Source organism: Lacticaseibacillus suihuaensis (genome assembly GCF_054785075.1).
Map to the genome: position 1 here is coordinate 55,815 of NZ_BAAGBJ010000009.1, position 55,215 is coordinate 111,029.

General features: G+C 63.3%; 53 protein-coding genes (2 of these 53 running past the window's edge). 15 read left to right on the plus strand and 38 right to left on the minus strand.

Features of this window, described 5'->3' with window-relative positions:
* A protein-coding gene (locus tag ACYVRZ_RS09025) for a C69 family dipeptidase (RefSeq protein ID WP_461226286.1) crosses the window boundary here: on the plus strand, positions 1-430 show its 3' portion. It extends 980 nt beyond the left edge of the window; only the last 430 of its 1,410 coding nucleotides appear in the window; the start codon falls outside the window, past its left edge; the stop codon is at positions 428-430.
* A gap of 831 nt (positions 431-1,261) precedes the next feature.
* Here the strand turns inward: ACYVRZ_RS09025 and ACYVRZ_RS09030 are convergent.
* From ACYVRZ_RS09030 to ACYVRZ_RS09060, 7 genes are all read right to left on the minus strand, one after another.
* Positions 1,262-1,462 (minus strand): hypothetical protein, encoded by a 201-nt coding sequence (locus tag ACYVRZ_RS09030; RefSeq protein ID WP_461226287.1) that lies wholly within the window; start codon positions 1,460-1,462, stop codon positions 1,262-1,264.
* Positions 1,452-1,601: a hypothetical protein gene (locus ACYVRZ_RS09035; RefSeq protein WP_461226288.1), complete on the minus strand. Its 150-nt coding sequence runs from the start codon at positions 1,599-1,601 to the stop codon at positions 1,452-1,454. Before ACYVRZ_RS09035 ends, ACYVRZ_RS09030 begins: the two co-directional genes overlap by 11 nt.
* A 3-nt stretch (positions 1,602-1,604) precedes the next feature.
* Positions 1,605-2,519 (minus strand): hypothetical protein, encoded by a 915-nt coding sequence (locus ACYVRZ_RS09040; protein ID WP_461226289.1) that lies wholly within the window; start codon positions 2,517-2,519, stop codon positions 1,605-1,607.
* Entirely contained in the window at positions 2,519-3,232 is a 714-nt protein-coding gene (locus ACYVRZ_RS09045; protein ID WP_461226290.1) for a hypothetical protein, read from the minus strand. Before ACYVRZ_RS09045 ends, ACYVRZ_RS09040 begins: the two co-directional genes overlap by 1 nt.
* The gene (locus ACYVRZ_RS09050) at positions 3,222-4,088 is read right to left on the minus strand and encodes an ATP-binding cassette domain-containing protein (protein WP_461226291.1); all 867 of its coding nucleotides are present in this window, start codon (positions 4,086-4,088) and stop codon (positions 3,222-3,224) included. Before ACYVRZ_RS09050 ends, ACYVRZ_RS09045 begins: the two co-directional genes overlap by 11 nt.
* The gene (locus ACYVRZ_RS09055; RefSeq protein ID WP_461226292.1) at positions 4,081-4,452 is read right to left on the minus strand and encodes a GntR family transcriptional regulator; all 372 of its coding nucleotides are present in this window, start codon (positions 4,450-4,452) and stop codon (positions 4,081-4,083) included. The genes ACYVRZ_RS09050 and ACYVRZ_RS09055 overlap by 8 nt, the downstream gene beginning before the upstream one ends.
* An 868-nt stretch (positions 4,453-5,320) precedes the next feature.
* The gene (locus ACYVRZ_RS09060) at positions 5,321-7,261 is read right to left on the minus strand and encodes a glycoside hydrolase family 127 protein (protein WP_461226293.1); all 1,941 of its coding nucleotides are present in this window, start codon (positions 7,259-7,261) and stop codon (positions 5,321-5,323) included.
* A gap of 100 nt (positions 7,262-7,361) precedes the next feature.
* Here ACYVRZ_RS09060 and ACYVRZ_RS09065 point away from each other — a divergent pair, with 100 nt between their 5' ends.
* The 3 genes from ACYVRZ_RS09065 (at position 7,362) to ACYVRZ_RS09075 (ending at position 10,431) form a co-directional block, all read left to right on the plus strand.
* A complete protein-coding gene (locus ACYVRZ_RS09065; protein ID WP_461226294.1) occupies positions 7,362-8,444 on the plus strand; it encodes a helix-turn-helix domain-containing protein in 1,083 nt (360 codons plus the stop codon).
* Entirely contained in the window at positions 8,441-8,956 is a 516-nt protein-coding gene (locus ACYVRZ_RS09070) for a GNAT family N-acetyltransferase (RefSeq protein ID WP_461226295.1), read from the plus strand. Before ACYVRZ_RS09065 ends, ACYVRZ_RS09070 begins: the two co-directional genes overlap by 4 nt.
* A gap of 122 nt (positions 8,957-9,078) precedes the next feature.
* Positions 9,079-10,431, plus strand: a complete 1,353-nt coding sequence (locus tag ACYVRZ_RS09075; RefSeq protein WP_461226296.1) for a threonine/serine exporter family protein — start codon at positions 9,079-9,081, stop codon at positions 10,429-10,431.
* Positions 10,432-11,014: 583 nt separating this feature from the next.
* On the opposite strand, the gene ACYVRZ_RS09080 is transcribed toward ACYVRZ_RS09075, so the two are convergent.
* The 5 genes from ACYVRZ_RS09080 to ACYVRZ_RS09100 all read right to left on the minus strand — a co-directional run bounded on the left by ACYVRZ_RS09080 (position 11,015) and on the right by ACYVRZ_RS09100 (position 15,396).
* Positions 11,015-11,350: a hypothetical protein gene (locus ACYVRZ_RS09080; protein ID WP_461226297.1), complete on the minus strand. Its 336-nt coding sequence runs from the start codon at positions 11,348-11,350 to the stop codon at positions 11,015-11,017.
* Between the two features lie 376 nt (positions 11,351-11,726).
* The gene (locus tag ACYVRZ_RS09085; RefSeq protein ID WP_461226298.1) at positions 11,727-13,031 is read right to left on the minus strand and encodes a TPM domain-containing protein; all 1,305 of its coding nucleotides are present in this window, start codon (positions 13,029-13,031) and stop codon (positions 11,727-11,729) included.
* A complete protein-coding gene (locus tag ACYVRZ_RS09090) occupies positions 13,028-13,621 on the minus strand; it encodes a TMEM175 family protein (protein ID WP_461226299.1) in 594 nt (197 codons plus the stop codon). The genes ACYVRZ_RS09085 and ACYVRZ_RS09090 overlap by 4 nt, the downstream gene beginning before the upstream one ends.
* A 39-nt stretch (positions 13,622-13,660) precedes the next feature.
* A complete protein-coding gene (locus tag ACYVRZ_RS09095) occupies positions 13,661-14,347 on the minus strand; it encodes an NAD-dependent protein deacylase (RefSeq protein ID WP_461226300.1) in 687 nt (228 codons plus the stop codon).
* A gap of 134 nt (positions 14,348-14,481) precedes the next feature.
* Positions 14,482-15,396, minus strand: a complete 915-nt coding sequence (locus ACYVRZ_RS09100) for a hypothetical protein (RefSeq protein WP_461226348.1) — start codon at positions 15,394-15,396, stop codon at positions 14,482-14,484.
* A 374-nt stretch (positions 15,397-15,770) separates the two neighbouring features.
* On the opposite strand from ACYVRZ_RS09100, the gene ACYVRZ_RS09105 reads away from it, so the two are divergent.
* The gene (locus tag ACYVRZ_RS09105) at positions 15,771-16,280 is read left to right on the plus strand and encodes a YbhB/YbcL family Raf kinase inhibitor-like protein (RefSeq protein ID WP_461226301.1); all 510 of its coding nucleotides are present in this window, start codon (positions 15,771-15,773) and stop codon (positions 16,278-16,280) included.
* 207 nt (positions 16,281-16,487) lie between these two features.
* Here the strand turns inward: ACYVRZ_RS09105 and ACYVRZ_RS09110 are convergent, their stop codons facing one another.
* The 15 genes from ACYVRZ_RS09110 to ACYVRZ_RS09180 form a co-directional block, all read right to left on the minus strand.
* On the minus strand, positions 16,488-17,306 hold the full coding sequence (locus ACYVRZ_RS09110) for an alpha/beta hydrolase (RefSeq protein WP_461226302.1): 819 nt from the start codon (positions 17,304-17,306) through the stop codon (positions 16,488-16,490).
* Positions 17,303-17,851 carry a hypothetical protein gene (locus ACYVRZ_RS09115; protein ID WP_461226303.1) on the minus strand — a complete coding sequence of 183 codons (549 nt, stop codon included), beginning with the start codon at positions 17,849-17,851 and terminating at the stop codon, positions 17,303-17,305. Before ACYVRZ_RS09115 ends, ACYVRZ_RS09110 begins: the two co-directional genes overlap by 4 nt.
* A 211-nt stretch (positions 17,852-18,062) precedes the next feature.
* Positions 18,063-18,611 (minus strand): histidine phosphatase family protein, encoded by a 549-nt coding sequence (locus ACYVRZ_RS09120; protein WP_461226304.1) that lies wholly within the window; start codon positions 18,609-18,611, stop codon positions 18,063-18,065.
* A 111-nt stretch (positions 18,612-18,722) separates the two neighbouring features.
* The gene (locus ACYVRZ_RS09125; protein WP_461226305.1) at positions 18,723-19,034 is read right to left on the minus strand and encodes an MAG6450 family protein; all 312 of its coding nucleotides are present in this window, start codon (positions 19,032-19,034) and stop codon (positions 18,723-18,725) included.
* A 133-nt stretch (positions 19,035-19,167) separates the two neighbouring features.
* Positions 19,168-19,665, minus strand: coding sequence for a Panacea domain-containing protein (locus ACYVRZ_RS09130; RefSeq protein ID WP_461226306.1), 498 nt, complete (start codon positions 19,663-19,665; stop codon positions 19,168-19,170).
* A 102-nt stretch (positions 19,666-19,767) separates the two neighbouring features.
* Positions 19,768-20,445, minus strand: a complete 678-nt coding sequence (locus tag ACYVRZ_RS09135; RefSeq protein ID WP_461226307.1) for a type 1 glutamine amidotransferase domain-containing protein — start codon at positions 20,443-20,445, stop codon at positions 19,768-19,770.
* Between the two features lie 593 nt (positions 20,446-21,038).
* Entirely contained in the window at positions 21,039-22,184 is a 1,146-nt protein-coding gene (locus ACYVRZ_RS09140; RefSeq protein WP_461226308.1) for a class C sortase, read from the minus strand.
* An 83-nt stretch (positions 22,185-22,267) separates the two neighbouring features.
* Positions 22,268-23,956 carry a SpaH/EbpB family LPXTG-anchored major pilin gene (locus ACYVRZ_RS09145; protein WP_461226309.1) on the minus strand — a complete coding sequence of 563 codons (1,689 nt, stop codon included), beginning with the start codon at positions 23,954-23,956 and terminating at the stop codon, positions 22,268-22,270.
* Entirely contained in the window at positions 23,953-25,068 is a 1,116-nt protein-coding gene (locus ACYVRZ_RS09150; RefSeq protein WP_461226310.1) for a prealbumin-like fold domain-containing protein, read from the minus strand. Before ACYVRZ_RS09150 ends, ACYVRZ_RS09145 begins: the two co-directional genes overlap by 4 nt.
* Entirely contained in the window at positions 25,065-28,532 is a 3,468-nt protein-coding gene (locus ACYVRZ_RS09155; protein WP_461226311.1) for an MSCRAMM family protein, read from the minus strand. Before ACYVRZ_RS09155 ends, ACYVRZ_RS09150 begins: the two co-directional genes overlap by 4 nt.
* A 624-nt stretch (positions 28,533-29,156) precedes the next feature.
* Positions 29,157-30,467 carry a C40 family peptidase gene (locus tag ACYVRZ_RS09160; protein WP_461226312.1) on the minus strand — a complete coding sequence of 437 codons (1,311 nt, stop codon included), beginning with the start codon at positions 30,465-30,467 and terminating at the stop codon, positions 29,157-29,159.
* Positions 30,468-30,864: 397 nt separating this feature from the next.
* Positions 30,865-31,422: a hypothetical protein gene (locus ACYVRZ_RS09165; RefSeq protein WP_461226313.1), complete on the minus strand. Its 558-nt coding sequence runs from the start codon at positions 31,420-31,422 to the stop codon at positions 30,865-30,867.
* 292 nt (positions 31,423-31,714) lie between these two features.
* Positions 31,715-32,305, minus strand: coding sequence for a cadmium resistance transporter (locus tag ACYVRZ_RS09170; RefSeq protein ID WP_461226314.1), 591 nt, complete (start codon positions 32,303-32,305; stop codon positions 31,715-31,717).
* 60 nt (positions 32,306-32,365) lie between these two features.
* On the minus strand, positions 32,366-32,593 hold the full coding sequence (locus tag ACYVRZ_RS09175) for a DUF2922 family protein (protein ID WP_461226315.1): 228 nt from the start codon (positions 32,591-32,593) through the stop codon (positions 32,366-32,368).
* Positions 32,594-32,917: 324 nt separating this feature from the next.
* Positions 32,918-33,145 (minus strand): hypothetical protein, encoded by a 228-nt coding sequence (locus tag ACYVRZ_RS09180; RefSeq protein WP_461226316.1) that lies wholly within the window; start codon positions 33,143-33,145, stop codon positions 32,918-32,920.
* A 138-nt stretch (positions 33,146-33,283) separates the two neighbouring features.
* On the opposite strand from ACYVRZ_RS09180, the gene ACYVRZ_RS09185 reads away from it, so the two are divergent.
* The gene (locus tag ACYVRZ_RS09185) at positions 33,284-34,336 is read left to right on the plus strand and encodes a GH25 family lysozyme (RefSeq protein WP_461226317.1); all 1,053 of its coding nucleotides are present in this window, start codon (positions 33,284-33,286) and stop codon (positions 34,334-34,336) included.
* 141 nt (positions 34,337-34,477) lie between these two features.
* Here the strand turns inward: ACYVRZ_RS09185 and ACYVRZ_RS09190 are convergent, their stop codons facing one another.
* Positions 34,478-35,068 (minus strand): hypothetical protein, encoded by a 591-nt coding sequence (locus ACYVRZ_RS09190; RefSeq protein ID WP_461226318.1) that lies wholly within the window; start codon positions 35,066-35,068, stop codon positions 34,478-34,480.
* Positions 35,069-35,359: 291 nt separating this feature from the next.
* On the opposite strand from ACYVRZ_RS09190, the gene ACYVRZ_RS09195 reads away from it, so the two are divergent.
* Both ACYVRZ_RS09195 and ACYVRZ_RS09200 read left to right on the plus strand, forming a co-directional pair.
* Positions 35,360-35,881, plus strand: a complete 522-nt coding sequence (locus ACYVRZ_RS09195) for a LuxR C-terminal-related transcriptional regulator (RefSeq protein ID WP_461226319.1) — start codon at positions 35,360-35,362, stop codon at positions 35,879-35,881.
* Positions 35,882-35,944: 63 nt separating this feature from the next.
* Complete coding sequence (locus tag ACYVRZ_RS09200; RefSeq protein ID WP_461226320.1) at positions 35,945-37,210, plus strand: hypothetical protein; 1,266 nt, start codon at positions 35,945-35,947, stop codon at positions 37,208-37,210.
* 261 nt (positions 37,211-37,471) lie between these two features.
* Here ACYVRZ_RS09200 and ACYVRZ_RS09205 read toward each other — a convergent pair whose 3' ends face one another.
* From ACYVRZ_RS09205 to ACYVRZ_RS09220, 4 genes are all read right to left on the minus strand, one after another.
* Positions 37,472-37,993, minus strand: a complete 522-nt coding sequence (locus ACYVRZ_RS09205; protein WP_461226321.1) for a dihydrofolate reductase family protein — start codon at positions 37,991-37,993, stop codon at positions 37,472-37,474.
* Between the two features lie 136 nt (positions 37,994-38,129).
* Positions 38,130-39,065: a metal ABC transporter solute-binding protein, Zn/Mn family gene (locus tag ACYVRZ_RS09210; protein ID WP_461226322.1), complete on the minus strand. Its 936-nt coding sequence runs from the start codon at positions 39,063-39,065 to the stop codon at positions 38,130-38,132.
* Positions 39,062-39,907, minus strand: a complete 846-nt coding sequence (locus ACYVRZ_RS09215) for a metal ABC transporter permease (RefSeq protein ID WP_262315770.1) — start codon at positions 39,905-39,907, stop codon at positions 39,062-39,064. Before ACYVRZ_RS09215 ends, ACYVRZ_RS09210 begins: the two co-directional genes overlap by 4 nt.
* Positions 39,904-40,638 carry a metal ABC transporter ATP-binding protein gene (locus ACYVRZ_RS09220; RefSeq protein WP_461226323.1) on the minus strand — a complete coding sequence of 245 codons (735 nt, stop codon included), beginning with the start codon at positions 40,636-40,638 and terminating at the stop codon, positions 39,904-39,906. Before ACYVRZ_RS09220 ends, ACYVRZ_RS09215 begins: the two co-directional genes overlap by 4 nt.
* Positions 40,639-41,201: 563 nt before the next feature.
* Here ACYVRZ_RS09220 and ACYVRZ_RS09225 point away from each other — a divergent pair.
* A complete protein-coding gene (locus ACYVRZ_RS09225; RefSeq protein ID WP_461226324.1) occupies positions 41,202-41,804 on the plus strand; it encodes a TetR/AcrR family transcriptional regulator in 603 nt (200 codons plus the stop codon).
* An 87-nt stretch (positions 41,805-41,891) separates the two neighbouring features.
* Here ACYVRZ_RS09225 and ACYVRZ_RS09230 read toward each other — a convergent pair whose 3' ends face one another.
* Positions 41,892-42,533: an HAD family hydrolase gene (locus tag ACYVRZ_RS09230; protein ID WP_461226325.1), complete on the minus strand. Its 642-nt coding sequence runs from the start codon at positions 42,531-42,533 to the stop codon at positions 41,892-41,894.
* An 88-nt stretch (positions 42,534-42,621) separates the two neighbouring features.
* On the opposite strand from ACYVRZ_RS09230, the gene ACYVRZ_RS09235 reads away from it, so the two are divergent.
* Positions 42,622-43,146 carry a hypothetical protein gene (locus tag ACYVRZ_RS09235; protein WP_461226326.1) on the plus strand — a complete coding sequence of 175 codons (525 nt, stop codon included), beginning with the start codon at positions 42,622-42,624 and terminating at the stop codon, positions 43,144-43,146.
* A 223-nt stretch (positions 43,147-43,369) separates the two neighbouring features.
* Here ACYVRZ_RS09235 and ACYVRZ_RS09240 read toward each other — a convergent pair whose 3' ends face one another.
* The 5 genes from ACYVRZ_RS09240 to ACYVRZ_RS09260 form a co-directional block, all read right to left on the minus strand.
* Entirely contained in the window at positions 43,370-44,011 is a 642-nt protein-coding gene (locus ACYVRZ_RS09240) for a TetR/AcrR family transcriptional regulator (RefSeq protein WP_461226327.1), read from the minus strand.
* A gap of 6 nt (positions 44,012-44,017) precedes the next feature.
* Positions 44,018-44,452 carry a universal stress protein gene (locus tag ACYVRZ_RS09245; RefSeq protein WP_461226328.1) on the minus strand — a complete coding sequence of 145 codons (435 nt, stop codon included), beginning with the start codon at positions 44,450-44,452 and terminating at the stop codon, positions 44,018-44,020.
* Between the two features lie 36 nt (positions 44,453-44,488).
* The gene (locus ACYVRZ_RS09250) at positions 44,489-46,081 is read right to left on the minus strand and encodes an Nramp family divalent metal transporter (RefSeq protein ID WP_461226329.1); all 1,593 of its coding nucleotides are present in this window, start codon (positions 46,079-46,081) and stop codon (positions 44,489-44,491) included.
* 720 nt (positions 46,082-46,801) lie between these two features.
* Positions 46,802-47,542, minus strand: coding sequence for an amino acid ABC transporter ATP-binding protein (locus ACYVRZ_RS09255; RefSeq protein WP_461226330.1), 741 nt, complete (start codon positions 47,540-47,542; stop codon positions 46,802-46,804).
* Positions 47,542-48,999: an ABC transporter substrate-binding protein/permease gene (locus ACYVRZ_RS09260; RefSeq protein ID WP_461226331.1), complete on the minus strand. Its 1,458-nt coding sequence runs from the start codon at positions 48,997-48,999 to the stop codon at positions 47,542-47,544. The genes ACYVRZ_RS09255 and ACYVRZ_RS09260 overlap by 1 nt, the downstream gene beginning before the upstream one ends.
* Before the next feature lie 594 nt (positions 49,000-49,593).
* Between ACYVRZ_RS09260 and ACYVRZ_RS09265 the strand changes: the two genes are divergently transcribed.
* The 5 genes from ACYVRZ_RS09265 to ACYVRZ_RS09285 all read left to right on the plus strand — a co-directional run.
* Positions 49,594-51,267, plus strand: coding sequence for a peptide ABC transporter substrate-binding protein (locus ACYVRZ_RS09265; protein WP_461226349.1), 1,674 nt, complete (start codon positions 49,594-49,596; stop codon positions 51,265-51,267).
* Positions 51,268-51,783: 516 nt separating this feature from the next.
* Entirely contained in the window at positions 51,784-52,734 is a 951-nt protein-coding gene (locus ACYVRZ_RS09270) for an ABC transporter permease (RefSeq protein ID WP_461226332.1), read from the plus strand.
* 174 nt (positions 52,735-52,908) lie between these two features.
* Complete coding sequence (locus tag ACYVRZ_RS09275; RefSeq protein ID WP_461226333.1) at positions 52,909-53,823, plus strand: ABC transporter permease; 915 nt, start codon at positions 52,909-52,911, stop codon at positions 53,821-53,823.
* Positions 53,824-53,827: 4 nt separating this feature from the next.
* Positions 53,828-54,175 carry a hypothetical protein gene (locus tag ACYVRZ_RS09280; RefSeq protein ID WP_461226334.1) on the plus strand — a complete coding sequence of 116 codons (348 nt, stop codon included), beginning with the start codon at positions 53,828-53,830 and terminating at the stop codon, positions 54,173-54,175.
* A 120-nt stretch (positions 54,176-54,295) separates the two neighbouring features.
* On the plus strand, positions 54,296-55,215 hold the 5' portion of the coding sequence (locus ACYVRZ_RS09285) for an ABC transporter ATP-binding protein (protein ID WP_461226335.1). It continues 130 nt past the right edge of the window; 920 of the gene's 1,050 nt are visible here — the first part of the coding sequence; its start codon is at positions 54,296-54,298; the stop codon falls past the right edge of the window.

The window sequence follows — 55,215 nt, forward strand, 5'->3', positions numbered from 1 at the left end:
CCGCAACAACGTCCCGGCCGCCATCGCCGGCATCCACTGGCTGGCGTTTGGACCCAACACCTTCAACGCGGTGATTCCGTTTTACGCCAACGTCAACGACACCCCGGCGACCTACCGCGACACCACGGCCGAGTTCGACCCGACCAAGATGTACTGGCTGTCCAACCTGATGGCGACCTTCGGCGACACCGACTTCACGCTGTTCGAGGACCAAGAGAACGTCTTCGAGGAAAACACCGTGGCGGCCTGCCGCTACCTGCAGCGCCAAACCGACGCGGCGGCCGCAACGCAGGCGGATCTGAAGGCCTACCTGACCGAGGCCAACGCCAAAATGGCCGCCATCTCCTTCAAGAACAGCAACAAGCTGCTGGGCCAGATGGTCGAGCTCGCCGCCCCGCGGATGGCCCTGCAGTTCACGCTGCACGACTAAACCCAGGGCGAAGAAGCGCGGGCTTAGCGAATCGAATAGCCTAGCGCTAGCGATGAGGCGGGCCTTGCCTCAACGCTAGTGCGTAGCTATTCGCATTCGCGTTGCGCTTCGTAGCCCGACGACCAGGGCGAAGCAAGGCGGGTTTAGCGGGACGGGTAGCGTAGGGTTGGTGCTTGAGGCCTGCACTTGGCCTCGAGTGCCGACCCTAGCTAACCGCTCCCGCGTTGCCTTGCGTAGCCCGACGAACCAGGGCGAAGCAAGGCGGGTTTAGCGGGACGGGTAGCCTAGCCAGGGTGCTTGGGGCCTGGGCTTGGTCCCGAGTACCCTGGCGTAGCTAACCGCTCCCGCGTTGCCTTGCGTAGCCCGACGAACCAGGGCGAAGCAGCGCGGACTTAGCGAATCGAATAGCCTAGCGCTAGCGATGAGGCGGGCCTTGCCTCAACGCTAGTGCGTAGCTATTCGCATCCGCGTTGCGCTTCGTAGCCCGACGAACCAGGGCGAAGCAAGGCGGGTTTAGCGGGACGGGTAGCGTAGGGTTGGTGCTTGAGGCCTGCACTTGGCCTCGAGTGCCGACCCTAGCTAACCGCTCCCGCGTTGCCTTGCGTAGCCCGACGAACCAGGGCGAAGCAAGGCGCATTTAGCGGGACGGCGGCTTGCGCCAAACTGACATCTTGGAAGCACGACATCAAGTCTAGAGATTCCTGGGAGTAGTGCTCGACTAGCAAAACCGCGTCAATCAACGCATCTGCGCGTTGATTGACGCGGTTTTTGTTTACCCTCACCACGCAAAAACGCGCCTGCTACCGGCAGACGCGCCACATTTTTGCTTCGCTACTGGCGGCCGCGCAGGTACCGCACGACGGTCAGCGCCAGACCGGCGACCGCGACGATTGCGGCCACCACATACGTGACCGGTGACCCCAGCGGATCGCGCAGCACCCGCAACAGCGTCGCCGTCGAGACGACGACCAGCAGTAGGTCCAGGAGCAACGACCCGAGGCCGGGCCGGTTATTGGTTTGGTTATTGTTCATGCGCCTTCTCCTTTTCCGGCCACCAGATGGCGACCAGCAGCGCGACGACCAGCCCCACGCGCAGCGGCCAACTGGTCGTCAGCACAAGCGCCGCCAGCAGCGCAAGAGCCAGCAACGTGCCAATGATTCTTCTTGTCATGTCTCACCTCTGGCTCATCGCCGGCAGCGCCAGGAACACCGCCACCACGATTAAGAATAGCACCCGGGTCATGAACAGCATCGGGGCGAACAGCAGCACCCCGACGGCCAGCACGATCAGCGCGACGCGCAGCGGCTGGCGGTGGCGACCGCCGAGCGGCCGCGTCCAGACCGGACCGGTCACGTTCAGGTCGGTGCCGGCCAGAAGCACCAGGTCGGCGAGCAACAGCAGCGCCAGCACAATGCCGGCCAGCCCGGGCAACAGCCACGGGGTCGCCGTCGTCGCGTCGAGCTGGTGGTCGAAGCTCCCGCTGGCCAGGGCCCGGGTGAGTTGGGCCGCCGCGCTGTCGCTCGGCGCGATGGTTTTGACCACCGGATCGAAGCCGAGGAAAAACACCGCGAGCAGCGCTAGCACCGCCACGCCGAACGCGTAAGGGTTGACATAGTAGTGCAGCGCGTTGATGAACACGCCGATCAAGGCGGCGCTCATCAAAAGCGCGAAGATGAACAGGCCGTTGGCCAGCCACAGCGTCGCGGTCTCAGCCCCCGGGTAACCCAGCTCGTGCAGGAAGGTCTCGGGCGTCCCCAGCAGCCGCGCGTAGCCCCACATGATGGCGGTCATCGAGGCGGCCAGCGTCGCCCAGGTCACCAGCAGGCTTGCGATCACGCTGCGCCGCGTGGCCCCCATCGAAGCGGCCAGGCGCAGCCACCGCGGCGTTTTGACCACCGCGACGGCCAGGAAAATCACGACGCTTGGCACAATCAGCGGGGTGCCGACCGTGTCGGGCCCGTCGCTTGTCAGAATCAGGCTGAAAAGCGCCCAGAACCCGGCGGTCAACGCCGCCATCGCCGCCAGGAAAACGCCGAAAATCGCCAGCGTCTCCTTGAACTCAAGTCTCAGCATTGCGCGTAACTTCATCATTTCACCCCCACTTCGACCTGGGCCACGCCGCGCCAGGCCAGCCAGCCGACCAGCGCGTCAAGCGCCAGCAGCCACAGTGCCGCCAGCCACGGCCGCGCTGCCACGCCGGCGGCCGACAACCCGATGGCAAGCCTTGGGGCGGTCAACACCGCCGCGTGAATCGTCGTGTCGCCCAGAATCATGGCCGTGCCGATCAACAGCCCGGCGACGGTGAAGGCCGCCACGCTGACCCAGGTGGTCACGCGCTTGCCGCGGCCGCGCATCGCCAGGCCACCGATCACGCCGAGCAGCGCGAACAGCGCCATGGCCAACAGGACCAAAACCGCCGCCCAGACCGGGCCGCCGAAGACGCCTTTCACGTACGGCGTCACCAGGCTGACCGGCTTGGCGCCGATCAGCCGCACCACCGCCTGCATCGCAAGCAGCGCGGCGGCCCCCAGAACAATCAGCGGCAGCAACAGCATCGCGCCGACCTTCCGCATGTTGCGGCGGGTCACGCCGTTTTGGAAGGCCTGGTCGACGCCGACGTCGATCAGCAGCATGCCGCCGCAGGCCACGTCGATGGCGATCAACAGGTCGCCGAGGCTGAAGTCGTGCTGGTGCAAGAGCGGCGGCAGCCCCACGATCACGATTGCCGTGGTCACGATCATCACCACCATGCTGACCAGCACCGTGTTGGCCAGGCTGTGCAACAGCGCCTTACTTTTCATGGCGCTCACCCCGCGTCAGCTCGATGAACAGGCGCTGCAGGTCCATAGCGTCGAGCGTCACGCCGGCCGGCAGCGGCCGCTCCAGCGGCGCGTCCAGCGTGTAGGCCGTCAGCATCCCGCCCAGCGCCTGCTTGCGCATCACCGGCGTGTCGCGCAGGTAATCCGTCACCAGGCCGGCGGGGCCGGACACCACGCGGCCCTTGGCCAGCACCGTCGCGACGTCTTCGGCCAGCACGATTTCGCCGCCGGCCAGCACGTTGACGTTTTCGACCAGATTCGCGACCTCCTCGATCAGGTGCGTCGCGATGACGAAGGTTCGCGGCCGCTGGGCGTAAGTCGCGAGCAGCTCCTGGTAAAAAAGCTCCCGGGCCGGCGCGTCGAGCCCGAGCACCGGCTCGTCCAGCAGCACGAAGTCACACGGGACGCACAGCGCGATGATCAGCCGGGCGATGGTCTGATAGCCCGTCGACAGCTGGCCGAGCTTGGCCGAATCGCGCAGCTCAAAGGCGGCGAGCAGGTGCTGGGCCAGTTCGTCATCGAAGTCCCCGTACATCTGGCGGGTCAGCTTGAAAAGCCAGGCCAGCTTGCGATCGGCCGGGTACAGCTGGGCCGAAGACATCAGGAAGATGCGGTTTTGCGCCGCCTCGTTTTCGACCACCGACTTGCCGTCCAGGGTCACCGCCCCGGTAGTCGCAAAGGTGCGGTTATTGACGATGCGCATCAGAGTGCTTTTGCCGGCGCCGTTGCGGCCCAGCAGCGCGTAGATTTTGCCGGCCTCCCAGGTCGCGTTGACGCCGCGCAGCACCTGCTTGTCACCGTAGCGCTTGGTCACGTTCTTGAATTTCAGCTCACTCATGGTTGTACTCCTTTTCGATGGCGGCGGTCAGCTGCCCCGCCGTGATGCCCAGCGCCTTGGCCTGCCGCACCACCTGTGGCACCGCCGCCGCGAAAAATTCGGCCTGCTGTGCCGCGGCCAGCCGGTCTCTGGCGCCTTGGACGACGAACATCCCGACGCCGCGCCTTTTTTCAATCACGCCGGCATCGACCAGCTCGTTCATCCCGCGCAGCACCGTCGCCGGGTTGATCGCGTAGGTTCGCGCCACCTCGGTCGTCGACGGAATCTGGCTTTCTTCCGGGAACGCCCCGGACAAAATGCCGGCGGTGAACTGCTGCGCAATCTGGTGGTACAGCGGCACCACGGAACTCGCATCAAAATGCACGAAGACCCCTCCTTCGTTCGTTGGTTAGTTGGTCAAGTAATTAACCTCACCGACAGGATAGCACCCCGACTCGCTAAAGGCAACCACAAAAGTGACGGCACCACCAAAAAGGCGGCCACCGGGGGATGACCGCCTTTGCAGGCTGTTGTGGTTGCGGGCGGTGCAGTGCAACGAACCCGCCAAGCGCCACGGCTAGGTCGTATCTGATAATCCGGGCTCCGGCTCGGGCGGACCACTACCTCCGGCTCCGGGCCGGGGCGGCGGAACGCGTGGGGCTCTCCTGAGCCCGTTCCGGTCTCAGGACCCGCCCTTCCTGTAAGCCGGCAAGTACGGCCGACTAACAGGAATTTCACGCTAGCTCGCCCCGGCTCTACGCCTCCAGAAGCGGTGCCGTCCGAGCCTCCGCCCTACCTAGTGGTGAATCCACCAACTCGTGGCATTCTAGGCTGAATACAGACTGGTTATAGTTTCAGATACTACCTAGGCTACCCGTCCCGCTAAACCCGCGGCGCTTCGCCCTGGTTCGTCGGGCTACTCGCCGCAACACGGGAGCGGCTAGCTACGCCGCGGCACTCGGGACCAGGCCCGGGTCCCAAGCACCACGGCTAGGCTACCCGTCCCGCTAAACCCGCGGCGCTTCGCCCTGGTTCGTCGGGCTACTCGCCGCAACACGGGAGCGGCTAGCTACGCCGCGGCACTCGGGACCAGGCCCGGGTCCCATGCGCCACGGCTAGGCTACCCGTCCGCTAAACCCGCGGCGCTTCGCCCTGGTTCGTCGGGCTACGTCGCGCAACGTGAACTCGATTAGCTCGCACTGGCGCTCGAAGCACAACCCGCTTCAAGCGCCAGCGCAACGCTAATCGGTTCGCTAAACCCGCGCTTCTTCGCCCTGGTCTCTTACCCACACGCTCATCTCCCCGACTGCGCGGTTGGCCCAGGCGAAGTACGGGATGAACGCGAGCGGCTGCGACCGCGGTCCCGCCGCAACCGCGGCGGTCGCGCCAGGCAGCCGCAGGCCAAGCGCCGTCAGCCGCACCAGCGGCAGGGCGAAGGTCGTCGCGTCGGCGGCGGCCGTCAGCTCAGCGTCTTTTGGCAGCACCAGCCACGGCAGCTGAGGGCCGTTGTCGACCTGCTCCAGACAGTAGACGATCGGGCCTCGGGCGACGGCGACCAGGCCGATGTCGGCTCGCACCGCCGGGTTGGCGTGAACCCGCCGGGCGACCAGCGGCAGGGTTAAGTCGACCACCGAGCCGTTTTGCACCGCGACTTCGGCGTAGCCGGCCACCGCGGTCGCCGGCACCGGCTGGCCATCGACGGTCAGCGACCAGCCGGCGGCCCAGGCCGGAATCCGCAGCGCCAGGGTGAAGGTCACGCCGTGCGGGGCAGCGACGGTGAAGCGCTGGCCGCTTCGCCACGGGTAGCCGCCGGTCTGGGTGACCGTCGCACCGTTGTCCAAAGTCGCGGTGCCGCCGACGTACTGGTTGACCTCCAGCCGCTCGCCGCGGGTCAGGTAGACGTAGCGGTCGAGGCTGGCCACCAGCCGCGCGAGGTTCGGGGGGCAGCAGGCGCAGTTCAGCCAGGCCGGCCGCGTCGGCAGCACGTGGCGCTTGGCCGGATCCAGCCGGCAGGCGGTTGGGTCGACCTCAAGCGGGTTGACGTAGAAAAAATGCGCCCCGTCAAGCGCCACGCCGGCCAGCATGCCGTTGAACAGCTCCCGCTCGATCACGTCGGCGTATTCGGCGTTCGGCGCCGCCTGAAGCAGCGCCTGCAGGAAAAACACCATCGCGCAGCTGGCGCAGGTCTCCGCGTAGGCCGTGGCGTTGGGCAGGTCGTCCGGGAAGGTGAAGGCCTCGCCGTTGACGGTCTGGCCGACCCCGCCGGTCACGTACATCTGATGGTCGATGATGCGCTCAGCAAGCCGCCGGCAAGCCGCCAAAAGCGCCTCATCGGCCCCGAGCCGCCCGGCCTGGGCCGCCCCGGCCAGCAGGTACAGCATCCGCACCGCGTGGCCCTCAGGCTCGGGCATCTGCGTCAGCGGCACGTCGGCCTGGAAGTACCCGAGGTCCTGCCAGTCGCCGTTCCAGTACGGCTCGTTTTTGACCGCCGTGGTTCGCGCCTGTTCCTTGAAAAAGTTCGGGGTGGTGCCGCGCTGGTTGAGCATGTACAGGGCCAAGTCGAGGTGGCGGCGGTCGCCGGTCACCGAATACAACCGCGTCAGCGCCAGCTCAACTTCGGGGTGGCCGGGGTAGCCGTGCAGCTTGCCGGGCTCGGGGCCAAAATGCGCGGCCAGGTAGTCGGCCATTTTCACCGCAATGGTCAGGGCCTGCTCGCTTGCGGTCGCCTCGTAGTAGGCGCAGCCGGCCTCGATGTAGTGGCCCATGCAGTAGAGCTCGTGGGACCGCGCGACGTGTTTGAGCTTGCGGTCGGGCGCCTCCAGCTGAAAGTAGGTGTCGAGGTACCCGTCGTCCTCCTGGGCGGCGGCGATCAGCGCCACCACCGCATCGCACTGGGCGGCAAGCGCCGCGTCGGGCTGGCTTTGCAGCGAATAGGCCGCGGCCTCCAGCCACTTGTAGACGTCGGAGTCTTGGAACCACATGCCGGCGAACCCGCCGGCCTCAAGCCCCGCCGCGCGGCGCAGGTTGCGGATCGCGTGGCTGTTGTCCTGGGCGTCGTAGCTGTTGCCACCGGGGTTGGCCACCGCCTCTTGGTCGTTGAGCACCCGCCACTGGTAGGGAATCATCTGGGTTCGCACCAGCTTGCGGTAGTAATTCCAGAAGTCATCATCGATGGTCACCTGAGTCAGTTTCATGTCGCACCTCCATTACCGCCAGTATAAGCGTTTACTTTCGGCGCCAACACTGCTAGAATCTGAGAATTGGTGGCCGATTCCGACCACGGGAGGCGAGACGATGGTTTTTCTCAAAATGGCCCTGGCCCAGCCGGCCACGTACCTGCAAAGCGGCGAGTTCACGGCGGCCCTGGGCTGGCGGCACCACCGCGCGGTTCACGGCCGAGACACCGAGCTGTTGCTCGGCGTCAGCGGCGAGGTGCATTTATCCGTGGCCGGCGCGACCTATCACCTCGGCCCCGGCGACGCCTTGGTGGTCTTCCCCCACGAAACCATCGTGGGGGCCCAGCCGACGCTGACGCCGAGCCGCTTCCTGTGGCTGCACGTGGTGGCCGAGGCCGCGTTGGTGGCCGGGCCGGGCGACGACGCGACCGCGGCGAATGCTGGAGCGGTGGGTGCAGCAGCGGCGGATGCCGGAGCGATGGCCGGTGCCGATCACTCGAACGCAGCCGATACCGACGACTCGGCCGCGGCCGCGGCGACAGGAGCAGGCCATCCCACCGCGGCCGGGCCGGGCGGTGCCGACCCGGCCGAACGCGCCTCGGCCGCGGCGACACGCACCGTTATCCTGCCGCGGTTCGCCCACCTCGCGTCGCCGCAGCCCGGCGTCGCGTGGCGCCAGCTGCTGGACCTCGCGCATGACCCGACCCAAGCCGCCTTGATTCGCGACTACCAAGCGACCTTGGTGGTGCTGAGCCTCGCCGCGGCGGCCAGGCGGCACGACCGGCCCGGCGGCCAGCGGTTGATCAACGCGGTGAAGGAGTGGGTTCGCATCAACCTCGCCTCGCGACCCAGCGTCGCGCTGATTGCCGCGCATTTTGACCGCAACCCCGACTACCTCAACCGCCTGTTCAAGCAGGCCACCGGCCAGACGCTGGGCCAGTACAGCACCGCGCTGCGGCTGGACTACGCCAAGCTCTTGCTGTTGTCGACCGCAGACACCGTCGCGCAGGTCGCCGGCCGCGCCTTTTTCCCGGATGAGAAGTACTTCGCCCGGGTCTTTCACCGCGCCGTCGGGCTGCCGCCGTCGCGCTACCGCAGCGCCTTCACCCACACCTTCATGAACAACGATCAAGTCGACCCCGGCGCCGATCTGCAGCAGCAGGTCGCCGCACTCGAGGCCACCAAGGAGCAATCACAATGAAAATTCAACCCGTCACCAAAGACTACCTGGCACCGAGCGTCGCGCTGGTCACCGCGGCCTTCGCCACCGCCGCTCACAGCGACGGCAACGAGGGGCCGCTGGTCGCCAAGCTCCGCCAGTCTGCCACCTATCACCCCGAGTACGACGCCATCGCGCTGGCCGACGACGGCACCTTGATCGGCCACGCGATGCTGTCGGAGGCGTCAGTCGGTGCGACCAAGCTGTTCGTGCTGGCGCCGCTTGCCGTCGCGCCGGCTCACCAACACCAAGGCGTCGGCAGCGCCTTAATCGCCTACCTGGAGGCGGTCGCCGGCGAGGACCTGCGCCGCGCCATCTCGATTCTCGGCGACCCCGCCTACTACGGCCGCTTCGGCTACGGCCCGGCCGCCCGGTTCGGCATCACCGCGCCGTTCCCCGTCGCCGATGAAAATTTCATGATTCGCGAGCTGATTCCCGGCGGATTGCGCGGCGTCACCGGTCGCCTGCAGTACGATCCGGCGTTTGGCCTTTAGCCCGAACCGGCGGCCTGAGCGGCTCGCCCAAGCCGCACCCCTGCGGCGCAGTCTTTGGACTGCGCCTTTTTGGTTTTGCTGAAAAGGTGTAAACTAGAGGCTAACAAGCTTGGAGGCAAACCATGGACCACTCAGATAAACCGGCGGCGCGGCCGCGCGTCACGCTGTCGCCGAACCACCACATGACCATCAACTGGCACAGCTTCGACCGCCAAGACGACGCGCCGGTCACCCGCACCAGCCTGACCGAACGCGCGACCATCGTCGGCCGCGTCGGCATCATCATGCTCTCTTGCGGCACCGGGGCCTGGCGGGTTCGCGAGGCGATGAACACCATCGCCCGGGACCTCGGCCTGACCTGCGCGGCCGACGTCGGCCTGATCACCATCGAATACACCTGCTTCGACCACGGCCGCCACTACACCCAGGCGCTGGCCCTGCCGACCAGCGGCGTCAACACCGACAAGCTGACGGTGATCGAACGCTACGTCACCCGCTTCGTGACGGATTGCCTGGGCCTGACCGTCGGCGAGATCCACGCCCAGCTGGACCAGATTCAGCACAAACCGGGCAACTTCTCGGCGCTGACCGCCGGGCTCGCGTCGGCCTTGGCCTGCGCCGCCTTCACCTTCCTGCTCGGCGGCGGTCCGATCGAGATGATCTGCGCCTTCCTCGGCGCCGGCGTCGGCAACTACTCCCGGCGGCTGATGGGGGCTCGGCGCATCACCGTCACCGCCAGCACCGCCGTGTCCGTCGCCTTGGCCTGCCTGTCTTACCTCTTGATGTTCAAGGTGCTGGAGCTTGGGTTTCACATCTCCCAGGCTCACGAGGCCGGCTACATCGGCGCGATGCTGTTCGTCATCCCCGGATTCCCCTTCATCACCTCGGGGCTGGACATGGCCAAGCTCGACATGAGAAGCGGCCTGGAACGCGGGACCTTTGCGATCATGGTGATCGTCGTCGCCACCGTCACCGGCTGGCTGGTGGCGCTGCTTGTGCATTTTGAGCCGCAAAACTTCATCCCGCTGCACCTCAGCTTCTGGGTGCTGTTGACCTGCCGGCTGGCGGCCAGCTTCTGCGGGGTCTACGGCTTCTCCATCATGTTCAACTCGCCGCGCAAACTCGCCGCCTCCGCCGGCCTTCTCGGCGCCGTCGCCAACACGCTGCGGCTGACTTTGGTCGACTTTGCGATGCCGGCCGCCGCCGCGGCCTTCATCGGCGCCTTGGTCGCCGGGCTGTTGGCCAGCGCCGTCAACCGCAACACCGGCTACCCGCGAATCTCCCTGACCGTGCCGGCGATTGTGATCATGGTGCCGGGGCTTTACATGTACCGCGCGATGTTCAACCTCGGCCTCAACGACTTCGGCGTCGGCGGCGGCTGGATGATCAAGGCCGTCTTGATCGTCGTCGCCCTGCCGCTGGGCCTGGCCGCGGCGCGAATCGTCACCGACTCCGAGTGGCGCCACGTGGATTGACTGGACGCAACGCAAACGGCGACCGTCCCGACGCTTCCCACATTTGGCTTGTGAGCCAAACCCGGAAGTTGTCGGCAGCGGTCGCCATTTTTGTTGGTCGCGATTTTGATAGGATATTGCGTGGTTGACTTATGATCGCGCTCATTCGGCGATTACTTAAGGTTCGTATGAACTGCGCTTTCGCCCTCAAATCGGTTACGATACGCCTTCGTGACGTCTACACCACGCTCGTAGCTAACAACCCTCAACGTTTTGTAGGCCATAGTATCTCCCTCTCGTCTCAAAAATTAGGCACAAATTCAACGATTCTAACGTATGCTAAACTTTATCTCGTGATTTTAGCCTAAATTAAGAGATATTTCCAATTACACGCTGAAATCATTGAAAATTTCCGCAAATTTCAAGATATGACCGATAGTGACCCTACAGCCGATGCCTAGTCAGAAATAGCAAAAGCGACTGCCACACCAAACACCAAAATTGGACTATCCGGTTGCTAGGTTGTTCACTCGTTAATTGCTACAAAACACCTGTTAGCTCAACTAGAAAAAACCGGCTACACATACGCAGTCGGTGCTTGCCTTCAATGATTTTTTGTGTGGGTGGTCAATTTGTTCATGCCCCACCACACCAAGGCGACCAGCGCCAGCGCCACCAGGAAGTCACCGGCGAACGCCAGCAAGTTGAACTGCCAGGTTGCGCCTTGCTGCCCCAGCCTGAAGCCGCCGGCCGCTTGCGCCGCGGCGTCCAACCTGTTCGGCGTGGCGCCTTGCAGCCACCCCAGCGGCCAGCCGTAAAAATACAGGTACAACGATTCCGTGCTGCCATCCGCGATGGCCTGACTCGCCGGTGCCAGCAGGCTCAGCCCGGTCAGCCCAAGCGCCAGCGCCACCTGGTACCCCCACGCGTGTTTGCGCATCAGTCATCCTCCGTTATCCCCGTGCGTCTGCCATCGCCTCGAGTATGGGTGAAAGCGTAACCATTGTCAAACCCAAGCGCGAGATTGCGCCGCAGGGTTCCGCTGGCCCCAAGCGTAATCCCGCCTCGGTGCCACACCAAGGCTCACCGGGATGGCAATCGAACGCATGACGCCACTCACCGCCGCCACACAGCCGGCTCGCGCCAGCACTCGCCCCCGCTGAGCCGTCAGTTACGCCAATTTCGGCCACGTGATACGTGGCTGAGGCGGCCTGCTGGGCCGGCCAAACAAAAAGCGCCCGACGCACACAAGGCGTCGGACGCGGCGAGGCCACCGTGGAATGCACCCGCGGGGCCACTGAACTTGTACTGGTTGCCTACCACCCGCCGGAGAAGCCACCGCCGCCGCTTGAGCCGCCGCCAAATCCCCCGCCAAAGTCACCGCCAGAATTGCTTGAGGTGGTCGAATCATGCGCGTAGTTGACGCCGACCCACAGCGGTAAGTCGCCGGTGTGGGTGTCGCGGCCGTACTGGTAGTCGTAGATGGCCTGAAAGGTCTTGCGCTGCTTTTGCGGCGTCAGCTTGTCGGCGTCCTTGGCGCGAACGTGCTTGACGAACTCGGCCCAGACCTGCTGCTGGTCCAAAGGCGGCACCTTGCCGGCGGCCGCCCAGGCTTCAAAGGCCGGCTGGTACTGGGTGAACGGGCCGCTGACGGCTTGCAGCTGCTCGGCACAGGCGGCCACCAAGGCGGCGAAGTCCGGATAAGCGTTGAGCACGGCGGCGCCTTGGTGCAGGGTGACCGCGCCGAACACGTACGGCGGGAACGGGCTGCCCGTGACCAGGCGCAAGCTCAGCTCGCCGAAGTTATCGCGCAGGTAGGCGGCAAAGCGCGTCTGCTGTAGCGCCAAGTCGATGGGGCCGCTCAACGGGGCCTTGACCTGGGCGACGAAGCGGTCCCGCTCGGCTTGCGGCAGGCTGGTGAAAAGCGCAAGCCCCGCCCCCGGGTCGGCGAACCGCGCCTGCAGCCGCGCGTTGCGGCGCCGCTTGCGGATCACCAGCCAGGCGGTGCCGCCGGCGGCCAAAAGCGCCGTCAGCTCAACGACCACAATCAAGACGCGGCGCATCGCCTGGGCCTGCTGGCGCTTGGCGGTGATGCCGGCCGGGGTCATGATGGCGCTGCGGTTGGCGGCAAGTTCGGCCGCGATGTTTCGCACGATCTGCTGCATCGCCGCGTCGTAGTCGCCGGCCCGGAGCTGCTTTTTGGCCGCCGCCGTGACGATTTTGCTGGAGGCGCCATCCGGGACGGCGCCTTCCAGCCCGTAGCCGACCTCCAGGCCGAACTTGCGGTCCTTGACCGCCATCACGAAGTACAGCCCGTTATCCCAGTCCTTGTGGCCGACGCCCAGCGTGTTGAAGCGGCTCGCGCGAAAATCGTCGATGTCGGCGCCGCCGGGAATGCGGTCGTAGGTCTCCACCGCCAGCTGCGGCGAGCCGGGCAGCTTGGCGAAGGTCGTGTCGTTGAGCGTCGCGATCTGGCGCAGCGTGGCCGGGCTCAGCACCCCGGCGTGGTCGTTGACCCAGGCGTTGTGAGCGGCGTCAACCGGCCGGGCGAAGCCGAACAGCGCAAGCCCCAGCAGCAGGCCGGCCAGTAATGCGGCCAGTCGGTAGTGGTTTTTTCTCATCGGGACTCCTTTTGCGCCACATGCGCCTCGATGCGCCGCTCCGGTCGCACCCACAACAGCAACAGCGCCGTGTCGACCAGAATGGTCAACGGCGGCCAGACCAGCGCCAGGCCGATCGCGACTACCGCGCCGATCACGGACACCAGCGGCTTGTAGTAGCCGGCCCCGACCAGCTGGGCGAAGGCCGCGTTGTGCTGGTCGGCCGCGCTGAGGCAGCGAATCAGCAGGTAAAAGGCGAAGTTGGTCGCCGCCACCACGATGCCGTAAGTCATCTCCGGGGCCGCGGCGCCGACGTGGTGCTCGCCGACCCAGGCCGTGACGAACGGGAACAGGCTGATGGTGAACAGGAACAGCACGTTGGCCCACAGCACCCGCCCCGAGATGCGCCGCACGATCAAGAACAGGTGGTGGTGGTTATTCCAGTACACCGCCAGGGTGAAAAACGACACGAGGTAGATCAAAATGGCGTAGCGCAACCCCCACAAGGCGGCGAAGGTGCCGCCGACCGGGGGCCGCAGCTCCAAGACCATGATGGTGATGATGATGGCGATCACGCCATCCGTGAAGGCTTCCAGACGACTTTTCGGCATAAGCATGCTCCTTTCGGCCAGCCCCCACCAGCCTGTGTGTTAAAGTGTGGCAAAAACTTCGGTGGCGTCCCCCACCACTAGGTGAGCCCCGGCCGGCAAGGCGATCGGCTCGCGGTTGACCGCCGCCAGGGTCGCCGTAGGTCGCGCGAAGCGGATCAGCCCGGCGAAGGGGTAGACCTGAAAGCTGGTGCCGACCACCACAATCAGGTCGGCAGCCTGGACCGCGCGAATCGCCGCGGCGCTGACTTGCGGGTCGATCGGCTCGCCGTACAACACAATGTGCGGCCGCAGCCGACCGTCGTCGGTTGCATGCACGTCCGACTGCAGGTAATCCTGGTACGGCACCTGGCGGCCGCAGGTGAGGCAGCGGATGTCGTACAGGTTGCCGTGAAACTCGGTCACGTGCTTGGCGCCGGCCGCCTGGTGCAGCCCGTCGACGTTTTGGGTGACGATCGCCCCCTTGGCGTTGGTGATGGTCGCCATCGCCGTGTGAATCGCGTTGGGCTTGGCGGTTGGGTAGAACATGTTGGCGACCACCCAGTCGTGGAAGGCCTGGTGGTGGTCGCGCAGGTTAGCGGCCGACAGCGCGTATTCCGGCCGCTCCACGGCCGAATACAGGCCGCCCTTGCTGCGGTAATCCGGAATGCCCGAGGCGGTCGACACCCCGGCCCCGGTCATGAACGTGACAAAATGCGCTTGCGCAATCGCTTGTTTCAGATCAAACATGCTCGCATCCCCCTTTGCGCGTGACTGGCGGGTAGCCGCGGTGCGGCCGGGCGGTCGGCTCGTTGCCGGTCACGCCGTGCGGCTAGGCGGTAGCGCCGTTTGCGGCGACCGGCCCGACTGGCTCACTGGCGCGGTCACTCGCGAATCGTGTAATCCAGCTGGTACTGGTCCAGCACTTCCTTCAGTGGCCGACGGTACAGGTCCTGAAAGGCCTCGGGGCTTTCGGATTGCAGCGGCAGCACGAAGGCGTTTTGGCCGTCGCCCTTGGCCTGGGCCACGTAGGCGCGGTGCTTGGTGGTGCGATCGCGCATCGCGCTGTGGCGAATCTCGTAGGTCTGATTGACCGCCAGGCGCAGCTGCCGCTCGGACAACACCGGTGGCAGGGTCGCGAACTCGTCGTTCAACGTCGCCTGGTAGCCGTGCTGGGTCAGCACGTTGTCGAACTGGCGCCACAGCTTGACGACGGCGCGGCGGAAGGCGAACGGGGTACCCAGCGGCTTGTCTTGCAGTAGCATGTACAGCTGCTGGGCGGCCTCAGCCTCCTCCGGCGCCGCGGAGGTCCAGTCGCCGAACGTGCCGATCATCACGCAGGCGTCAAGCGCCGTCAGGGTGCGAAACACGCTCAGCCCCGAGGCGTCGAGCCCCAGCGTCTGCACGTAGCCGTCGGTCAGCTGCTTTTCCACCGCCTCATCCCACAGGCCCAGCTTCTGCTGCCAGGCCTTGATCTGGCCGTGCAGCGCCGCGTCGTACAGCGCGGTGGCGACGGCGAAGAACTGCTGGTCGACATCCGGATCGCCGGACGCCAGGTGAAACTGCAGCGGCGGGAAGCCGGCGGCGGTGAAGCGCATGTGCAACAGCTCGTGGCTCAGCGTGTAGTCGACATTGGTCGTGTCCGACACCGTGATCTGCAGGTGGTCGTTGGCCAAGAGCTCCTGGTGCGACTGGGCGTGGGTCAAAACCCCGCTGGCCGGGCCGTCAATCACGACCTCGATCGGCATGGTGTAGCGCTTTTGCACCTCTTCAAACAGCGGCTGAAGCTTCTCTGGAATCATTGCGATAACCTCCTGTGTGACGCGACGGACAATACTGCACTAATTCTACCATGAAAAAAGCCGCGGGAGGAGTCGGCGACCCGCTCGCGGCGGTTGCGATGCGAATAATTATGGCGGCGCTCCGGCCAACCGTGACTCATCGATTAGCGCGACTCGTCACGGCTTGGCGGCCACTTCGGGCCATGCTCCAATCGCCGAGCCGTGATTGCTGCCGCTGGTGAGACACCGGCGGCAGGGTCAACAACAAGAGCCCCCGCGGCCGCGCTGACCCACCATGCGGCGCATTTTTCGCCAATGGCCGCGGCGGATTAGTTCTTGGCCCTAGGTCCAGTGTGGTAAGCTGGAGGCAAAAGCCCAAGGAGGTTCTGCTCATGAAACTCATCGTTCCCACCGAAGCCGGCTACCTCGCCGCTCGCTTTGGCAAATACGCAACAGGCGCCGACGTACTCGCCGCTCACCCCAAGCGCAGCTTCCCCATCGAGATCCAAGACGCGCCGGCCGACACCAAGACCTTCGCCTTGGCCTTCATCGACTACGACGCGGTGCCGGTGTCCGGCTTCGTCTGGCTCCACTGGCTGGCCGCCGATATTCCGGCGACGGTGACCACCATCCCCGAAGACGCCAGCCGCACCGCGGCCGTACCGATGGTGCAAGGCCGCAACTCCAACGCCGGCGGCCTGGTTCGCGCCACGGACGTCCAGGTCGCCCAGGGCTACGTCGGCCCCCAGCCGCCGGATAAGGACCACGCCTACACCCTGATGGTGTTCGCGCTGGACACCACGCTGGGCCTGACGCCGGGCTTTTGGCTCAACGACCTGCGCCGCGCCGCCACCGGCCACGTGCTGGCCCAAGCCGAGCTGACGCTGTGGTCACGCGCCTGAGCCGCAGGCGGCCGAGCTAGCCAGCCCTGACAATCCGGGCGGCGGCGCGGCCAACCCGGGACGATCGACGTCGCGCCGAAGCCGGTTCCTGTCAGCCTACCCCCGAGTGGGTAAGCTCCTGTCAGCCCCGCCCCCTCAACAACGCGAAACCCGACCCCGTCGCCTGCACGTGAATGCAGGCGACGGGGCCGGGTTTTGGCGTCTTGGCTAGAATTCCTGCTTCAGCCACTTCTCAAGCAGCTGCGGCCACACGGCGACGGCGTCTTGCAGCTCGGTGCGAGCCGGGCTGAGCGTCTGCTCGGTGGCCAGGCTCAGGCCGTGGCCGCCTTTGGCAAAGGCGTGAAACGCCACCGGCACATGGGCCTTGCGCAGCGCCAGGGCGAACAGCAAGGTGTTTTCCAGCGGCACCAAGGTGTCCTCGTCGGTGTGCCAGATGAAGGTCTTCGGAACGCTCGGCGTCACCTGCAGCTCCAGGCTGGTTTCTTGCATTAAAGCGGGGTCGCCGTACTGCTTGCCCAGCAGGTTTTTGAACGAATCCTGGTGGCCAAAGGTCCCGTTGGTGATCACCGGGTAGGCCAGCACCAGGCCGTTGGGGCGGATGCTGGCCGGGTCGTAGCCGTACTTCAGCGCCAAAAGCCGGTCCCACTGGGTCGCCAGGTCGGCCGCGAGGTGACCACCGGCGGAGAACCCGGCGACGATGATGCGAGTGGGGTCGACGCCCCAATCGGCGGCGTTTTTCCGGACCGTTTTCACCGCCTCGGCCAGCTCCAAGAGCTGGGTCGGGTAGCGCTTGTCCGAGCGGTCGGTGGTGCTGTAATCGAGCACGAAGGCCTGGTTGTCCTGCGCCGACAGCTGCAGCGCAATCGGCTCGGCCTCGCGCGGCGAGACGAAGGCGTAACCGCCGCCGGGGCAGATGATGATGGCCGGCCGGGTGGTCGTGACGATGTCCGGCGTCGTGTCGCGCAGGTAGGCGGTCAGCGTCGCGGCGGTGTGGTAACGATCGAGCTTGGTGGTGATAATTCTCATAGCCATGATTTTCCTTTCAAAATGGGGGCGAAGCGCGTGATGGTATCGGTCGCAACCGTCAGCCGCCAGCAGTGACGCGCGTCGTACAGATAGACAACCGCGAACGCCTGCCGGTCGGGATGCGCTCGCAAAAAATGACGCAGCCGCGTCAGGTCTGCGGCTTCCGGCAGCATGAATAAGAACAGGTCCTGCTCGGCAAAAGCCGCGTAGCCCGGCAAAAGCGCTCGCTTGCGCTCGTAGGCCGCGACCAGATCGTTGCCGGAGGCGGTCCGGGCGTTGGGAAAAACGGCGTCGCGGGGTCCTCCCAGCGCATGCACCAGCCGCATCGCCCGGTGCGGCCCGTACCTTCGGGCGGCGTGGCGATCTCTGGCCAGCAGCGCCGAGACGTCTTGTTCAATCGCTCGCGTGACCTCGCAGCCGACGCGGCCGCTTGGCGTCTGAATGTCGGGCCGGTCGGCGTTGAACGCGCCGGCGAACTTGACCGGCTCGATCTGGCGCAGCACGGCCAGGGCTCGCACTTCCTCGGGGTGAACACGGTTGGTCATCGAAGCACCGCCTTTCACAGTGGTGGGACTGAATTGAGCCGGCGGCACCCCCCGCCGCCGATCCCCGACGCACGGGGGTGCCGGCGACCGCGACGACGTCTGGGGCCGTGGCACCGACCGGCTTGCGACCATGGTGACGCCTGAGACCGCGCCGGCGCCTACAACCACGGCACCGTCCGAGACCACGGCGCCGTCTGGCTTGCGGCCGCGGCTACGCGTCCTGTGCCGGATCGACGATTCGCACCAGCGTGAAGGCCCCGGCCGCGTAAGTGAACTGCACGATGCCGCAGTTGGGCAGCTGCGCTTGAAGCACGGCGGCGTCAGCGTGACGCGCCAGGAAGTTGCGGATCGCGCCGGCATGGGACACCATCAGCACCGATTGGCCAGGCGTCGCCGCCATCAGCGAGCCGATGGTCTGCACCACGCGCTTTTCAACCGCCTGCTGGGCCTCGCCGCCGTAAGGGACGAAGAAGTCGTTGTAGGGAATGGCGGGGTTGAGGCTCTCCGGTTGGCCCTCGAAGCGGCCAAAGCCCCACTCGCGCAGCCCCTTCACCCGCCGGTAAGGCTGGTCGGTGACGAGCTCCAGGGTGTCCGAGGCGCGTTCGGCCGTCGAGCAAAAGGCCGCGTCGAACGTGATGCGATGCCGCGCGAACCACGTCGCGGCCGCCTGGCCCTGGGCGATGCCCCGCGGCGTCAGCGGCGAGTCGCACCACCCCTGAATCCGGTTCTCCACGTTGAACAGGGTCTCCCCGTGCCGCATTAAGTAAATGCGTTTGCATTATCGTCGCCTCCGTCTCCCTCGATTATAGTGGAAAAGCGCTTGCACCGCATGCTTTTCCACGCAAAAAAGGCGCCGCGGGTCGGCGCCATGTTACTCACGATGAAACTGATCTGCAGGATCCAGCCGGTGGATGACAAAGTAGCCATCCATGTTGTAGTACCCGAACAGGCGAAAGGCGGCGCGACCCGGCCCGTAATGAAGCATGGTGACGGTCTGTTCGGCCACGCGTTCGGTCATTCGACCGCCGTGCGGTCCCTTGGTGCGAAGATACAGCGCGTCGACCTGGGTGATCGTCAGCCGCTTACCCACCGTGGCCGCCAAAAACTGATTGAACGCTCGTAGCGCCGGTGGTTTCAGATCCTTGAACTGATAACGATTCTCAAGCTGGTGGTCAATCGTCACAATGAACTGCCGGCTTGTACGTGTGTCTCGGGCCAGCCTCATACTGGCATCCGCCGCCGATGGTCGATTTCGTTCGGTCAAGCGTTCTTCGGTGGTTGGCGCCACCGGCACCTGTTCGGTCAGCCGGCGCATCTCAGTCACCCGCATAGATGGTGAGGTAAAACTCGCGCATTGCCTCATCCGCAATCACATTGGCGCTGGCCGCCCATTGATTGAGCTCGCCTCGGGCCTCACGCCACGGCCGTTCCTGACGCGTCAGCGCCTCAAGTTCGTTACCCGACTTGTCTCCGTAAGTCAGCCACACCGAGGCCAATAGCTCCCGAACGGTTGCATCCCCAAGCGTAACAGCCGGCCCCTGGGCAATCTCTGTCCAGCCGTATGTCCGATACCTGTCGTGTAACTCTGGCGACACCGGGCCGTTGGGCCATGCCTCGAAGTGCGTGTCGCCGATGATGGGATACTGCAACAAGGCATCACCCCAAGCCTGCGCATAATACACCAATTTTTGGAGTTTTCGAGGCGGCATGGCCGCCTGAGCCAAAAACCAATCCGGCAACGGTCGCATACGACAGTTGAACTTGCTGTAGCATGGCGCTTCCTCCTTCACGTATTCTCCGATGATGGATTTCATTGTAGCATGGCAACCCGCGTGACGTGAAGATTATCGGCCCATGGCGCAGCAAAACGCCGCGATGACAGGCTTTTCGCACCAGCAATTGGAACAAAATCGGTCTCAGCCGATCGCCGCCAGCACCAGCCTGGCCACGGCCTTGACGGAAAACGGATTCTGCCCCGTGATCAGCTGGCCGTCCTGCACGGCAAACTCTCGGTAGGCCCGTTTTTGGACGAAGTGGGCCCCCCGGGCCGTGGCGGCCTGGCGGTTCAGGAACGGGACGATGCGGCGCTTGCCGGCCAGCAGCTCCTCGCTGGCGGTGAAGCCGGTGATCGTGCGACCGGCGATCAGGCGCTGGCCCGAGGCGGCGGTCACGTTCAACAGCCCGGCGATGCCGTGACACACCGAGGCGACGATGCCGCCTTGTGCGTGAATGGCCGCGGCCAGCTGAGCCAGCCCGGCTTCGTCTGGAAAATCCCACATCACGCCGTGGCCGCCGGTGTAATAAATCGCCGCGTAATCGGCCGGGTTGACCGCGGCCGGGGCCAGCGTGTGGGTCAGCGCCCGATCGATGAAGTCCGGCTGCTCATACACGCGCATGATGTCGGCGTCGACGTAGCGCATGCTGCGCGGATCCAGCGGCACGAAGCCGCCCTTGGGACTGACATAATCCACCGCCACGTGGTGAGCGGCCATCGCCGAGACGAACTCGGCGGCCTCCCCCAGCCACAGCCCGGTCGGTTCGGCCCTGTCACCGTACTGCATCACATTGGTTTCAACCACCAGCACTTTGGTCATTGTTTTCCTCCCTCGCCGTTCAATATTGTGACTCATTAAACCATCGCCGGGCGGCCCAGTCAACCGGCTACCACCCGACCACACTAAAAAGCGTCCGGCCACTGCGCCGGACGCGCCGAAGCCACCGCGGGTTCAAACCCGTGGCGGCCTCGGTTATTCTTGTTGGTGACTTGCGTTCTTGTGCCGATGGCCCCGCGGCGGCCGCGCTGCTGCGCGGCACGTTGGGACAAGCCCCCTGTCAGTTCGGCGCCGCAGCTACCTCGCAAGCGAGTAGGCACCGGACTGTGCGGCAGGAAGATGGTGGTCCACACACTGGTGGTCGGCCCCAATCGGAGGAGGCCGTTGCACGAAAACGTCGACGTTGTTGCCTGGTTCGGCATGGCATGGGTGGGGGTACTGGGAATGCTTATGTCCCGGACCTTCCCCCTAAGCAGTAGAGTTGCAAGCGCTGCGGCCGCGGCGTTTTCCCTGCCCGTTGACAATCATCTGAAACTAGTGTAAGCCCTACCATTTCAGCCGTCAACTTTGAAGCTCGCTTTCCGCCAATTTTTCACCACGCGCAAAAGGGCCGCAGCCGCGGCCCTTCCCAGTCCCTATTTGACAATTCGCCACACGCCGTCTTCCAGCGTGACGCGCTGGCCCTTCTTCGGGTAGAAGCGCATTTTCTGCTGGCGCAGCTTCTTGACCCCGCAGGCGACGCGCCACTTGCGGCCCTCCTCCTTCAGCAGGTAGGTGCGGCCCGGCAGGTCGGCGATTCTTGCGGTGCCATCCGCCGCGGTGGTCACCGTCAGCACCTGGCGCTTGCGGTACAGCGGCTTGCCGTTGGGTTTGCACAGCCGGTACGTCACGTCTGGCACCGGGTTGCCGGCAGCGTCGACCACCGTGAACCAAAGGTCAAACAGGTGGCGCCGCAGCAAGAGTCCGTGCAGGTAGCGGCCGAGTAGCCCCAGCGTCAGCAGCAACGCCGCGATGCAACCGATCAGAATCGCGAGCTGCTGCCAGGTCTCGGCGCTTTGAGCGGCCTTGACTTCCTTGGCGATTTTGGCCGTGTAGGGTACCCGGTAGCCGGTCAAAAGCAGCCGGTGCGAGTTGATCATGTACGGGGTACAGGTCAAAAGCGTCGCGAGGTCGCGGCCGGGTTCGATTTTCAAGACATCGGTGTCCTCCGGCAGCACGACCTGGATGCGAAAGACCTTGTAAGCCAGGTGGTGCTTGCCGACGGTGAAAACGAACAGGTTGCCCTTCTTGACCCGGTTGAGGTCGGAAAAAAGCCTGCGGTCGACCAAGCCGCGGTGGCCGGCGACCACCGTGTGGGTGCTGGGGCCGCCGGTCGGCAGCGAGGTCCCCGGCACCACGGCGGCGCCGACGGCCAGCGTGTCGTCGGTCAGCGTCTTGAACAGCGGCACCGTCAGCGCGATTTTGGGCACCGTCACCGTGCCGAGCTGGTCCTTTTGCAGGTTGACCTTGTCTTTTTTGTCCATGCCGGAAAACGGATCGGCGTCGGCATGCAGCCCGGACTTCTTCAAGGCCGCGTTGGCCTTGGCCATCTTGGCGCGTTGGGCCTCGACGTTGGCCGCGTTTTGCTTTTCCACCTGGGCCACGCGCCGCGCGTCCAGCAGGCTGTTGAGCGATTCGACGTAAAACGGGTACAGCGCGACCACGACGCCGACCATCAGCAAGACGACGGCAATCGCCTGGGTGATCAGGTGGCCACGGGCCCGGGGGTGTTTTTGTGCCATTGCCGCTCCTTTCCATTCGACCCTTACAGCAAGCGCCAAGCCTCGCGACTTGGCGCCTGTTAAAAGGTCGGATCAGTTAACGATTAAACTTCTTCGTGGTGCTTGCCGCGACGCAGGAAGAAGACGCCAGCCGCCATGATGGCCAGCCCGGCCACGATGACGATGTAGATCCCCATGCCACCGGTGTGTGGGAGGATACCCTTTTGGGCGTTTTCGACGTTGCCGAACTGCTGGATTGTGCCATCAGTGTTAGCATCCAGCGTAAATGTTTTTGGTTCGGTCAAAAGTGCGTAACCATCCGGAGCCTTGGTTTCAATCAGCTCGTAGGTGGTAAAGCCCTTCTTGTACTGAGCACTCGTGGAATCCTTAACATCCGCGCTGTAGGCCAGGCCATCGACAGTGACCAGACCCTTTTCTTCATCCTTAGTGTCAGCAGTACCAGAATTGAAAGTAGAACCATCTGCTTCTGTCGTTGTCCAAGTAATGGCCAATGTGTCCGGATCTTGAACAGCATACTCGGTGTTGCCATCCACAAGACGGGCCACCTTGAATTCGGCATTAATCAGCTTATCCTTGGTGTTCGCATCAACCTTAGTGAATTGAATTTTACCAATTTTTGGTGTGTGTTTACTTGTGGTCGTAATAGGATCGTTACCACCAGGTGTGACAGTAACCGTGTTGTCCAATCCCGTGTTCACTGGTGCATCTTTCGTGATGGTTGCAGTGTAGGTAATGTTCAGCGTCACACCGTTAGGAATATCCGTTGGCATCTTGACGGCAGTATCATCGGTCGTTGCATCGCCGTCTGTCGTTGCATCGCCGTCTGTCGTATCGGTTGCTTCAGCCGGCTGCGCGAAAGTTAACTTAAACCCATTATCGACAGGAGTCTTGGTGTAGTCAGCAACAGGCACTGTCTGCTTCTTGTTATCGGCATCAAGGTATGAAACCTCAATGCTGTCCATGTCAGTGACAAGCCCCTGCGACGGTGCATCGGCTACGGTGTAGCCGGTGAGAGACTGGAAGTCGGTGCCGAGGGTGCTATCGATTTGGTAATGAACCTTGTCGCCAATCTTGGCGCCAACCACCTTATCTGAATCGGATGCAACCGGCGTCTCATTAATGGCCGTTACATCCTTGCTCAGCGTCTTGCTGGTGACGTTCTTCGGGTAAAGGTGAATATTCTTATTTACTTCCGTTGTATCACCCTTGTAAATTGGCATGGGAACAACCAGTGGTACCGCCTTGACAACGGTCGTGTCGTCGTCAGCGAGTTTAGGTGCTGGCGTTGTGGTTTCAACGAACGCATAAGTCGCGTAGGTGTCACCACTCTTGAGATTCAGGCCGCTGAACGTGGCTAACCCATCACTATCTGTGGTCTGAGTCGTACCAACCGCTTTGGCATAATCTGGAATAGCTTGAGCCAGCTCATCACTAATAGACTTGATGGCATCTTCGGGTTTTGAACCATCGCTAAGAAGCTTCTGATATTTGCTTGTCACATCATAGGCTACAAAAGTTGCGCCTTCTTGAGGCTTGCCGGAAATTGCGTCGCTATCATCTTTACCGTCGATTGTTGTTTGTACAGAACCGGTGTTGGTAATGTCCTGAATATCCGTTGCCTTGTCGTACTTCAACTTGTGCAGTGTGACGCTGATATCTCCCGTTGTTGATTCTGCCGCGCTAACGGTCTGAACCCCTACGGCAGCTTGGAATGCCAGCGGCAGAATCAGTAACGCGCTGGCAAGGAGGTGCTTGAGTTGTCCTTTTTTCATTGTTTTTCACTCTTATTCGTCTTGGTGTGGAACCAAAAATATAGTGCGATGCCGATGATGACGATCCCCAAGAGCGCCATCGCGGATCTGGCCTCCCCGGTCTGGGGAAGCCAACCGCCGGTGATCGGCAGGTGTGGCCAAAAGCTATGGTGCGTGGTGGCCGGTGGCTTGGTGCTTGGCGTCGAAGGCGTCGCCGGCGTTGGCGGCGTCGTCTCCTTGCCAGGCGGTCCGGCTGGCTTCTGCGGATTGTAGACCCGCAGGCCGGCCCGGCCCGACTCGCCGTTTTGGATGTGCCCATCCAGCAGGTTGGCGAGCCGGTGGCCGTTCAGCCACAGGTCCGTGGCCGTGACGCGCAACGAGACGCGCCGGGCCGCGGCGGTGATGGTGAAGCCTTGCGGGGCTCGGACCTCGCGGAACCAGTAGCGCCCGGCGGGAAGCCGGATGTTTTCCAGCAAAACCGCGCCGGAGGCATCCGAGCGAAGCTTACGAACCGCCTTGTCAGTTCGCGGTGCGGTGCTGGTCACCCAGCCGCCGTCGGTGCTCAGGTACTGCCGCGACCCGTCGTGGGTTCGTGCAAGCACGAAGGCCGCGCCGGCAAGCGGCGTCTTGGCGCCGTCGACCAGCGTCGCATACTTGTAAAAGTACACGGCGGCGGTTTCAGTCACGGGCTTGGGATACGCCTCAACCACGCCGTCTGCCGGTGTGACCGCAACGATCACCGCCAGCGTCCGGGCGAAGCCGGTGAAGTCCAGCGTCGCCGACGTGTCCTGCAAAAGCAGGTAGTCGCGGTTGCCGCTTGGCACCACCAGGCTCTCGGCGCCGGTCGCGGCCGCCACCAGGTGGTGGTTGGCCACGAACTGGCGCAGCTTTCTGGCGTCTGCGGCCTGCAGGCGCAGCCTGAGCTCGGCCAGCGACTCACCGGCCGCCTTGCGCTTTTGGGCGTAGGCGGTGATGTCGTAGGCCGCAAATTGCGGCTGCCCCCGCGACGTGATCGCGCTTGGCGCGTGAATCACGACGGTGGCGCTGGCGGCCTTCACCGGCTGCCCCCTCAGGCCGAGGCCCAAGGCGCAGCCGATCAGCAGGGCGATGAACACTTGAATCGTTTTCCTCATCCGCGTTCACCCGCCTTTCGCTGGACATGCGCCAGCCAGAACAGGCCGGCCGCAGCGGCGAAGGTCATGGTCGCCAAGATCAGGGGCACCAGTGGCCCCGCCCCACCCGTTTTGGGCAAAATGCCCTTCTTCGGGTCTTTGACGGTGAGGGTGACGACATGCGCGTCCTCATCGACTGCCGCCACCACCTGGTGCGACGCGGCGTCCTTGGCGTCGGCCGCGGTCACCGTGGTCCCTTGCCAGGTCAGCGTCGGCGGCGAGTCGTCGCTGGCGGTCTTGATGGTGATGGCCCCGTTCAGCGGCACGTAGCCGTCAGGCGCCGTGCCTTCCTTCAGCGTGTAAGTGGCGCCCATGTCGAGGTTCTCGATGGTGGCGCCGGCCTTGGCCGTCGGCTTCAGGGTGGTGACGACCTTGTCGTCGGCACCGGTCAGCGGGAACGCCGCCCCATCAATTGATTGGCCGGTGTCTTGGTCGACCTTGACGACCTTGAGCGTCCAGGGCTTGGCCTCGGGCTGGTCGGTGAAGGTCATCGCGTAGCCGCCGTCGGTGAGCTCCAGCGTGACCGGCAGTTTTTTAATCTCGTCATCGGACAGGGGCGAGCCCTTGTCGTCAACAAGCTGACCGTTTTGAATGTATATCGGGGTCTTATCGACCGTGTAGCCGACCGGCGCCGAAATCTCCCACAGCTTGTACCGCACCCCGGCCTGCATGCTATGCGTGTAGGTGACAGGGCTAGCACTGAAGTTGGTCAGGTGGCCATCGATGTCGGTAATCAAGACGCCCGGATTGTCATCCCCGCGCTGCCAGAAGAAGACGGCGCCGCCGAGCGGATCGCCTTGCGGATTGACCTTGGTGATGGTCAGCGGCTGCAGCGCGTCCTCTTGGGTAAAATGCACCAGGTGAATCGGGCCGCTCTGCGTGTTATCGGCCGAAAAGCCGTTATCGGTTTGCGCCGGCAGGTCGGTCCAGATGGAGTCATCGGTGAGTTGCGCCTCCGCTTCCGGAATGGTGGTGGCCGTCAGCACCGTCTCCTGCCAGTCATATGTTGTGCCAGTCACCGGATTGCCGGTGGTGCTGAGGCGCAGCGCGTAGATTTTGGAGCTGAGCTGCAGTCCCGTCGGCGCCTTAGTTTCCTGCAGCAGGTAAGTCCCTGGCCGCAGTTTGGTCGTGGGATGCAGGTCGGCCTCGGTGGTGGTGATGGTTTTCGGTGCGGTGCCGGGATTGCTCAGATCGGTCAGCGTGTAGCTGGCGCCGGCCAGCGGCTCGTCTTCGTCCTTGGTCAGCTTGGTGATATCAAAGCCGAACTCCGCGTTGGTGACGGTCAGCTCGCGCTTGCCATCGATGTTTTTGGCCTCATACACCGGGGTGTAGCCGGCCGGTGGGTCGGTTTCCTTCACGTAGTACACCAGCTCGTAGCCATCGGTTCGCGTCGGCAGGTTGCTGACGGTAATCGACCAGTTATTATCTTTGGACAAAACCAGCGGGTCATGGTCGACCTTGGTGTCATGCGTGGTGCCATCCGGATCGGTGACGCGCTGGTAAAGTTCCATCGTGACCGAGTCGCTGGCCGGATTACTGCTGGTCAGGCCGGACCACTTCTTGGTCACCGTGACGCTGGTGGTGTCGGGTAGCTTGCTCGGCTCGTTGGTGACGATTCGGTTGTTCGACTTTTCGTCGGTGGTGCTGGTCCAAGGGTTGTACTGCAGGTCCCAGCGGGAGACCTCGCCGCCGGCAACATTAACCGAGTTAGCAATCATCGAGCCGAAAATGTGACCCTGTTTATTAATCAGGTTGGCCCCAGGTGCCAAAATCGTGCCGTAGAACGTATCACTGGAAACGCTGATGGTTTTGCCCTCGGCGTTCTTGTAGTTCCAAAGAATCTTGTTGGAGTATTGAGCGCGATCTGCATCGTCTTCGAGTGGCATCGGGGTGGCCGAAGCCGCATCCAGTGCATCCTTGGGTGAGTTGGCGGCGGAGACGAACACGACGTTCGGGGCGCCGACGTCCAGGTTGTCCGGGGCCCCGGTGAAGTCGATATTGATTTCAACTGGCGCCGCGTTCTTGGACAAATCCATGTTCAGGAAGTAGACCTTCCCGCCGGAGGTGACATTGCTGCCGACCGCGAAAATCTGGTCGTAAGGAATATTGAACTCACGGGCCATTGGCGTCGTGCTGGTGCGGAAGGTCGTGACATCGGTATCGATGGTGGTCGGCATCGCGTAGCCCTCTGGCGCCGCCACTTCGCGGAAGCGGTAGTTACCGGAGACGTTAACGGCGACGTTAATTTCACCTTTACCATTCGTATTCAGAATGTAGATGCCGGCGGTCAGGCCGTACTGCTTGCCATCCGCCACCTTGTACAAATCGTTGTAGGCGGTGTCTTCCGGAATAATCTGGTGCTGCGCGTCATACAGGCTGGCCGGCTTTGTGATCAGTTTGTGGTTCTCGTCGTAGGTCGGGTTGCCGTCGTCATCGGTCACCGGCAGTTCAGTTCCCGGCGCCATATCCGCCCACTTCACCGGATCCGGTGAGCCACTGCCGGTGTAGGTTGCGGGATACACCGGGTACTGCACCGTGAACCGGGCCCCGGCCAGCAGGGCGCCGGTCTCGGCATCTTTCTTGGTCAGTTTCAGCGCGTAGGCATTCTCGTAGGTGTCCCCGTAAGCATCGGCGGTCCCGGTGTTGTTCAGGTCATAAATGGTGAGGTTGGGATCCGCGGTGTCTAGGTCAGTCAGCTTCTCCTGCTTGTCATCGTTGGACAGCTCATCGGACTTGAGGTCGAGGCTGTCGAGGACGGCGGAGATGTTGATGTACGGCGCAACACTGTCAGCCAAGGCAACCTGGCCGGCCTTCAGGTGATTAAAATCATGGCCGTTAATCGCATAAATCTGATCGGGTCTAGTGGTAACCTGAAGGCCACTAATGCCGCTGCCAAGAACTAACTTCGGGTTCAGCGAGGGATCATCCGTGATATCAGGAAGCGTGTTGGTACCATCCGCAAAATTCTGATAGTAGAAGACATCGCGGCCATCCGTATCGTTGGCACCAGGGCCGGTGACCAGCTCGCTCTTGAGCTCGGTCGGGCTGGCAATCCCGTTACCCCCAGATGATATCGTGCCAGCGGCCACGTTCCCGTGAACGTTGCTGGCCAGGGTCACCGTGTTGGCAAAGATGGTGAAGTGCTGGGCACTGCCGAGGTAGTCGTTTTGAGTGGCGGGAAATTCGTTGGCGTAGGTCTGAATCTGGGAAATCGGTAATCGCGCGTCGTCGCTGCCGATGCCGGAATCGACGGTCATGCGGGGATCTTGTGTGACCCGAGGCTCAACATCGCTTGTGGTTTCGGCATTGGTGTTCGCAAAGGCATTGACCAGCACAAAGTAGGCGACCCAAAAGACGCCCATTAGGCTCAATGCTGCGCCTAATAGACGACCGAGTCGTCTCAGCTGTGCTAGTTGCTGTTGCATCGCCAATAACCCCCCAGTCATTGTTGATGTGTAATGGTGGCCCAGTGCTTACTCTGGGTACGAAACTTACACGTTGCCCCGAAAATTGTGTCGCGTCACGATACGAATACAGTTTGTATCCATGTGAATGCGTACTAAGTTATGGTTAGTAAACTCAAAAGCTATACAGGCTCATCGTACAAGAAAATTTGTCAAATGTATATGGTTTTGCAAATATTAGTGCGAATATTTTCAATAATCGTCTGGGTGATTGTACCGCAGGCGGCCCGGCGAAACAAGCGGTCAGGACCAGTCACGGCCCGTCACGCCGGGCTTCGAGAAACCGCTTGCAAGAATGCACGCCTTAGGATTTCTTATGTTACTTATCAAATTTTATAACCGAAAAATTGAAAACGTGACGTGCAAACTCCCGCCCAGGGGCCTCACCCGTACCAATCGCCGCCGCTGACCGCTGCAGTCAGCGTTCGCGTGGCGCCGCCAGCCGCCCGGCCGGCCAGGCGCCGCCGAGCTATTTTCGCTCGCAATTTTTCCGCCTTTTTGATCTCGGCGACTGGGCTATACCAAGCAAAAATCGGTTCTGCCAGCTGGCAGAACCGATTACGGTGTGACCTATTCAGTCCGAAATTACAGGCGACGGGCGAAGCTTGGCATGAAGCCGGCGGAGATCGTCGCGATGCGAACCACGTCGCCTTCCTGAGGTGCGTGGATGTACTTACCGCCACCGATGTAGATGGCGACGTGGTAGGCGCTGTTGCGGCCACCCCAGAAGAGGAGGTCACCGGCCTGCAGGCTGCTCAGGGATACTTCGGAGCCGTAGTGAGCCTGTTGCGAAGCCTGGTGCGGCAGGGAGATACCGACCTGGGCGGCGGACCACATGACAAGCCCGGAGCAGTCGAAGCCAACGGATGGGTCAGCGGCGGCCCAAACATAGGCCTTGCCCTGCTGGGATTCGGCGGCGGCGATCATGCTGGAGAAGCTGCCGGCCGAAACGTGGCTGGTGCTGCCGGTGTTGGCACTTGAGCTTGCGCTGTTCGAGCTGGTCGTGCTGCTGTGGTGCGAGGTGCTGGAGCTGGTGTTGGAGACGACAGTTGCGGCGCTGGACTTGCTGCTCGTGGCCTTCTTGACGGTCGTTGCGGCGCTGGTCGCCTTGGCGATCGCGGTATCTTGCGCGGCCTGGGCGGCAGCGGTGGCCTTCGCCTGCTCGGCGGCGGCCTTCAGTGCGGCGGCCTGGGCGGTGGCGGTGGTCAACTTCTTTTCAAGGGCGGCGATTTCGTCCTTGTTGTCATCCAGCTTCTTGGCCAAAGCGGCGGAGTCCTTCTTGGCCTGCTTTTGCAAGCTGGTCAGTTCCTTCTTGTCGGCCTCCAGCTGGTTCTTGGTGGCGACCAGGTCGGCCTTCTTATCTTCCTGGGTGGCTTTGAGCGTCTTGACCTTGGCCTTGGCGGCGTTCACGGCGTCCAGCGCATCCTTGCTGGCGGAGTTGAGCTTGTTGACGGTAACGCCGCGGGAGACCAGGTCGGACAGGTCCTTGGCGTTCAAGACGAAGTCGACGTAGACGTTACCGGTGATGGAGTCGCCGGCCTTTTTCTGCAGGGAAACCAGTTGCTTTTTCAAAACAGCTTTGCGGCTCTTGATCTCCTGGTTCTCCTTGGCGATCTTGGCTGCGTAGCTGGCGATGGTGTCTTCAGTGGTGCTGATGTTCTTCTTGGTGTCGATAATGGCCAGCGTCTTGTCGGAGACCTTGTTATCGATCTTGGCGACCTTCTCTTGGGCCGTCTGCAGTTCCTTAAGCAGGGTCGTGGCTTCGCTCTTCTTGTTGCTCAGCGCGGACTTCGCCGAGCTGACATCGTCGGCGGAGACGGTGTTGCTGGTGCTGAAGGTGCCTGCTGCCAGGATGGTCATCAGGGCAGCCACTGTGATTGATTTTGCGAATTTCATAAATTACACTCCCTTACTTCACTGTCTAAGAATATAGCAGACCAAAGTTACAGCGCTGTTACAGCGAAGTTAACGATTCGCGGCGCTTGTCATGAAAACGGCCGGTTGTAACACACGGCCCCGGTCCGTGGCGGCCGCAATCCCGCGTCCCGACTGGTCTCGCGGCCATCTGACCCCGGTCGATCCACTCTGTCCAAAATGTCACAAACTTTTCGCCGAATAGTCCCGGAATTCGCGCAAAACCGCGAACCCAAGCCGGTGTGGCCGGCCAATGCCGAACATTGCGCCGACGCAAAGACCCGCCTGAGCAACCAATGCTTCCGGTTGCCCAGGCGGGTCGGCGTCAGCGGCGGCCGAGCGGCGCCACTGACTAACTATATAGAAGAAACACGATTGATCACCGCACCCCGGCGATGAACAGCGCGGTCAGCTTGCTCTGGTCGCTACCCGGCTGCGCGTCAATCAGCGCGTCGACCAGAATCATCAGGAACCGGCGCAGCGTCGCCTCGTCGTTGGTCGCGGCGATTTCGCCGCTGGCGCGACCCTGCGCGATGATGGCCGCCCAAAGCTCGTTGTTCCAGGCCGTCAGCTGCGCGGCGTGGGTCGGTGACGCCTGCAACCGCAGGAACAGCTGCTGGAAGCCCTTGCCCGGAATGCCGGCGCGGAAGGCCTGGGCGCAAGCGGCGAACTGCGTGATGCGCTGGGTCAAGGGTACCCCCGGCGCCGTCGCCTGCTTTTGCGCCTGGCGGTAAAACCGCGAGAACGCCCGCATCCCCGCCAGGTCGATCAGCTCGTCCTTGCGAAACGAGTTACGCATCGTCGCGTAATCCACCCGCGCCAGCACGCAGATCTCGCTGACGTTGAAGTGTCCGATGCCCTTCACCTGCATCAGCTGGTCCGTCGCCGCAATCAGCCGCTCCTGCGCCGTGTCTCGCGCCTGTGCCGTTGTCTCCAAAAATGCCACCCCCATGACGTTATGCGTCCATGTTACCACAGGGTATCAAGACGCGCGAATCTGAAGCACGCGGTCGCGGCGCCGATTGAACGGTCGCGGCAGCGCGTGCTTCGATCGAACGGTCGCGGCACGGCGGCGCTGAAATAGTTGCGCCGCCTTTTGAATGATTGCGGTGCGGTGCTGCCTGAACGGTGGTGGCCCGGCGGCGACCGAATGGGCGCGGCCCAACACCGTTCGGCTTGGCACGGTTTTTCCCATCATGTCGGCGATCAACCGCACCGGGTCAATCGACTCACCCGCCCAGTGCCAAAAGCGCCGCGCGAACCGCCGTCTGCAGCTGCCCCAGCAGGTCTGAATCCCACATCACATAGGCGCCGACCAGCACGTAGCAGGCCTTGGTCGGCGCAAGGCTGCGAGCCTGAATCTCCGCCGCCCAGGCCGGGTGACGCGCGACGGTGCTGGCGGCCAGCACCACGACCACCGTCGCCACGCCGATCAGCACCCCGGCCAGCAGCGCCTCCGTGACCCCGATGCCGGTGAGAATCGGCAGGTACAGCGCGAGGTGGCAGCGCGTGGTCACCGCAAGCACCGTCAGCACCACCGCTACCGTCGCGGCCTGCGGCGACAGCGCCGGGTCCGTCGACGACTTGGCGTGCAGCGCGTAGACCAGCGGCAGCAGGCCGACGCCGCCGACCACCCAATCGGGCACAATCAGCTCAAGCCCCAGGCCCAGCGCGTAGCTCAGCCCCATCAGCACCGCATCCGCCGCGAGGTAGCCCAAGGTGACCTGAAGCGGCGCGTATTTTTGTAGCAAAAACAGCAGCAGGAACAGGTACTCGAGGTTCACGCTGACAAAAGCCAGCAGCAACAGAATCAATCGCATGGCGCTTCCTCCTTTGCGCGTTAACGCCTATGTACCGGGGAGCGGACTCCCCGGGCGGCGCTAGGCCTGATAGATCTGTTCGACATCCGTCGCGATGTACCACGCCTCAAGCGGCTGGACGTACAGCGCGATGCCGCCGATGCTGAAGAGCTGGGCGTTGGCCATCGCCGCCATCATCGTTTCGACGGCCTCGGTCGTCGGCTTCGCGCCGATGTTGCTCATCGTCAGCGTGCGCCGAAGCCCACTCGCGGCGGCAAAAACCAGCCGCAGTTGAACGGTATCATTCATGTGATTCACCTCCTTTCGAAGAGAGGGTGGAGCCGAGCGCTTAGCCAACCGGCCAGCGTAGGGCTGGCGCTTGACGCGTCCTTTGCGCCGAGTACCGGTCCTAGCTGGACGAGTTGGCGATGCTCGGCGGAGAACCCGTTTAGAGGGTGGAACGCCGCGCAGTTAGCGGGACGGGTAGCCTAGCCGTGGCGCTTGGGGCATGTCCTTCGCCCCAAGAGACGCGGCGTAGCTAGCCGCTCCCGCGTTGCGGCGGTGAACCCGTTTAGCCGGTGGAACGCCGCGCAGTTAGCGGGACGGGTAGCCTAGCCGCTCCCGCCCTCGCGGTTACGCGGTCGGCGCCTCGACGTCTGCGGTGACCTGGTAGACCTTGGTCATCACGGCGTCCGCCAGGTGGTAGCCTGGGTTGAGAATCGCCAGGGCCTCACCGTAGCTGGTGACCGACGCGTCGCGCGGATCGAGGTTGACGTTGCCGAAGCTGCGCTTGAACGTGTCCGTGGCGTCCGTGTCGCTCGCGTAGGTGTACACCACGTGAACAGATTGAATCAGTTGCATTGCACTCACCTCCCTTGCGGCCGGATTAAGCTCTCACTTGGGCCTACACCTGTAAGGCAACAATTTTGGTCAAAAGTGCTAGGGGGTCTAGCAACTTTCGGTCAAATTGTTGCCTTATTCAGTAAGGAGGCGAAAACAATGACACTCAATGGCATCGATATTTCCAGCAACAACGCAGTCGGCGGGCAATACATCAACGCTGGCGGCGTCCCCGGTAGCTTCGTGATTGTCAAGGCCACGGAAGGCGTCGCTTACAAAAATCCGGTGATGGCCCTCAACCTGAAGCAAGCGAGCGACACGGGTAAGCTGCTCGGGCTTTACCACTACCTACGCAACAACGACCCAGTACGTGAGGCCGACTACTTTCTGGATGTAGCCGGGCCTTACCTAGGCCGGGCGCTTTTGGCACTCGACATCGAGGACAAGCCGCTGCTCAGCCAGGCCGGGCCGGATCACGGGCTACTTTTTCTCCAGCGGGTTTTCAACCTGACCGGCGTTCGGCCGCTGGTCTACACCAACCTGGCTGAGGAACGCACCCGCAACTGGGCCAAGGTCGTGCAGGGCGGCTATGGCCTGTGGCTGGCCCAGTACAACAACTACAACCAGGTCACCGGCTACCAGCCCCGGCCGCTGCCGGCCGCACCGCGCTGGTGGCCAGCGGCAACGCTTTTTCAGTACACCAGCAGCGGCCGGCTGCCGGGCTGGGCCGGGCCTTTGGACTTCGACGTGTTCAGCGGCGGCAACGCCGACTGGGCGGTCCTGGCCGCCGGCACTAAGGGCACCACGGCGGTCACGCCCAAGGACCCGGTGGTGACCGCCGCCCAGGCCTTCCTCAACCAGCACTTCAAGGCGGGGCTGGTCGTCGACGGCGTCGCGGGACCGCTGACGAAAAAGGCGCTGGTGCGTGGTGTCCAGGCCACGCTCAACGCCTTGTACCACGCGGGACTGGCCGTCGATGGCGTGTTCGGGCCCCGCTCGGCCCAGGCGATGCGGCCGCTTGGCACCGGCGCCAGCGGCGACCTGGTGCGGTTGATTCAGATTGGCCTGCACCTGGCCGGCCACGATCCGCAAGGCGTCGACGGGGTGTTCGGCGCCAAGACCCGGGCCGCGGTGGTGGCCTTCCAGCAGGCCAGGCGACTGGCGGCCGATGGCATCGTCGGGCCGCTGACCGCCACGGCGTTGTTCGCGTAACCCTCCCGCCGCCAACAGACCAAAAAAGCCACTGGTGTTCACGCGGCCGCTGCCTCAGCAGCTGCGCCGTCACCCGCGGCTTTTTGAAATTCAATCGGACCAAGGCAGCGTTCGTACCGGCCGCAGTCTGGCCATCCTGGTTCAGCGGAAGCCGAACGCGCTGCGGCCGCTTTGCAGGTTGGCGATCACCAGCATCCGCAGGCGCTTGGCCGCCTCGCAGCGTCGCGCGAAGGTTGCCGGACTCATCGGCGTCGCGGCCAGCCGCAGGTCGTGCCACCGCCCATCGCCGAGTCGCACCTGACAATTGAAGCCGGCCGGGCCCAGGCAAGTCGCACGGTAAACGCGGCCCATCCCCAGCCACAAGATGCCTGTGGGGCTGCGGGTCAGACACACCAGGTGGTTGTGCAGGTACGGCAGACTCCAAGGCAGTGCGGCAACACCCAGCTCAGCTTCGACCTGCCGCTCACAGGCGGCGAGGTCGGCCGCCCCACGTTCTTGACTGTCCCGGGCGGCCGCAATCAACTGGGCCGGCGAACAATCACTCCGGTACCAGCGGCCGTGAGCCAAAAGCAACGCACCATGGCCACCGGACGCGTTGGCGACGGCCACCAGTAGCGCGACGCCGTCCAGCGACTCCCTGTTGTGCCATTCCGCCGTGGTTAGCGCTCGTGGCGCGACCGGGTGACCGTCAAGCGTCATTGTCACCGCCGATTTTTGCTTTGTCGTTCTCATCTGAATCCCTCCTTAGCCTAAAATCGTTTTCATTTTAGCAATATTTTCATAAATACACGAATATTATGCTCACGCCGAATAAAAATAGGCCGGAGTTTCACTTAACAATTGCCGTACCGCCGCCACTCGTGCCAACCACACCAGACCCAACGCCGCCAAGGCCCGTCGCACCGGGCTTGGCCACGCCGAAGGTCGCGTTGGCACCGGCGCGGCCGCGCGTTAACCTGACGTCATCATCGATGAATAACCCGCGCGGTTGACTGCAGCGACCGCGTTCGAGAAGGCATTGTGATGACCCAAGACCTCGATTCTCTGCTCCGGCAATTCGCCCCCGTGATTCGCCGAGCGGCGGCTCACGCCGGCGACCTCGACCAGTACTACGGGGAGGCGCTGGAACTCGCGTGGCACTTCATCGCCACCGAGTACCCGGCCTACCAGTCCCGTGGCGCAAGCGACGACTTCGCTCACCTGCTGGCCTGGCGCCTCAACCACAGCCTGACCACCCTGGCTCGCAATCACCGCACTGGCCAACGGCGCCAGGACCGGGTTGCCCGGGCCCTGAAGGAAGCAGCCCGGGAGCCACCGCCGGCCACGCCGCCGCTTGAACCACTGCTGGTGACAGAGGCGCTGGCCGTGCTTTGGCCGCGGCTCACCGCAAACGAGCGGCGGGTGCTGAACCTGGCCTACCAAGGCGCGACCAACGCCGCGATCGCCCGGGAACTCGGCTTGTCGCACCAGCGCATCACCCAGCTGCGAGCCGCCATCCGCAAGAAATTTTTGGCGGCAAATAATGATAGCGGTCCCAACCGTTGAGTGATAGAATGATTAGAAAATGAGCGCATCGTGAGACTCACGGTCGCGCTGACGGAGGCCGCCATGCACGGATTACTGTCCCTCGAGCTCAAGAAGCACCCCTGGTCGCTGCACCTCGCCGCCCTGCTCGGTCTGCTGCTGCTTTTCGCTGTGCCGCTGGGTCACCACCTCGGGATTCTCACCACCACCTACCGCTACGTCGCCGGCACCCGCTTCCCGTCCTACGACCCCAGCCCCGCCACGGCGATGGAGCAGGCGGCGCCTGGTCAGCGAGCGGCCGCGGAACGCCAAGTCCGTGCCGACTTGAAGGCTAATCCTAACCTCGCCGCCGCCAAGCCGGCGCTGGCGCTGCTGGCCGCGATTCGCGACCCGCTGGCCGAACGCGACTACCTGACCGTCGACCGGCTGACGCTCGCCGCCATCACCAAGCACCCCGAGATCCTCGACAACATCCAGAGGCTGGACTTCATCGAAAACACCTTCACCACCACCCAGCTGAACCTGGAGGCCAAGCAGCAGATTCTGGCCTACTACGTCAAGCACCGCATCAATGCGCTGCCGACAATCGCCAGCCGCGGCACTGCCGCCGCTTCGGTCTACGGCGTGTTCTCCCGCTACGGCAGCCACGTCTGGAAGTGGACGATGGTCGGCACCCGCAAGCACTATTTCTACAAGCTCAACGCCGGCACCACGCTGACCTGGGTGTTCCTCTTCTACGCCGCCTTCGTGCTGACGGCGGCGCTTGGGTACGACCAGCGCCATAACACCGAGACGCTGATGCGCATGACGCCGCGACGCGACCTGCGCATGGTCGCGACGCAGGCGGCCCTCACGATCGCCGTCATCGCCGTCGTGCTGGTCGCCTTGGTCGGCCTGGCGATGCTGATCACCGCCATCGTGCCGGGCAAGCGGCTGGGCACCCTGTGGCAGCCGGTGCTTCACACCACCCCGGCCAGCGTCTACCTGACGCCGATGTGGCAGGAGATTGCGCTGCAGCTCGGGATGCTGTGGCTTTGGGCAGTGCTGTTGGCCGGCGTCGCGTTCCTGGCGACGCAACTCACCACTAACCCGCTGCTGGCGCTTCTGCTGACCTGTGCCGCGTTCTTCCTGGCACCGCTGCACGTGCTGGACGCCTTGCCGCTGGCGGTGCAAAAAGTGTTGCCGGCCTTTTACACCAATCCGCCGGCCACCCTGGCCAAGGCCGAGCCCTTCAACAACACGAGCCCGGCCACCGTCTTTCTCGTGCTGGCGGTTTGGGCCGTGCTGGTTTGGGCCGGCGCCGCGGTCGTGCAGCAGCTGCGCTACCGCCGGCTGGTGCTGGGCCACTAGCCAGGCAACCCGGACCGAATTCATGCCAAAAAAATGCGCCGGAGCCGGTCGTGATGTGACATCACGGCCAGTTCCAGCGTATTTTTGGTTGGACTTACTCAACTTGCTTGGCCTGCTTGGGCTTGCTCGGCTTGCTCAACTTGCTTCGGCTTGCTCGGCTTGCTCAACTTGCTTCGGCTTGCTCGGCTTGCTTGACTTACTTGGGCTTGCTCGCTTGCTTGGGCTCGCCTGCAGTCGGGCCGGGCTGGCGCCACCCCCGGCCTAGCGCCGGGTCAGGTGCAGCTCGGTCAGCTCGCCCATCGCGGTGCGATCGGCCAGCCGAAAGCGGCGGCGGTACGGGCCGGGCGGGAACAGCGGCTTGCCGCCACCCAGCAGCACCGGCGCGATCTGCACCCAGAGTTCGTCAATCAGATCCGCCGCCAGCAGCTCGCCCACCAGCTGGCCCCCGCCGACGATCCAGATGCCGCGACCGGGCCGCTCGCGCAGCTCGCGAATCAGCGGCACCGGTGGCGTGGCGACGAAGCTGGTGTCAGGCGCTGGTTCGGCCGGGCGGTGGGTCAGGACGGTTTTGGCTAGTCCCGGGTAGAGCGGCTGGAACGGCCGCGCCGCCAGCAGCCAATCGTAAGTCGTTCGCCCCATCACCAGCTGGTCGAGCCGCGCCTCAAAGGGCGTGTAGGTGTCGACGCCACCGACGTCGCTGGCCGTCAGCCAGCTCAGGTCGTCTCGGTTGTCGGCCAGGTAGCCGTCGAGGCTGATCGCCCCGTAAAAATAAATTGGTCGCATCGCAGCCTCCCAGTGGCGAGTTCGCACCCCCGCCTGCTTGGTTCATGATACACCGCACCGGCCCGGTCGCCCAGCCCGAGGTCTGGCGCCGTAACACTGGTCCAGACGGGCCGGCGTTCGACCTGTCAGATGCGCCCTAGGCCGCAAGCCCCGCGTAGATCCGGTCGAGGTTCCACTTCATCATCGTGTAGTAGGTGTCGCCGGTGGTGCCGGCGGCGGCCAGCGAGTCGGTGAAGAGCTTGGCGTAGATGGTGCGGCCGCTTTCCTTGGCCACTTTTTGCATGGCCTTGGGCGACACCGAGCTTTCGACGAAGACGTGGCGGCCGGCGCTTGCCGCGAGCTTGCCCAGCACCGCCTGAAGCTGCGCCGGGGTGCCTTGCGATTCGGTGTTGATCTCCCAGATGTAGGTCGGGGTGACGCCGTAAGCGGCGCCGAAGTACTTGAACGCGCCTTCCGAGGTGACCAGGACGCGCCGATCCGCCGGCAGCTTGCGGTACTTGGCGACCGCGGTCTCGTGCAGCGCCTCGAGCTTGGCCACGTAGGCGTCGGCGTTTTGGCTGAACACCGCCGCGTTGGCCGGGTCGGCGGCACTCAGTCGCTTGGCGATGGTGCGAACGTACTGGATGCCGTTTTGCAAGTCCAGCCAGGCATGGGGGTCGACCTCGTTCTTGTTGGTGGTCAGGTGCTTGGGGGTGACGCCTTCGGACGCGGCGAAAACGGTCTCGCCGAACGCCTGCCCGGTGGTGGTCACCAGCTTCTTGAACCAGCCGGAGCCGCCGGTTTCGAGGTTCAGGCCGTTGTGAAACAGCAGGTCGGCCTCGGCGGCGGCGGCGACGTCGCTCGGCCGCGGTTCGTACTCGTGCGGGTCGACGCCGCGGCGAACGATGCTGTAGACCTCGACGTCGCTGCCGCCGACCTCCTGGACCATGTCGGCCAGAATCGAGTTGGTCGCGACCACCCGCAGCTTGGCACCGGTCGCCTGCTGCTGGGTCGCGGCCCGGGTGGTGATGAAGTGGTGAACGCCGAACAGCATGGCGGCGACGGCGGTCAGGGTGAGCAGAATTTTTCTCATTGGGTGACCCTCCGGCGCAGGAAGCCCTGCTTGGGCGAGGCGACGAACGACAGGCCGAACAAGGCGGCTGCGACCAGCACGATGGCCGGGCCGGACGCCCAGTTGAAGGTGAAGCTCAGGTACAGTCCGGCGGTGGCGGCGACCGCCCCGATGACGGCGGCCAACACCAGCATCACGTGCAGCCGGTCGGTCCAAAGAAAGGCCGTGGCCGCCGGCGTGATCAGCATCGCGACCACCAAGATGATGCCGACGGTCTGAAGCGACGACACGGTCACCAGGGTCAGCACTAGCATCAGGGCGTAATGCACCACCTGGGCCGGCAGCCCGTAAGTCCGGGCGAAGGTCTCATCGAAGCTGGTGATGAACAGCTCCTTGTAAAACACCACCACGAAGACGACGACCAGCCCCAGCACAACGGCGGTGGTCATGATGTCCGAATCCGACACGGCCAGAATGTTCCCGAACAGAATGTGGTGCAGGTTCGTCGCGCTTTCGGCCAGCGAGATCAGGATGAAGCCCAGTGCGTAAAAGGCCGAAAAGACGATGCCGATGCTGGTGTCGGTCTTGATCTTGCTGCGGGACGCGACGAAGCCAATCAGCATCGCCGCCAGGATGCCGAACACCGACGCCCCGAGCAGGACGTTGATGCCGAGCATGTAGGCGACGGCGACACCGGGCAGCACGGCGTGGGAGATCGCGTCGCCCATCAAAGACATCCCCCGCAGGATGATGAAGCTGCCGACGATGCCGGACATCACACCGACCATGATGGCGGTGATCAAGGCGCTTTGGAGAAAATCGTACTTGCCAAGCGCCGCTACGAAATCGGTCAGGGTGGTCATGCCGTCACCTCCGGTTCAAAAAGTACGGTGGCCAGGTCCTGGGAGAAGGCCTTGGCAATGTTCTGCGCGGTGTAGACCTGCCGGGTCGGCCCGGCCGCCACGATGCCGCGGTTGACGATCACCAGCTCGTCGAAGTAGTCGAACACCTTGTTGAGGTCGTGGTGAACCACGATGATCGTCTTGCCGGCGTCGCGCCACGCCTTGAGGATCGTCATGATCGCGGCCTCGCTTTGCACGTCGATGCCGACGAAGGGCTCATCGAGAATGATTAAGTCGGCGTTTTGGACGATCGCCCGGGCGACGAACACCCGCTGCAGCTGACCGCCGGAGAGCTGGCCGATCTGCCGGTGCGTGAAGGCGGTCAGGTCGACCTGGTGCAAGGTGTTGAGGCTAGCGGCTTTTTCGGCCTTGCCGGGGCTCTTGAACAGCCCGAGGTTGGCGTAGGTGCCGGTCAGCACCACGTCCAGCACCGAAGCCGGGAAGGTCAGGTCCAGCTCCTTGCGCTGTTCGACGTAAGCGACGTTTTTTCGGCTGTCCTTGATCGGGCGATCATTGAACGTGACGGTTCCGGTGGCTTTGATCAGGCCGAGGGCGGCCTTGATCATGGTTGATTTACCCGCACCGTTGGGGCCGATGATCCCAGTAATGGCGCCTGCGTGAAAGTCCACGGCAACATCAGAGAAAACTGGTGTGTCATCGTAAGCAACGGTGAGGGCCGTGAGCTTGAGCATGCGGCACCTCCATTATTTTTAGGGACGTCTAAACTATCTACACTAATTCTACCTAAGCCCCGCCCAAAAGGCAACCACGGCCCGATTGGCGACACCAAAAAGCGGTCGCACCGGCGTTCTCACGTCGTTGCGACCGCCAAATTGTGGCACGGCCTGTGTTGATAACAAAAACACCCCCGGTGCGATTTGGGGAATCGCACCAGGGGCTGGGCCTGGCAGTGGTGGTACGGGCGGTTGCACACTGCTGGGGAAGCCGCGGTAACATGGGGGCGTTGTCGCGGCCAAGCAGAACGCGCGAACTCCGCTGCAAGCCGTGAGCGACCCGACTGATTAAATCAAGCCGGGTCCCCGCAATCGCGCTGTGGAGCCGCGGCCGCGGGTCAAACAGCCCCAGTATATGCAAGCGCAGATTTATTTTGGTGGACATTTCGGAACGATTGGCCCGTTTTGGCCAGCCGCGCTAAGTTGGCCGGCTGCCCTTCCCAACTCGGAAAACAGAATACGTTACACTGTTACCGTGTGTTAGCAACGGAACTGGCTGACCGAGCGAAAGGAGATCACCGATGGGAACTCACCATGACCTGCGCGTGATGAAAACGGAACGGGCGTTGACCGAAGCCTTCTATGCACTGCTGGAGACCCAGTCGTTCGACTCAATCACGGTCCTCGCCTTGTCAGCCCGAGCCGAGGTCGGCCAGACCACGTTTTATCACCACTACCAGGACAAGTACGCGCTGGCCGAGGCGGTAATCAACACCGTGCTCGACCAGTTGGCGGAGCTAATCCTGACGCGTTTTGAGCATGGCGAGCTTTTGGACCTGCTGCTGGAGCGACCGGCCGAGTACCAGGCGCTGATTGCCAAGGCCGAGCAACTCAAAACCATCCAGGCGCCGGAAATCAGCTTTCGCCAGACAGCGCTGCGCAAGGTGGCGACCGGCATCCAGCACGAGCTGACGCTGCGCCACGTGCAGCTGGGCGACGCCGACGTGGCCGCCAAGTACCTAGCGCTGCCCATCTACCAGGCCCTGCAGCAGCTGGCGGTTCAGCCGACACCACCCGATGCCCGAGTGCTACGCCGCCAGGTCAATGCCTTCGTCCTGGCGACGACGGAGCTGTTGACGCCAGCCAATCAGCTGCCCTGCGCCAAGCACCAGCACCTGGGCTAACCGATCAGCCCCGACCAACGCAGCCAACGCGAGCTTAAAAATTGCCGGCGCCGGAATTTTCCAGTATTGTAGTCACGAGGCGGCCGCCTACTCGCCGCCTTCGCCCAATAGACGTGGCAGCTCAAAGACGCCTGCGATCACCCGGTCGGCGGCGCGTTGGTCCAGCACGTAGCCGGTCGGCCGCACCGCCCAGGTCTCAAGGTCGGCACCCTTGGCCGCGGCGATGCCGACCGCGCTGTCCTCGATGGCCAAGCAGGCTTTGGTTGGCAGCCCCAGCGCGTCAATCGCGGTCCGGTAGATCAAGGGGTCCGGCTTGTTGGCCGGCAGGTCGACGCCACTGATGATCCGGTCGAAGCGCAGGTCGCACTCGGCGACGAAGCGCCGCAGGTCCGGCATCGCCCCGGCCGAGGCCAGCGCCAGCTGGAAGCCGTGGTCGTGCAGCCACGCCAGGGCCTCGGCCACCCCGGACTTCAGGATGCTTGGGAACGGCACGGGCTGCGCCGCGACCGCCGCCTCGAACATCGCGCGTTGCCGCTGCCGCAGCGCCGCATCAGTCGGAAAGGCCTGTTGCCAAAAGGCATCGTCGGCCACCCCCGCCGTCTCCGCCAGCGAAAAATGCGCCGGCGTCACGCCGGTTTCTCTGAACTGCTTTTGCCGCCACCGAAAGTACAGCGGCTCGCTGTCGATCAGCACCCCGTCTAGGTCAAAAATCACTGCCTGCTTCTTCATTCGATCCTCCCGCCAGCTGTGCGGCGTTTTTTATTGTCGTTAGATGTAAACGCTTTCTAAATATTCGAACTGATGAGGAGAGATGCACATGGACAACCGCTGCGAGCTGCAAGGCGTGTTCAATCGCCTGACACTGTATACCACCACCGGTCTCACCCGGACCGGCGAACCCGTCACCCGCCCCTTCGTCTCCGCCCCCAACGCGCTGCGCGTCGGCTTCACCCCCACCTTCATCCAGGCCGACGTGCGGTGTGACGACACGGCGTTGGTCGGCGGCCGCATCCAGCTTTTGTACGTCGCCCCACTCGGCTCCGGCGACGCCCTGATCGAAGCTTGGGCCGCCGCCGGTCGCAGCTTCGCCGCGGAAAGGCGCCTGGCGACCCTGCAAAGCCGATTGAGGCCGCTCTTGGTGCTGCCAGAACCCCGCTACGTCACCCGGATGGCAAGCGCCGCCCGGCCGCGGCAACCACTCGTGTACGAGCCGTTCATGCTGGACTATCCCGAGGCCCTGGTCCGGCTGGGCAAGGAATGGCTGCACCAGCCAATCATGCGCCGCCGGCGAGCGGCGCCGGAAGCGGGGCCCAGCAGTGAGCGTTGCCCAGTTCGCCGTTAGCTAGGTCGCCGTGGGTCACCACTGCGAGCTTGTTGAAGCCGCGGTGACCTGAGTCGTTGGCTTCACCGCAATCGTTGCTGGGCCAATGAGTCGCCGGCGCCATCGCCGAAGTCAGCCGCCACGCCGGTCGGTCGCCTGCATCGCGGCGAGTCGCACCACGATTCTACCACATCCGGCGGCTACAAAAAGGCCACGATTCGCAACGGAATCGTGGCCTTGAGGGTCAGCGGGTCGGCACGGCGGCTGCTCGGCCCATGCGCGTGGTCAACAGGTGCAGCCCGGGTTGCACGGCCGCGGCCAGGTCAATCACGCCGTGCGGCCTGCCGGCAATCAGCAGCTCCTCGAGCACCGTTTTTTGATACAGGCCGCGAATCACCGGGGCCAAGGCCGCGGCCTCTGCTTCGGACACCGCCAAGGGACCGCGCATCGCCGCCAGGGCTTGGGCCACGCCGCTTGCGGCCTGAGCCTCGCGTTCGCGGCACCAGCTCACCTGCGCTGCGGTCAAAAGCGGCCGCTCGCGAATCAGGATCAGCAGGGTCTCGGCGACCGCGGGGGTCGCCAGCACCTGCCACCATTCGGCCATGCCGGCCAAAAGCCTTGCCTCAAACGCCGCCGCGTCAGCCGGCCTGCCCAGCCGCCAAACCGGCAACGGCGGCCAGTCGGCACCGGCGGCGATGATCGCGTCGAGCACCGCCCGTTTGCCACCCGGGAAGTAATAGTACAACAGCCCCGGGCTTTCGCGGCTGCCGAGGTTCAGCTGCCGCGTGGTGGTCGCCTGAAAGCCTTGCGTGGCAAACAGGTGCCGCGCCAGCGTCAGCAGGCGCGTTTTGGGGTTGGTTGCCCCGCGGTCTTCACTCGTCGTCACCGCGCCTCACTCCCGCACAATCAGCACTGAGATGTCGGCATACTTGGCCATGTAGGCGGCCTGGCTGCCGAAGTGCCGCGCCAACCCTTTCTTGGACTCGGCGCCGATGATCAAGAGGTCGGGCTGAACCTCTGGAATGATCGTCTTGATGATGGTCTCGCCGGCGTCGCCTTCGCCGATGATCGCGCGAACCTTAGCGATGCCAGCCTTTTGTGCCAGCTTGACGTAGCCGTCCAGGTGAGCCTCAAGCTCGGCGCGTTCGCCGTGAACGTAATCCTTGCTCAGCGCCTGGTAGACGTTCATCTCACCGGATTCCAGGATGCTTGTGATGATGAGCTCCGCCGAGTCGGCCTTGGCGCGGTGAATGGCGTAGCGAAAAGCCGCCAGCGCATCCGCCGAGTCGTCGACCCCGACCAGAATTTTGGTATAATCTTCAGCCATAGTTGTGCCTCCCTAAGAATTGTCTGCCTTATCAACTTAATTATCGCGAGTGGCGGTTGCCTCGTGCAACTTTGCCGCGGCGACGTGGTCGGCCAACCGCTGATTGCCGCGGCGCAAGTCAAGAACGCACCAGACCAGAAGCGCCAGAATCGCCGCGATCGCCACGTAGGCCGCGATGTGAGCCATCAAGACCGCATCGGCCGAGGCGCCGTCACCCAGGAAGTCGGCGAAGGACTTCGGCAGGTTCAGCATGTTCAGGAAGGTCAGGCCGATTACGGAAATCCAGCCGCAGACCTTGACCCACATCGAGTTCTTGAACCGGGCCCCCATTTCAGCCGAACTATCGGTCAGCATCAGAAGCGGCAGCATCGAAAACGGCAGGGCGAAGGCCAAAAACACCTGCGAGTTGTTCATCAGGGTGTTCAGGGCCTCGTGCTGGTCAACCTTGTTCAGGCCGCTGGTCATCGCGACGCAGACCAGCACCGGGATCACGGAAATCAGCCGGGTGACCAGGCGCCGGGCCCATAGCGGCATCCGCATGTGAACGAAGCCCTCCATGATCACCTGCCCGGTCAGGGTGCCGGTGATGGTGGAGTTTTGACCCGAGGCGAGCAAGGCGACGGCGAACAGGATGGACAGGATGCCGGACTTGGCGACGGCGATCAACACACCGTTGCTCAGCGTCGACGTGTTGGACAGCGCTTCGTACAGGCCGAAGAAGGACGGATCCTTGACGGCGCCGGACTTGAACACCGCAACGCCCATGATCAGCAACAGCGCGTTGACCACGAAGGCAAAGGTGAGCTGAATGTTGGAATCCCACTGCGAGAAGCGAACCGCCGTGGCGATTTCGTCTTCGTCGTCGTGGTTGAGCTTGCGCGTCTGCGAAATGGCGGAGTGCAGGTACAGGTTGTGCGGCATCACGGTGGCGCCGATGATGCCCAAGGCCCCGCTCAAAGGCGTCATGCCGGCGACGGTTGGGCTGGTGGCGACGGACTTGGCGCTAGGCACCAGCCCGAGGATCACCTGCCCCCACTGCGGGTCGGACAAGGCGACCTGGTAGGCGAAGACCAACAGAATCACCAGAATCAGGCAGACCACGATCGCCTCGATTTTGCGGAAGCCGATTTTGGTCAAAAGCAGCAGGATCAAGACGTCCAAAACGGTCAGGAACACCGCAATGACCAAGGGAATCTTGAACAGCAGGTACAAGGCAATCGCCGCACCGATGACCTCGGCGATGTCGGTGGCCATGATGGCAAACTCGGTCATGATCCAAAGAATGATGCCAAGGGTCTTGCTGGTTCGGGCGCGAATCGCCTGGGCCAGGTCCATGCGGGTGACGATGCCGAGCTTGGCCGCCATATTCTGTAGCAGCATCGCAATCAGGCTCGAAATCAGGATGATGCTCATCAACAGGTAGCCGAAGTTCTGACCACCGGTGATGCTGGTCGACCAGTTACCGGGATCCATGTACCCCACCGCGACCAAGGCGCCGGGACCGGAGTAGGCGAATAAGGTTCGCCAAAACCCCTTGCCCTTGGGGACCTCGACCGTGCCGTTAATCTCCTCCAGAGACGGCCCGTTCGCGTACTCGATCAGTTTGTGCTTGCGTGTTTCTTCTGCCATGCTGCCCTTCCTTTCTGCCGAGCCAGTACGGGTTCGGCTGCCGCATTCGCGGCGTCACAATCAACTTCCCAATAATTCCAAAATCAGTATACGGCGGTCGTTTCCGGATTTAAAGGATTTTTTAAGGCGTGGCTAACTCACGGATTCAAGGGGCCGCGACGCAACAATAAAAACGCGTGACCGATTGCGCCAATCGATAGTGGTATAGACGTGATGAAGGCGCCACCAGGTTGCGAATCATTGACTGAGCGGCCGCTTTGTTGAGTCGGTGATCCCAAGTAACCGGGTTGGGCACAAGAAAAAACGCTTTTCGTCGCCGTGACGGGCGCAAATCCGGGCATTAACCGCGCTTTTTCCGCTCGCTTTACCATCACACCAGGCGCCGAAAAAAGTTTGCCACGCTTAATTAAATTTCACTGTGAGGCGATTTTTTACGTTTTCGGCGTCTCCTTCACGCCGAAACGCCCGTAATCTGGCATTTTAGCAAGTTCGCCTACGCTAACTTTGTGTGAGTAACCCCGTGCAGCCGTGCGGGTCGCCGGTGTCGCACAGGGTCTTGGCCGTTCGTGGCCGCTTCCGGTCGTTCCGCGGCCGGCCGTCGCTTCACTGCCGGTTGTACTGCCGCGGTCGGGTCAACCGGCAAGTTAGTGTCACCTTAACTCACGCGACCACACCAAAAAGGCGGCCACACGTCACGCGTGGCCGCCTTTTTGGGCGCGATTACGCCTCCAGCACCTTTTCCAGGAAGCTCTGCAGTCTTGGGCACTGCGGGTGGTTGAAGATCTGATCCGGGGTCCCTTGCTCCATGATCTGACCGTCGCCGAAGAAGACGACGCGGTCGGCGACCTCCTTGGCAAAGCCCATTTCGTGGGTCACGATCACCATGGTCATGCCCTGCGTGGCCAAACGGCGCATGACAGCCAGAACATCGCCGACCATCTCCGGATCCAGCGCCGAGGTCGGCTCGTCGAACAGCATGATGTCTGGCTTCATCGCCAGGGCCCGGGCGATGGCGACGCGCTGCTTTTGGCCGCCCGAAAGCTTGGCCGGCCGTGCATCCGCCTTGTCGGCCAGGCCGACCACGTCCAGCAGGCGCCGGCCCTCTTTGGCGGCCGCGTCCTTGGTCATCAGGCCAAGCTCGACCGGCGCCAGCGTGATGTTGCCCAGCACGGTGAGGTTGGGAAACAGGTTGAAGTGCTGGAACACCATGCCGATTTTAGTTCGCACCTGGTCGATGTTGACGTGGGGCTTGGCGATGTCGACCCCGTCGATCAAGATCTCGCCGGCGCTGGTGGTTTCCAGGCCGTTCATCATCCGCAGCACCGTGCTTTTCCCCGCTCCGGAGGCGCCGATCAGCACGACGACCTCGTTGTCTTGCACCGCCAGGTTGACGCCCTTAATCACCTCGTTGTGACCGTAGCGCTTGTGAACGTCCTTCATTTCGATTCGGGTCTTGGTCATTATCGCACCTTCTTTTGGATGTAGTTGGACAGCCAGGTCAACAGGGTAATTAGAATCAGGTAGATCAAGGCGACAATCGTCCAGATCTTGAAGCCCTCCATGTTCCGGGCGATGATGATTTTACCGGTTTGGGTCAGCTCCAAGAGCCCCAGCACCGACAGGATCGAGGTGTCCTTGAGCGTGATGATGAACTGGTTGACGAAGCTTGGAATCATGATGCGGATGCCCTGCGGTAAAATCACGCGCCGCATCGCCTTGCCCCAAGGCAAGCCGAGGCTTCGCGCCGCCTCCATCTGGCCGCGGTCGACCGCCGCGATGCCGCCCTTGACGAAGGCCGCCGTGTAGGCCCCTTCGTTGAGCGTCAGGGTGATGATGCCGGCGACGAAGGCCGGAATCTTGAAGCCGATCAGCCCCGGCACCCCGGTGTAGATGAACAGCGCCAGCACGATCATCGGCAGGCCGCGAAACACGTATATGAAAGTCGATGCGACCCCTTGGGCGATGCGGTTGGGAATCACGCCGAGCAGCCCGACCAAGATGCCGACCACGGTGGCGCAGAGGATGCCGACCACGGTCAGCTCCAGCGTCTGCGCCAGCCCGGCCAACAGCGTCTGGCGGTTGGCTTCCAACAGGCCCCAGAAGCTGCGGTCGGTTTCCTGAGTCTTCTTGGTCGCCGCCGACTGCGACTTTTGCGAGCCGTCGCCGACGTACTTGGCCACGATCTTGGCGTAGTCGCCCGACGCTCGCAGCTTCTTGAGACCGGCGTTGATTTTGGCGACCAGCTGTGGCTTGGCCTTTTGCACCGCGATGCCGTAGTTGTTGGCCGCGTATGGCTTTGAGTTAACCACCCGCAACGCGACGCCCTGGGCGATGCCGTACTGCATCACCGGGAAGTCCTCGAAGCAAGCCTGCGAGTTGCCGGAGGTCACGTCTTGGTAAACGTTGTTGGAGTCGTCGAAGGTGACGACGGAAAAGCCGTACCGCTTGGCGTGAGCCGTCGCAAAGGCCGCCGATTCCGTACCGGTTTTGACCGCCACCCGCTTACCGCGTAAGCCGGCCAGGCCCGAGACCTTGCTGGTTTTGCCGACGGCCATTGCGATGCCCGACTGGTAGTACGGGTCGGACATCGCAAACTTCTGCTGCCGCTCGGGGGTGATGCTCATCCCCGCCATCACGCCGTCGACCTGCTTGGCCTCAAGCGCCTGAACCGCCGCGTTGAAGCCCAGGATTTTCCATTGCACCTTGAACCCCTCGACCTTGCCGATCGCGTTGAGCAAGTCGATGTCGATGCCGACGTACTGGTTGTTCTTGTCTGCGAATTCGAAGGGGGCGAAGGTCACATCCGTCCCGATGGTGTAGGTCTGTTCGGCTGCCTGCACCTGCTGTTCATGGGGCTTCCCCCATGTCCAAATCGATAGCAACAGCGCCAACACCGGCACCCATAGCTTGCGTCTCATCACCTACACCACTTTCCTTGTTTTGTTGGGTGACCGCCGCGATCGCGACGGCACAAGAACGAGCATACCCATAATGCTCGGGCGGGTCGAGTGATAATGTTAGCTAAGCTGACATTGGTGGCAATTAAATCCCGCTCTCATTCGCTGAGACGGCGATCGGCGCCTTGGCCGGCGGGGATTGGCAGCGATCGCAAGGGCCAAGCCGGCTTTCTTTGAAATTTATGGCGGCTGCCATCGAATTGAAATCAGTTTTTAAGGTTGACAGGAAAAATATCATGCAGTAGGCTTGACTCAAGTTCGCAAGGGAGGGATTACCATGGCCCAGGTTACGCTGAGCATGTGCATGGATATGTGTTGCTGTTATGACTTTCATAACGGCTTCTTTCACGTACCCGTAGTGCATGCTCACCGGCGACCGGTCACGGTCTGACCCTAATTTTGTGAGCGCAACGACTGGCGGTGTGACGAGAAGCGATTCTTGTCACACCGCCTTTTTGTATCCAATCGACCGCCGCGCGACTGCAGACGCAAGGCGATTGCACCGCGTCGCACCGGCTTGGCCGCCCCGTGCGACGCCACCCAAGGAGAGAATTGATTATGAAGAAAACAACACTTGGCATCACCCTGACCGCCGCCGCCTTAACGCTTCTGCTCAGCGCTTGCGGCGGCAAGAAAAGCGCGGCCACCACGGCCACGCTGAACTTGGTGCAGGCCTCCGATCCCACCACCGTCGACGTCAACGACGTGCGTAACGCCAACGAGTTCGACGTGCTGAACGCCACCCAAGAAGGGCTATTTCGCATCACCTCCAAGAACGGCCACGATGGGCTGCAGCTGGCCCAGGCCAAGTCCTACACCGTCTCCAAGGACGGCCTGACCTACACATTCAAGCTGCGTTCGGCCAAGTGGAGCGACGGCAAGGCGGTGACCGCCCAGCAGTTCGTCGACTCCATCATCCGCGAGCTGACCCCCAAAAACGCGTTCGCCTACGCCTCCATGGCCTACGACATCAAAGGCGCCGAGGCCTTCAACACCGGCAAGGGTACCGCGGCGCAGGTCGGCGCCAAGGCGCTTGATGCCCACACCCTGCAGCTGACGCTTGCCAACAAGACCCCGTACTTCCTCAAGAAGCTCGCAAGCGTCGTCTTCTACCCCGTGCGGCTGGACCTGATTAAGCAAGCCGGCGGCACCAAGGCCTGGAAGACCGATTGGCAAGACCAGGTCTCCAACGGCGCCTACACCATCCAGTCCTGGAAGAAGAACGGCAAGATCGTCTTAGCCAAAAACCCGAAGTTCTGGAACGCCAAGAAGGTCAGCTTCACCAAGGTCAACATCACCACCACCGCCAAGGACGCGACCGTCTTGTCGCTTCTGCAATCCGGGCAGCTGGACTTCGTGAAGGCCAGCGGGGCCCAGGCCGCCGATTTTGACAAGCTGTCCTCAAGCGCCAAGCTGATCAAATCGACGCAAGCCAGCGGCAACACCTCCTTCTTGGCCTTCAACCAGCACAACGGCGGCCTGTCCAAGCTGATGACCAACGCCAAAATCCGCCAGGCGCTGTCTTTGGCCATCAACCGCGAGGCCTACAACAAGGCCGTCGCCAACGGCCAGAGCAAGGCGGTCTACAGCTTCGTGCCGGCCTCGATCTCCGTTGGCACCCGCAACTACCACGACTACGCCGGCGACCTGCTACGCCCGGCTTTGGCCAAGTACAACACGAACGCCAAGCTCCAGGCGCTTTTCAAGGCCGGCCTCAAGGAGCTCGGCCAGTCGACCGACCTGGCCAAAGTCAAGCTGACCTACCTGACCATGGCCGGCGACGAGGACACCTCAAGCTTTCTGGCCCAGACCTACAAAAAGTCGCTTGGCATTACCGTCAAGGCCGTGGTCGCCCCGGATTCCGCGTCCTTCATCGCCGCGCGTAACGGCAACAAGTACGACCTGCTGACCAACGGCTGGAACGGCGACTACGACGATCCGTCGACCTTCCTGAACCTGTGGGTCTCCACCGGCGGCTTCCAGCAGTTCTTCGGCGGCTACAACGACCCCGCCTACGACAAGCTCTACGCGACGCTGGCGCCGGTGGCCGACACCAAGTCGCGCCTGGCCATCTACAAGCGCCTGGAGACGCTGCTGTTGACCAAGGACTACGGCGTCGCCCCGCTGATTTCCGACCAAAACCGCTACTATGTCGCCAAGGACATCAAGGGCATCCAGACCCCAACCTTCGGGCCGGATCTGGACTATGTCTATGCATCGAGAGGGTGAGCTGCGGCGGGTTTAGCGGGACGGGTAGCCTAGCCGTGGCGCTTGGGACCCGAACTTGGTCCCGAGTGACGCGGCGTAGCTAGCCGCTCCCGCGTTGCTCGGTGGAACCCGTTTAAGGCCGCGGCCTCCGGGCCCCGGGCCACCTCGAACTGTGCGGCCGGCCTCCGCACGGCTCCGGCCTAAAAGCTGAGCCAAGCCGTTGCCTACGGCCCCGTGCTTGTCTCAGCTTTTGCCGGGATTGGCCGCGCGAATGCCCCGCAAAAACCGCGGGTCACTCGGGCCGCCAATCCTTTCACGGTCCGAGGTGGCCCGGGGCCCTGCGGCCGCTACATAATGGTTGTGCTGGCCGTCAGGTACTTGTGTAATCGACCCACGACCAGTGTGAAACTTGACCGAGCGTATCGCCGACCAAATCACATGTTTAGATTGCAGTTGGCCCGGCCACCACTTTGCGACAGACCACATACGCGGTCTCGCAACGTCAATCGGCATCCTCGCCACCACAAGGAGAAAGTCATGTTCAAAATCATTTTGAGGCGGCTCGTTGAGTTGTTCGTCTCACTGTTTCTCATCGCCAGCGCCACCTTTTTCCTGCTGGCGGCGGTGCCGGGCGACGCGCTGTCGGCGCAAACCGACCGGCTGCCGGCGGCGACGCGGCGGCAGGTCTACGCAAACACCGGGCTGGACAAGCCGGTGCTCGAGCGGTACGGCCTGACCATGGTCAAGATGCTGCACGGCGACTTCGGCACATCGATCGTCGACCCCAGCGAGACCATGAGCCGCGTGTTGGCCGAGAAGCTGCCGCCGAGTGCTAGGCTGGGGCTACAGGAGATGCTGATCGGCATCCCCCTGGGGCTTCTCCTCGGCGTGTTGGCCGCGGTGTTCAAAAACACCTGGGTCGACCGGCTGATCACGGTGGCCGTCTTGCTTCTGATGTCCGTGCCCAGCCTGATCATCGCGCTGCTGTTGCAAAGCTACTTCGGCGGCAAACTCGGGTGGTTCCCCATCATCGGCTGGCCGGAAGGGGCGCAGCTTTGGTGGGGCGGCTGGTCCTACACCATTTTGCCGACCATCGCCGGGGGGCTTGGCTACATCGCCGCTTACGCCCGGCTGCTGAAAAACTCGATGCTCGACGTGCTGTCGGCCGATTACGTGCTGACCGCTCGGGCCAAGGGGCTGTCCGAGCCGCGGATTGTGCTTCACCACGTGATTCGCAACGCCGCGATTCCGATTGTCACCAGCCTGCCGGTCACGGTCGCGTTCGGCATCACCGGTTCGGTATTCGTCGAAAGCATTTTCGTCATTTCCGGCGTCGGTCAGTACTTCGTTCAGGCGCTGACCAACCGCGACGTGCCGATTGTGATGGGTGAAACCGTGCTGCTGGCGGCCTTGTACATCGTCACTCTGTTTCTCACCGACCTGCTGTACATGGCGGTGGATCCAAGAATCAAACTGTATCAGGACTAGAGGGCGGAACCGAGCGTCCTTAGCGGGACGGGTAGCCTAGCCGTGGTGCTTGAGACCCGGGCTTGGTCTCGAGTGACGCGGCGTCGCTAGCCGCTCCCGCGTTGCTCGAAGGAGCCCGTTTAGCCGGCGTCACCACGCACCATCACGCTCGCACAACAATTATTGGAGGTCACCATGGATAATTCCGCCTTTCGCTTCGTGTCACGCCGACCCGATGCGGCTGCGCCAGCTGCGCAACCGCCCAAAAGCATCGGGTTCTGGCAGGCCGCGGGGCATAAGCTGCTCAAGGACCGCCTGGCCATGGTCTGGCTGGTCATTTTGCTAGCGCTGGTTCTCGTCGCCTTGATCGGGCCGCTGGTGTCAGGCGCCAGCCCCTACACGATTCACGTCAACCTGCGCAATGCGGCGCCGAGTGCCGCGCATTGGTTCGGCACCGACCACCTGGGCCGCGACCTGTTCGTTCGCACCTGCCTGGGCGTCCGGGTCTCGTTGGCCGTCGGGCTGGTCGCCACGTTTTTGGCCATCGGCTTTGGCACCATCTACGGCATGGTGATGAGCTTCTTCGGCGGCTGGGTCGATGAGCTTTTGATGCGCATTATCGAGATTTTCAACTCGCTGCCGGGGCTTTTGGTCACCATGATCATCATGATCGTGCTGGGCAACGGCGTCTCCACGATGCTGTTCGCTTTGGCCATCACCAGCTGGTCGGGGGCGGCGCGGCAGGCCCGGGGGCTGGTGTTGCAGCTGCGCCAGGCTGATTACGTCACCGCCGCGGTGATGCTTGACACCCCGCTGTACAAAATCATGGCCAGACACCTGGTGCCGAACATGATGAGCATCCTGATTCTGGACATCGGCCAAAGCATCCCCGGCAACATTTTCGCCGAGGCTGGGCTGAGCTTCCTGGGCCTGGGCATCCAGGCGCCGAACACCAGCCTGGGCCTGTTGATCTCGGACGGGCAAAACCAGATGCTGCAGTCGCCCAGCCAGCTGTACATCCCGGTGGCGATTCTGGTCGTCATCGTCTTGGCCTTCAACATCCTGGGCGACGGGCTGCGCGACGCCCTCGACCCGAAGTTCAGGGGGTGAGCGCATGCCAGTGACTCACGCCAAAACGCCACGCGCAACCCTGCCGCAGCGGCAGCTCAAGCGCCGCCGCAGCGCCTTGCTCGGCCTGGGGCTGGCCATTGCCCTGGCCGCCTTGGCCTGGAACCTGACCCGCTACCCGCTGGCCCTGGCCGTGCTTTGGACCGGCCACAGCCTGAGCTGGGGCGTGGCCGGGCTGGCCGCCTTGGCGCTGGCCGGCCGCCTGCTGGTCTCGCCCCTGCGGCCGGGCCGGCTCGGTGCCGCCTATCGCCGGGCAACCCCGCAACCGCTGGGGCTGATCGCCGGGCTCGCCGTGGCGATCGCCATCGGCGCCGCCTTGGACACGTTGCTGTAGCCGGGTGCGGCTTGGCATCGCCGGCAAGCTGGGGCGAACGCTGGGTCAACCACCCTGTGCCACCGGCTGGTTGACCCGTCCCACAGCGAAGGCGCGGCCGCTTTTTAATTGGAGGACACCATGTCAGACATCATTGAGATTCAAAACCTGCACGTTCAGTTCCAAGAAGACCACGGCATTCTCCACGCCGTCAACGGGGTCGACCTGACCGTCCACCAAGGCGAGACGCTGGCGATTGTCGGCGAATCCGGCTCCGGCAAGTCCGTCACGACCCACGCGCTGCTCGGCCTGTTGGGCAAGGACGCGACCGTCACGACCGACGCCATGCGCCTGGCCGACGTCGACTTGACCCACGCGACGCCGCGGGACTTCGCCGGAGTTCGCGGTCGGCTGGCGTCCCTGATTTTCCAAGACCCCTTGAGTGCCCTGAACCCGACCATGCGCATCGGCCGCCAGATTGGCGAGGCGCTGACCGTCTGGCACCACCCGAGTCGGACCGCACTGCGCCAGGCCGTGCTTGACGCGATCGCCGACGTCGAGCTGCCCGACCCGGCCATGGTCGCCAGCAAGTACCCGCACGAGCTGTCGGGCGGCCAGCGCCAGCGCGTGATGATCGCCCAGGCGCTGATCGCCCAGCCGCGCGTTTTGATCGCCGACGAGCCGACCACGGCGCTGGACGTCACCCTGCAGGCGCAGGTGCTGGCGCTGATTCAGGCGCAAAAAGCCAAGCGCGACCTCAGCGTCGTGTTCATCACCCACGACCTGGGCGTGGTCGCCAACATCGCCGACCGCGTCGCCATCATGTATGCCGGCCAGATTGTCGAGGTCGGCACCGCCACCGAGATTTTCTACCACCCGCAGCACCCCTACACCTGGGGGCTGCTCGACGCCGTGCCGGACGACACAGCGGACCAAAGCGAGCTCTTCACGCTGCCCGGCACCCCGCCGGACATGCATCAGCTTCCGGTCGGCGACCCGTTCGCCCCGCGCAACCCCCAGGCGTTGGCGATCGATTACCAGCAGGCGCCGCCGGTCTTTGC

What these genes read in the sequence shown, in the direction of transcription:
- ACYVRZ_RS09085 (WP_461226298.1), bottom strand. Translation starts at nt 13,031, where the DNA reads ATGAGAAAAAACCACTACCGACTGGCCGCATTACTGGCCGGCCTGCTG.
- ACYVRZ_RS09075 (WP_461226296.1), top strand. Translation starts at nt 9,079, where the DNA reads ATGGACCACTCAGATAAACCGGCGGCGCGGCCGCGCGTCACGCTGTCG.
- ACYVRZ_RS09065 (WP_461226294.1), top strand. Translation starts at nt 7,362, where the DNA reads ATGGTTTTTCTCAAAATGGCCCTGGCCCAGCCGGCCACGTACCTGCAA.
- ACYVRZ_RS09200 (WP_461226320.1), top strand. Translation starts at nt 35,945, where the DNA reads ATGCACGGATTACTGTCCCTCGAGCTCAAGAAGCACCCCTGGTCGCTG.
- ACYVRZ_RS09140 (WP_461226308.1), bottom strand. Translation starts at nt 22,184, where the DNA reads ATGGCACAAAAACACCCCCGGGCCCGTGGCCACCTGATCACCCAGGCG.
- ACYVRZ_RS09060 (WP_461226293.1), bottom strand. Translation starts at nt 7,261, where the DNA reads ATGAAACTGACTCAGGTGACCATCGATGATGACTTCTGGAATTACTAC.
- ACYVRZ_RS09070 (WP_461226295.1), top strand. Translation starts at nt 8,441, where the DNA reads ATGAAAATTCAACCCGTCACCAAAGACTACCTGGCACCGAGCGTCGCG.
- ACYVRZ_RS09030 (WP_461226287.1), bottom strand. Translation starts at nt 1,462, where the DNA reads ATGAACAATAACCAAACCAATAACCGGCCCGGCCTCGGGTCGTTGCTC.
- ACYVRZ_RS09235 (WP_461226326.1), top strand. Translation starts at nt 42,622, where the DNA reads ATGGACAACCGCTGCGAGCTGCAAGGCGTGTTCAATCGCCTGACACTG.
- ACYVRZ_RS09160 (WP_461226312.1), bottom strand. Translation starts at nt 30,467, where the DNA reads ATGAAATTCGCAAAATCAATCACAGTGGCTGCCCTGATGACCATCCTG.
- ACYVRZ_RS09215 (WP_262315770.1), bottom strand. Translation starts at nt 39,907, where the DNA reads ATGACCACCCTGACCGATTTCGTAGCGGCGCTTGGCAAGTACGATTTT.
- ACYVRZ_RS09255 (WP_461226330.1), bottom strand. Translation starts at nt 47,542, where the DNA reads ATGACCAAGACCCGAATCGAAATGAAGGACGTTCACAAGCGCTACGGT.
- ACYVRZ_RS09150 (WP_461226310.1), bottom strand. Translation starts at nt 25,068, where the DNA reads ATGAGGAAAACGATTCAAGTGTTCATCGCCCTGCTGATCGGCTGCGCC.
- ACYVRZ_RS09155 (WP_461226311.1), bottom strand. Translation starts at nt 28,532, where the DNA reads ATGCAACAGCAACTAGCACAGCTGAGACGACTCGGTCGTCTATTAGGC.
- ACYVRZ_RS09120 (WP_461226304.1), bottom strand. Translation starts at nt 18,611, where the DNA reads ATGCGGCACGGGGAGACCCTGTTCAACGTGGAGAACCGGATTCAGGGG.
- ACYVRZ_RS09260 (WP_461226331.1), bottom strand. Translation starts at nt 48,999, where the DNA reads ATGAGACGCAAGCTATGGGTGCCGGTGTTGGCGCTGTTGCTATCGATT.
- ACYVRZ_RS09280 (WP_461226334.1), top strand. Translation starts at nt 53,828, where the DNA reads ATGCCAGTGACTCACGCCAAAACGCCACGCGCAACCCTGCCGCAGCGG.
- ACYVRZ_RS09190 (WP_461226318.1), bottom strand. Translation starts at nt 35,068, where the DNA reads ATGAGAACGACAAAGCAAAAATCGGCGGTGACAATGACGCTTGACGGT.
- ACYVRZ_RS09045 (WP_461226290.1), bottom strand. Translation starts at nt 3,232, where the DNA reads ATGAAAAGTAAGGCGCTGTTGCACAGCCTGGCCAACACGGTGCTGGTC.
- ACYVRZ_RS09245 (WP_461226328.1), bottom strand. Translation starts at nt 44,452, where the DNA reads ATGGCTGAAGATTATACCAAAATTCTGGTCGGGGTCGACGACTCGGCG.
- ACYVRZ_RS09250 (WP_461226329.1), bottom strand. Translation starts at nt 46,081, where the DNA reads ATGGCAGAAGAAACACGCAAGCACAAACTGATCGAGTACGCGAACGGG.
- ACYVRZ_RS09145 (WP_461226309.1), bottom strand. Translation starts at nt 23,956, where the DNA reads ATGAAAAAAGGACAACTCAAGCACCTCCTTGCCAGCGCGTTACTGATT.
- ACYVRZ_RS09230 (WP_461226325.1), bottom strand. Translation starts at nt 42,533, where the DNA reads ATGAAGAAGCAGGCAGTGATTTTTGACCTAGACGGGGTGCTGATCGAC.
- ACYVRZ_RS09175 (WP_461226315.1), bottom strand. Translation starts at nt 32,593, where the DNA reads ATGAATGATACCGTTCAACTGCGGCTGGTTTTTGCCGCCGCGAGTGGG.
- ACYVRZ_RS09080 (WP_461226297.1), bottom strand. Translation starts at nt 11,350, where the DNA reads ATGCGCAAACACGCGTGGGGGTACCAGGTGGCGCTGGCGCTTGGGCTG.
- ACYVRZ_RS09270 (WP_461226332.1), top strand. Translation starts at nt 51,784, where the DNA reads ATGTTCAAAATCATTTTGAGGCGGCTCGTTGAGTTGTTCGTCTCACTG.
- ACYVRZ_RS09090 (WP_461226299.1), bottom strand. Translation starts at nt 13,621, where the DNA reads ATGCCGAAAAGTCGTCTGGAAGCCTTCACGGATGGCGTGATCGCCATC.
- ACYVRZ_RS09180 (WP_461226316.1), bottom strand. Translation starts at nt 33,145, where the DNA reads ATGCAACTGATTCAATCTGTTCACGTGGTGTACACCTACGCGAGCGAC.
- ACYVRZ_RS09210 (WP_461226322.1), bottom strand. Translation starts at nt 39,065, where the DNA reads ATGAGAAAAATTCTGCTCACCCTGACCGCCGTCGCCGCCATGCTGTTC.
- ACYVRZ_RS09110 (WP_461226302.1), bottom strand. Translation starts at nt 17,306, where the DNA reads ATGAGAATTATCACCACCAAGCTCGATCGTTACCACACCGCCGCGACG.
- ACYVRZ_RS09130 (WP_461226306.1), bottom strand. Translation starts at nt 19,665, where the DNA reads ATGAAATCCATCATCGGAGAATACGTGAAGGAGGAAGCGCCATGCTAC.
- ACYVRZ_RS09095 (WP_461226300.1), bottom strand. Translation starts at nt 14,347, where the DNA reads ATGTTTGATCTGAAACAAGCGATTGCGCAAGCGCATTTTGTCACGTTC.
- ACYVRZ_RS09050 (WP_461226291.1), bottom strand. Translation starts at nt 4,088, where the DNA reads ATGAGTGAGCTGAAATTCAAGAACGTGACCAAGCGCTACGGTGACAAG.
- ACYVRZ_RS09220 (WP_461226323.1), bottom strand. Translation starts at nt 40,638, where the DNA reads ATGCTCAAGCTCACGGCCCTCACCGTTGCTTACGATGACACACCAGTT.
- ACYVRZ_RS09135 (WP_461226307.1), bottom strand. Translation starts at nt 20,445, where the DNA reads ATGACCAAAGTGCTGGTGGTTGAAACCAATGTGATGCAGTACGGTGAC.
- ACYVRZ_RS09115 (WP_461226303.1), bottom strand. Translation starts at nt 17,851, where the DNA reads ATGACCAACCGTGTTCACCCCGAGGAAGTGCGAGCCCTGGCCGTGCTG.
- ACYVRZ_RS09185 (WP_461226317.1), top strand. Translation starts at nt 33,284, where the DNA reads ATGACACTCAATGGCATCGATATTTCCAGCAACAACGCAGTCGGCGGG.
- ACYVRZ_RS09035 (WP_461226288.1), bottom strand. Translation starts at nt 1,601, where the DNA reads ATGACAAGAAGAATCATTGGCACGTTGCTGGCTCTTGCGCTGCTGGCG.
- ACYVRZ_RS09205 (WP_461226321.1), bottom strand. Translation starts at nt 37,993, where the DNA reads ATGCGACCAATTTATTTTTACGGGGCGATCAGCCTCGACGGCTACCTG.
- ACYVRZ_RS09105 (WP_461226301.1), top strand. Translation starts at nt 15,771, where the DNA reads ATGAAACTCATCGTTCCCACCGAAGCCGGCTACCTCGCCGCTCGCTTT.
- ACYVRZ_RS09195 (WP_461226319.1), top strand. Translation starts at nt 35,360, where the DNA reads ATGACCCAAGACCTCGATTCTCTGCTCCGGCAATTCGCCCCCGTGATT.
- ACYVRZ_RS09170 (WP_461226314.1), bottom strand. Translation starts at nt 32,305, where the DNA reads ATGCGATTGATTCTGTTGCTGCTGGCTTTTGTCAGCGTGAACCTCGAG.
- ACYVRZ_RS09225 (WP_461226324.1), top strand. Translation starts at nt 41,202, where the DNA reads ATGGGAACTCACCATGACCTGCGCGTGATGAAAACGGAACGGGCGTTG.
- ACYVRZ_RS09040 (WP_461226289.1), bottom strand. Translation starts at nt 2,519, where the DNA reads ATGAAGTTACGCGCAATGCTGAGACTTGAGTTCAAGGAGACGCTGGCG.
- ACYVRZ_RS09275 (WP_461226333.1), top strand. Translation starts at nt 52,909, where the DNA reads ATGGATAATTCCGCCTTTCGCTTCGTGTCACGCCGACCCGATGCGGCT.